The sequence below is a fragment of the Fulvivirga lutea genome (assembly GCF_017068455.1).
GTDB classification, from domain to species: domain Bacteria; phylum Bacteroidota; class Bacteroidia; order Cytophagales; family Cyclobacteriaceae; genus Fulvivirga; species Fulvivirga lutea.
In genome coordinates this window covers 828,527-886,197 of record NZ_CP070608.1, presented here as the reverse complement: position 1 = coordinate 886,197, position 57,671 = coordinate 828,527, and the positions used below count along the sequence as shown (strand labels likewise).

53 protein-coding genes and 1 tRNA gene (1 of these 54 cut by a window edge) are annotated in these 57,671 nt (G+C 38.1%); 30 read left to right on the top strand and 24 right to left on the bottom strand.

The window, feature by feature from the left end:
- A protein-coding gene (locus JR347_RS04145; protein WP_205722793.1) for a pseudouridine synthase crosses the window boundary here: on the top strand, nt 1–376 show its 3' portion. It extends 416 nt beyond the left edge of the window; the window shows 376 of its 792 coding nt (coding positions 417–792); the start codon falls outside the window, past its left edge; the stop codon is at nt 374–376.
- A gap of 156 nt (nt 377–532) precedes the next feature.
- Here JR347_RS04145 and JR347_RS04140 read toward each other — a convergent pair.
- Nucleotides 533–605: transfer RNA gene (locus JR347_RS04140), tRNA-Phe, on the bottom strand.
- An 84-nt stretch (nt 606–689) separates the two neighbouring features.
- On the opposite strand from JR347_RS04140, the gene JR347_RS04135 reads away from it, so the two are divergent.
- The 3 genes from JR347_RS04135 (at nt 690) to JR347_RS04125 (ending at nt 3,790) form a co-directional block, all read left to right on the top strand.
- Nucleotides 690–2,027: a (Fe-S)-binding protein gene (locus JR347_RS04135; protein ID WP_205722792.1), complete on the top strand. Its 1,338-nt coding sequence runs from the start codon at nt 690–692 to the stop codon at nt 2,025–2,027.
- Between the two features lie 19 nt (nt 2,028–2,046).
- Nucleotides 2,047–2,844: a (Fe-S)-binding protein gene (locus tag JR347_RS04130; protein ID WP_205722791.1), complete on the top strand. Its 798-nt coding sequence runs from the start codon at nt 2,047–2,049 to the stop codon at nt 2,842–2,844.
- Nucleotides 2,845–2,926: 82 nt separating this feature from the next.
- Nucleotides 2,927–3,790, top strand: a complete 864-nt coding sequence (locus JR347_RS04125; RefSeq protein ID WP_205722790.1) for a TlpA family protein disulfide reductase — start codon at nt 2,927–2,929, stop codon at nt 3,788–3,790.
- Nucleotides 3,791–3,857: 67 nt separating this feature from the next.
- On the opposite strand, the gene JR347_RS04120 is transcribed toward JR347_RS04125, so the two are convergent.
- From JR347_RS04120 to JR347_RS04095, 6 genes are all read right to left on the bottom strand, one after another.
- Complete coding sequence (locus JR347_RS04120; RefSeq protein ID WP_205722789.1) at nt 3,858–4,742, bottom strand: hypothetical protein; 885 nt, start codon at nt 4,740–4,742, stop codon at nt 3,858–3,860.
- Nucleotides 4,742–5,191 (bottom strand): DM13 domain-containing protein, encoded by a 450-nt coding sequence (locus JR347_RS04115; RefSeq protein ID WP_205722788.1) that lies wholly within the window; start codon nt 5,189–5,191, stop codon nt 4,742–4,744. The genes JR347_RS04120 and JR347_RS04115 overlap by 1 nt, the downstream gene beginning before the upstream one ends.
- 74 nt (nt 5,192–5,265) lie before the next feature.
- Nucleotides 5,266–6,126, bottom strand: coding sequence for a transporter family protein (locus JR347_RS04110; protein WP_205722787.1), 861 nt, complete (start codon nt 6,124–6,126; stop codon nt 5,266–5,268).
- 4 nt (nt 6,127–6,130) lie between these two features.
- Nucleotides 6,131–7,069, bottom strand: coding sequence for an Ig-like domain-containing protein (locus JR347_RS04105; protein WP_205722786.1), 939 nt, complete (start codon nt 7,067–7,069; stop codon nt 6,131–6,133).
- Between the two features lies 1 nt (nt 7,070).
- The gene (locus JR347_RS04100; RefSeq protein ID WP_205722785.1) at nt 7,071–8,540 is read right to left on the bottom strand and encodes a HAMP domain-containing sensor histidine kinase; all 1,470 of its coding nucleotides are present in this window, start codon (nt 8,538–8,540) and stop codon (nt 7,071–7,073) included.
- Complete coding sequence (locus JR347_RS04095) at nt 8,537–9,256, bottom strand: response regulator transcription factor (RefSeq protein ID WP_205722784.1); 720 nt, start codon at nt 9,254–9,256, stop codon at nt 8,537–8,539. Before JR347_RS04095 ends, JR347_RS04100 begins: the two co-directional genes overlap by 4 nt.
- A 184-nt stretch (nt 9,257–9,440) precedes the next feature.
- On the opposite strand from JR347_RS04095, the gene JR347_RS04090 reads away from it, so the two are divergent.
- From JR347_RS04090 to JR347_RS04070, 5 genes are all read left to right on the top strand, one after another.
- On the top strand, nt 9,441–9,938 hold the full coding sequence (locus JR347_RS04090) for a hypothetical protein (protein WP_205722783.1): 498 nt from the start codon (nt 9,441–9,443) through the stop codon (nt 9,936–9,938).
- A 65-nt stretch (nt 9,939–10,003) separates the two neighbouring features.
- Entirely contained in the window at nt 10,004–11,992 is a 1,989-nt protein-coding gene (locus tag JR347_RS04085; RefSeq protein ID WP_205722782.1) for an OmpA family protein, read from the top strand.
- Nucleotides 11,993–12,028: 36 nt separating this feature from the next.
- Entirely contained in the window at nt 12,029–13,417 is a 1,389-nt protein-coding gene (locus tag JR347_RS04080) for a M16 family metallopeptidase (RefSeq protein ID WP_205722781.1), read from the top strand.
- Between the two features lie 7 nt (nt 13,418–13,424).
- Complete coding sequence (locus JR347_RS04075) at nt 13,425–14,963, top strand: M16 family metallopeptidase (RefSeq protein ID WP_205722780.1); 1,539 nt, start codon at nt 13,425–13,427, stop codon at nt 14,961–14,963.
- A gap of 136 nt (nt 14,964–15,099) precedes the next feature.
- Complete coding sequence (locus JR347_RS04070) at nt 15,100–16,266, top strand: AIR synthase related protein (protein WP_205722779.1); 1,167 nt, start codon at nt 15,100–15,102, stop codon at nt 16,264–16,266.
- Here the strand turns inward: JR347_RS04070 and JR347_RS04065 are convergent.
- Nucleotides 16,263–18,266: a tetratricopeptide repeat-containing sensor histidine kinase gene (locus JR347_RS04065; RefSeq protein ID WP_205722778.1), complete on the bottom strand. Its 2,004-nt coding sequence runs from the start codon at nt 18,264–18,266 to the stop codon at nt 16,263–16,265. The two genes, JR347_RS04070 and JR347_RS04065, sit on opposite strands and share 4 nt — an antisense overlap.
- A 106-nt stretch (nt 18,267–18,372) precedes the next feature.
- On the opposite strand from JR347_RS04065, the gene JR347_RS04060 reads away from it, so the two are divergent.
- Nucleotides 18,373–20,250: a M1 family metallopeptidase gene (locus tag JR347_RS04060; protein WP_205722777.1), complete on the top strand. Its 1,878-nt coding sequence runs from the start codon at nt 18,373–18,375 to the stop codon at nt 20,248–20,250.
- Nucleotides 20,251–20,256: 6 nt separating this feature from the next.
- Nucleotides 20,257–20,754 carry a thiol peroxidase gene (gene tpx, locus JR347_RS04055; protein WP_205722776.1) on the top strand — a complete coding sequence of 166 codons (498 nt, stop codon included), beginning with the start codon at nt 20,257–20,259 and terminating at the stop codon, nt 20,752–20,754.
- 32 nt (nt 20,755–20,786) lie between these two features.
- Here tpx and JR347_RS04050 read toward each other — a convergent pair whose 3' ends face one another.
- On the bottom strand, nt 20,787–22,616 hold the full coding sequence (locus tag JR347_RS04050) for a PAS domain-containing sensor histidine kinase (protein WP_205722775.1): 1,830 nt from the start codon (nt 22,614–22,616) through the stop codon (nt 20,787–20,789).
- A 121-nt stretch (nt 22,617–22,737) separates the two neighbouring features.
- Between JR347_RS04050 and JR347_RS04045 the strand changes: the two genes are divergently transcribed.
- Entirely contained in the window at nt 22,738–23,334 is a 597-nt protein-coding gene (locus JR347_RS04045) for a YkgJ family cysteine cluster protein (RefSeq protein ID WP_205722774.1), read from the top strand.
- Here the strand turns inward: JR347_RS04045 and JR347_RS04040 are convergent.
- Entirely contained in the window at nt 23,331–25,067 is a 1,737-nt protein-coding gene (locus JR347_RS04040; protein ID WP_205722773.1) for an ABC transporter ATP-binding protein, read from the bottom strand. The two genes, JR347_RS04045 and JR347_RS04040, sit on opposite strands and share 4 nt — an antisense overlap.
- 100 nt (nt 25,068–25,167) lie before the next feature.
- Here JR347_RS04040 and JR347_RS04035 point away from each other — a divergent pair, with 100 nt between their 5' ends.
- The 3 genes from JR347_RS04035 (at nt 25,168) to JR347_RS04025 (ending at nt 27,682) form a co-directional block, all read left to right on the top strand.
- The gene (locus tag JR347_RS04035) at nt 25,168–25,347 is read left to right on the top strand and encodes a hypothetical protein (RefSeq protein WP_205722772.1); all 180 of its coding nucleotides are present in this window, start codon (nt 25,168–25,170) and stop codon (nt 25,345–25,347) included.
- A 422-nt stretch (nt 25,348–25,769) separates the two neighbouring features.
- Nucleotides 25,770–26,996, top strand: coding sequence for a 4-hydroxy-3-methylbut-2-enyl diphosphate reductase (locus tag JR347_RS04030; protein ID WP_205723838.1), 1,227 nt, complete (start codon nt 25,770–25,772; stop codon nt 26,994–26,996).
- 194 nt (nt 26,997–27,190) lie between these two features.
- Nucleotides 27,191–27,682, top strand: coding sequence for a phosphatase PAP2 family protein (locus JR347_RS04025; RefSeq protein ID WP_205722771.1), 492 nt, complete (start codon nt 27,191–27,193; stop codon nt 27,680–27,682).
- Here the strand turns inward: JR347_RS04025 and JR347_RS04020 are convergent.
- Nucleotides 27,679–29,646: a tetratricopeptide repeat protein gene (locus tag JR347_RS04020; protein WP_205722770.1), complete on the bottom strand. Its 1,968-nt coding sequence runs from the start codon at nt 29,644–29,646 to the stop codon at nt 27,679–27,681. The genes JR347_RS04025 and JR347_RS04020 overlap by 4 nt on opposite strands.
- Before the next feature lie 199 nt (nt 29,647–29,845).
- Between JR347_RS04020 and JR347_RS04015 the strand changes: the two genes are divergently transcribed.
- Nucleotides 29,846–31,237: an MATE family efflux transporter gene (locus tag JR347_RS04015; RefSeq protein ID WP_205722769.1), complete on the top strand. Its 1,392-nt coding sequence runs from the start codon at nt 29,846–29,848 to the stop codon at nt 31,235–31,237.
- Nucleotides 31,238–31,368: 131 nt separating this feature from the next.
- On the opposite strand, the gene JR347_RS04010 is transcribed toward JR347_RS04015, so the two are convergent.
- Nucleotides 31,369–33,210: a T9SS type A sorting domain-containing protein gene (locus tag JR347_RS04010; RefSeq protein ID WP_205722768.1), complete on the bottom strand. Its 1,842-nt coding sequence runs from the start codon at nt 33,208–33,210 to the stop codon at nt 31,369–31,371.
- Nucleotides 33,200–33,910 carry a hypothetical protein gene (locus JR347_RS04005; protein WP_205722767.1) on the bottom strand — a complete coding sequence of 237 codons (711 nt, stop codon included), beginning with the start codon at nt 33,908–33,910 and terminating at the stop codon, nt 33,200–33,202. Before JR347_RS04005 ends, JR347_RS04010 begins: the two co-directional genes overlap by 11 nt.
- Nucleotides 33,911–34,181: 271 nt before the next feature.
- Between JR347_RS04005 and JR347_RS04000 the strand changes: the two genes are divergently transcribed.
- Complete coding sequence (locus JR347_RS04000; RefSeq protein WP_205722766.1) at nt 34,182–34,610, top strand: SRPBCC family protein; 429 nt, start codon at nt 34,182–34,184, stop codon at nt 34,608–34,610.
- 5 nt (nt 34,611–34,615) lie between these two features.
- A complete protein-coding gene (locus tag JR347_RS03995; RefSeq protein WP_205722765.1) occupies nt 34,616–34,999 on the top strand; it encodes a YciI family protein in 384 nt (127 codons plus the stop codon).
- 1 nt (nt 35,000) lies between these two features.
- Here the strand turns inward: JR347_RS03995 and JR347_RS03990 are convergent, their stop codons facing one another.
- Nucleotides 35,001–35,957 carry a calcium/sodium antiporter gene (locus JR347_RS03990; protein ID WP_235689752.1) on the bottom strand — a complete coding sequence of 319 codons (957 nt, stop codon included), beginning with the start codon at nt 35,955–35,957 and terminating at the stop codon, nt 35,001–35,003.
- 161 nt (nt 35,958–36,118) lie between these two features.
- On the opposite strand from JR347_RS03990, the gene JR347_RS03985 reads away from it, so the two are divergent.
- Nucleotides 36,119–37,420, top strand: a complete 1,302-nt coding sequence (locus JR347_RS03985; RefSeq protein ID WP_205722764.1) for a cation:proton antiporter domain-containing protein — start codon at nt 36,119–36,121, stop codon at nt 37,418–37,420.
- Nucleotides 37,421–37,445: 25 nt separating this feature from the next.
- Here JR347_RS03985 and JR347_RS03980 read toward each other — a convergent pair whose 3' ends face one another.
- Nucleotides 37,446–37,844 carry a hypothetical protein gene (locus tag JR347_RS03980; protein WP_205722763.1) on the bottom strand — a complete coding sequence of 133 codons (399 nt, stop codon included), beginning with the start codon at nt 37,842–37,844 and terminating at the stop codon, nt 37,446–37,448.
- Nucleotides 37,845–38,023: 179 nt separating this feature from the next.
- Nucleotides 38,024–38,977: a YpdA family putative bacillithiol disulfide reductase gene (locus JR347_RS03975; RefSeq protein ID WP_205722762.1), complete on the bottom strand. Its 954-nt coding sequence runs from the start codon at nt 38,975–38,977 to the stop codon at nt 38,024–38,026.
- A gap of 117 nt (nt 38,978–39,094) precedes the next feature.
- Here JR347_RS03975 and JR347_RS03970 point away from each other — a divergent pair, with 117 nt between their 5' ends.
- From JR347_RS03970 to JR347_RS03955, 4 genes are all read left to right on the top strand, one after another.
- Nucleotides 39,095–39,547: a GNAT family N-acetyltransferase gene (locus tag JR347_RS03970; protein WP_205722761.1), complete on the top strand. Its 453-nt coding sequence runs from the start codon at nt 39,095–39,097 to the stop codon at nt 39,545–39,547.
- On the top strand, nt 39,535–40,269 hold the full coding sequence (locus JR347_RS03965) for an MBL fold metallo-hydrolase (RefSeq protein WP_205722759.1): 735 nt from the start codon (nt 39,535–39,537) through the stop codon (nt 40,267–40,269). The genes JR347_RS03970 and JR347_RS03965 overlap by 13 nt, the downstream gene beginning before the upstream one ends.
- Nucleotides 40,270–40,308: 39 nt before the next feature.
- Nucleotides 40,309–40,851, top strand: a complete 543-nt coding sequence (locus JR347_RS03960; RefSeq protein WP_205722757.1) for a hypothetical protein — start codon at nt 40,309–40,311, stop codon at nt 40,849–40,851.
- Between the two features lie 120 nt (nt 40,852–40,971).
- Nucleotides 40,972–43,701 carry a T9SS type A sorting domain-containing protein gene (locus JR347_RS03955; RefSeq protein WP_205722756.1) on the top strand — a complete coding sequence of 910 codons (2,730 nt, stop codon included), beginning with the start codon at nt 40,972–40,974 and terminating at the stop codon, nt 43,699–43,701.
- Between the two features lie 65 nt (nt 43,702–43,766).
- Here JR347_RS03955 and msrA read toward each other — a convergent pair whose 3' ends face one another.
- The 4 genes from msrA to JR347_RS03935 form a co-directional block, all read right to left on the bottom strand.
- Nucleotides 43,767–44,294, bottom strand: a complete 528-nt coding sequence (msrA, locus tag JR347_RS03950; RefSeq protein WP_205722754.1) for a peptide-methionine (S)-S-oxide reductase MsrA — start codon at nt 44,292–44,294, stop codon at nt 43,767–43,769.
- Nucleotides 44,295–44,372: 78 nt separating this feature from the next.
- Complete coding sequence (locus tag JR347_RS03945) at nt 44,373–44,855, bottom strand: hypothetical protein (protein ID WP_205722753.1); 483 nt, start codon at nt 44,853–44,855, stop codon at nt 44,373–44,375.
- The gene (locus JR347_RS03940) at nt 44,845–47,175 is read right to left on the bottom strand and encodes a 7TM diverse intracellular signaling domain-containing protein (RefSeq protein WP_205722752.1); all 2,331 of its coding nucleotides are present in this window, start codon (nt 47,173–47,175) and stop codon (nt 44,845–44,847) included. Before JR347_RS03940 ends, JR347_RS03945 begins: the two co-directional genes overlap by 11 nt.
- Nucleotides 47,176–47,177: 2 nt before the next feature.
- Entirely contained in the window at nt 47,178–48,278 is a 1,101-nt protein-coding gene (locus JR347_RS03935; RefSeq protein ID WP_205722751.1) for a 6-phosphofructokinase, read from the bottom strand.
- A 65-nt stretch (nt 48,279–48,343) separates the two neighbouring features.
- Between JR347_RS03935 and JR347_RS03930 the strand changes: the two genes are divergently transcribed.
- From JR347_RS03930 to JR347_RS03920, 3 genes are read left to right on the top strand one after another with little or no spacing between them, the layout of a single operon-like run.
- Nucleotides 48,344–49,204 (top strand): TPM domain-containing protein, encoded by an 861-nt coding sequence (locus JR347_RS03930; protein ID WP_205722749.1) that lies wholly within the window; start codon nt 48,344–48,346, stop codon nt 49,202–49,204.
- A gap of 14 nt (nt 49,205–49,218) precedes the next feature.
- Nucleotides 49,219–49,869 (top strand): TPM domain-containing protein, encoded by a 651-nt coding sequence (locus tag JR347_RS03925; protein WP_205722748.1) that lies wholly within the window; start codon nt 49,219–49,221, stop codon nt 49,867–49,869.
- Complete coding sequence (locus JR347_RS03920) at nt 49,866–50,906, top strand: saccharopine dehydrogenase family protein (protein ID WP_205722747.1); 1,041 nt, start codon at nt 49,866–49,868, stop codon at nt 50,904–50,906. The genes JR347_RS03925 and JR347_RS03920 overlap by 4 nt, the downstream gene beginning before the upstream one ends.
- Here JR347_RS03920 and JR347_RS03915 read toward each other — a convergent pair.
- Entirely contained in the window at nt 50,903–51,295 is a 393-nt protein-coding gene (locus tag JR347_RS03915) for an acyl-CoA thioesterase (RefSeq protein WP_205722743.1), read from the bottom strand. The genes JR347_RS03920 and JR347_RS03915 overlap by 4 nt on opposite strands.
- Nucleotides 51,296–51,354: 59 nt before the next feature.
- Between JR347_RS03915 and JR347_RS03910 the strand changes: the two genes are divergently transcribed.
- Both JR347_RS03910 and JR347_RS03905 read left to right on the top strand, forming a co-directional pair.
- On the top strand, nt 51,355–51,927 hold the full coding sequence (locus JR347_RS03910) for a DUF3592 domain-containing protein (protein WP_205722742.1): 573 nt from the start codon (nt 51,355–51,357) through the stop codon (nt 51,925–51,927).
- A gap of 186 nt (nt 51,928–52,113) precedes the next feature.
- Nucleotides 52,114–54,738, top strand: coding sequence for a DUF5916 domain-containing protein (locus JR347_RS03905; RefSeq protein WP_205722741.1), 2,625 nt, complete (start codon nt 52,114–52,116; stop codon nt 54,736–54,738).
- Here JR347_RS03905 and JR347_RS03900 read toward each other — a convergent pair.
- Nucleotides 54,735–55,400, bottom strand: coding sequence for a uracil-DNA glycosylase family protein (locus JR347_RS03900; protein ID WP_205722740.1), 666 nt, complete (start codon nt 55,398–55,400; stop codon nt 54,735–54,737). The two genes, JR347_RS03905 and JR347_RS03900, sit on opposite strands and share 4 nt — an antisense overlap.
- Before the next feature lie 35 nt (nt 55,401–55,435).
- Between JR347_RS03900 and JR347_RS03895 the strand changes: the two genes are divergently transcribed.
- On the top strand, nt 55,436–55,654 hold the full coding sequence (locus JR347_RS03895; RefSeq protein ID WP_205722739.1) for a hypothetical protein: 219 nt from the start codon (nt 55,436–55,438) through the stop codon (nt 55,652–55,654).
- On the opposite strand, the gene gldB is transcribed toward JR347_RS03895, so the two are convergent.
- Nucleotides 55,651–56,673, bottom strand: a complete 1,023-nt coding sequence (gene gldB / locus JR347_RS03890) for a gliding motility lipoprotein GldB (protein ID WP_205722738.1) — start codon at nt 56,671–56,673, stop codon at nt 55,651–55,653. The two genes, JR347_RS03895 and gldB, sit on opposite strands and share 4 nt — an antisense overlap.
- 71 nt (nt 56,674–56,744) lie before the next feature.
- Here gldB and JR347_RS03885 point away from each other — a divergent pair, with 71 nt between their 5' ends.
- Nucleotides 56,745–57,380 (top strand): porin family protein, encoded by a 636-nt coding sequence (locus JR347_RS03885; protein ID WP_205722737.1) that lies wholly within the window; start codon nt 56,745–56,747, stop codon nt 57,378–57,380.
- Here the strand turns inward: JR347_RS03885 and JR347_RS03880 are convergent.
- Nucleotides 57,377–57,625, bottom strand: a complete 249-nt coding sequence (locus tag JR347_RS03880) for a hypothetical protein (RefSeq protein ID WP_205722736.1) — start codon at nt 57,623–57,625, stop codon at nt 57,377–57,379. The genes JR347_RS03885 and JR347_RS03880 overlap by 4 nt on opposite strands.
- Nucleotides 57,626–57,671 lie beyond the last annotated feature (46 nt).

Sequence of the window (57,671 nt, the reverse complement as noted above, 5' to 3'; positions counted from 1 at the left end):
TGAAATGGCCGTTAAACTAGCGCACCCATCCAATAACATTAAAAAAATCTACCGCGTAGAAATTGACAAGCCTATAACTAAAGCTCATTTTGAGCAATTGAATGAGGAAATAACGTTGGAAGATGGGCCTGTTAAAATTGATGAAGTCGCCATACTTGAAGATATGCAAACGCTAGGTTTAGAAATTCATGTAGGCAAAAACAGAATCGTTCGTAGAATTTTTGAGCATTTTGGGTATCAGGTAATGAAATTAGATCGGGTAGTGTATGCCACTCTTGATAAAACCAATTTACAGCGTGGCAAATGGCGACACCTGAACGAGCGTGAAGTCATGAAGCTAAGAGGTATGGGTGCCAATCCGCATAAGAAGAAGTAAACTTCAATCCACAATCAAGAATTATTTTAAATTAGACATAAAATAGTGTGCATGCATACTATATTTATGCCGATCCGCTATTTTTGAGTATGTTGAAAATTGAAAAGTTGGTATGTGCCGAAAAAAAAACCTCTCAGAATTCTGAGAGGTTTGAGGTGGTGCTGAGTGGGCTCGAACCACCGACTCACGGATTTTCAGTCCGATGCTCTACCAACTGAGCTACAGCACCTTTTAAAAGTGGATGCAAACTTATTGAATTTTGCATTTGGCGCAAATATTTTTAGTAAAATTATAGATAGAAAAATATCTCTACATGGAATACATACAGCAAGTTCTTTTTTTAATTGTAGTGGGAGTCGCTGCATTTATCTTAACAAAAAGGATAAAACACATACGAAGTGCTATACAATTAGGTAAGGATGTAGACCTTTCTGATAATAAATCGGCACGATTGAATAACATGCTTCTGGTAGCCTTCGGGCAAAAGAAAATGTTCAAAAGGTTTATTCCGGCATTTTTACATTTATTAATCTATGTTGGCTTTCTGGTCATCAATTTAGAAGTGCTTGAATTTGTACTTGATGGCATTTTAGGAACACATCGCTTATTTGCGCCCTATTTAGGTTCTTTTTACAATGTGCTGATGAATGTGTTTGAATTTTTAGCAGTAGCTGTTTTATTCTCATGCGTTGTTTTTCTTATTCGTAGAAATGTTTTGAAAGTAAAGCGATTTCATGCAGCCGAAATGACCAAATGGCCAACCTTAGATGGTAATCTAATTCTTGTTATTGAAATTATTTTAATGATTGCCATCCTAACCATGAATGCATCCGATCAACTACTTCAAACAAGAATGCCTGATCAGTATGCGTCAACAGGTAGTTTATTCTTTAGTAGCTTCTTAATTCCTTTACTTGACGGTTTTGGTGATAATATGTTAGTAATAGTGGAGCGAGGTGCCTGGTGGTTTCATATCGTTGGAATTTTGGCTTTCTCAGTTTACATTACTTACTCCAAGCACCTGCATATAGCCTTGGCATTTCCGAACACCTATTATTCAAGCTTAAAGCCTAAAGGTGAGATGAATAACATGGATGCCGTTACCAATGAGGTGAATATGATGCTAGGCATTAATACTGAACAGGCTGCTGCACCTCCTGCTGAAGTAGGAAGATTCGGAGCCAAGGACGTGAATGACCTAACATGGAAAAATATCATGAGTGCTTACTCTTGTACGGAGTGTGGAAGATGTACGTCAGAATGCCCCGCAAACCAAACGGGTAAGAAATTATCTCCTCGTAAGATAATGATGGATACTCGAGACAGAGCAGATGAGGTACAAACAAGTATTGAAAAAGGTGGAAAAGGACTGGAAGATGGTAAGTCATTATTAGGAGATTACATCACCAAAGAAGAAATAAATGCATGTACAAGTTGCAATGCTTGTGTTGAGGCTTGCCCTGTTAATATTAATCCATTAGAAATCATACTGGAAATGAGAAGGTATGTAGCCATGGAAGAATCTGGGTCTCCAGCTTCATGGAATAGCATGTTCCAAAATATTGAAACAAGTTTTGCCCCTTGGAAATTTGCTCCAACCGATCGTTTTAATTGGGCAAATGATCTAAAATCTGAAAAGGCTGATTCATAAAAATCAATAAGAAAAAACTATGAGTGAAACTACATATAAAGTACCAACTATGGCCGAAATGGCCTCATCAGGAGAAAGCCCGGAAATACTTTTTTGGGTAGGTTGTGCCGGTTCTTTTGATGATAGATACAAAAATGTAACAAAAGCGTTTGTTAAAATTCTGAATAAAGTAGGGGTTTCATTTGCCGTTTTAGGGCCCGAAGAGACCTGCACCGGAGATCCTGCGAGAAGAGCCGGAAATGAGTTTCTTTTTCAAATGCAGGCAGTAGCTAATATTCAGGTAATGAATGGCTACAATGTGAAGAAAGTAGTTACCGCATGTCCACATTGTTTTAACACCATCAAGAATGAATATCCTGCCCTAGGTGGAAATTATGAAGTGATACATCATTCAACCTTCCTTCAGCAACTGATTAATGATGGAAAAGTTGGTTTGAAAGGCGGTGGAGAGTTCAAAGGAAAGAAAATTACTTATCATGATTCATGCTACTTGGGTAGAGCTAATAACGTCTATGAAGCGCCACGAGAAGTGCTTGAAGCATTAGATGCCGAATTGGTGGAAATGAAGCGATGTAAGACAAAAGGGTTCTGCTGTGGTGCCGGTGGCGCTCAGATGTTTAAGGATGCAGAAAAAGGTAACAAGGAAGTAAATATCGATAGAACGGAAGAGGCATTGGAAACCGGTGCTGATACCATAGCTGTAGGTTGCCCATTCTGCCTTACTATGATGAGCGATGGAGTGAAGAATAAAGAAAAAGAAGGTCAGGTACAGGTAAAAGATTTAGCAGAGCTAATAGCAGAGTCAGAAGGGCTTTAACAACCTGATAACAAAATTTAAGAATTCGTTAACAAGCAAAGTAGGGTGGTGATTGTAGGTTTGATAGACAAAACCAAAAATCATGAAACACCATTTTACTTTGCTTTTACTTTTTACTGCCCTAACTACTTACGGGCAGCAGTATATCAAGATTAACAACACAGGCCAGCTTAAGCTTCTTGGTTCATTTGATAAAGAACTTTTAAGTGAAGCTCCTTTTGCAGAATGGTTCAGCCCCAATTACGACACGTTTAACATTGAAAAATCTGAACTACAACTTCTCTCATCAAAAATTTCTAATGTTGATTCTATTCAAATTTTTCTAGGAACCTGGTGCGGGGATAGCAAACGCGAAGTTCCTCGTTTTCTTAAAATTATGGATGAGCTTAATTTTGAGAATATTACTCTCATCGGGCTCGACCACACATTTCAAAATTATAAGCAAAGTCCTTTCGGTGAAGAAGCTGGGCTGAACATCCACCGAGTGCCTACATTCATCTTCTACAAAGATTCAATTGAAATAAATCGAATTGTTGAATCTCCTAAAACATCATTAACAGCAGATATTAATGCACTACTTGACAATCAATACTCACCTAATTATGAAATTGTAACCGCCTTAAACAAGCTATTTAAAACCTCTGGATACAATCATGTAAACTCCCAAATTGACTCAATTGCGGGCGAGTGGCAAGGGAAGGTAGAGAATCAATTTGTGTTGAACACCTATGGTTACAAGTTATTCACTTCCTTCCAGTTACCTGAGGCAGAGGCAGTTTTTCAATTGAATTGCCTTCTGTTTCCTCAAGAATGTCGCCCTTTTTTAACGATGGGCAGGTATTATTTAAGAGTTGGCGATATGGAGTTGGCTAGGCTACAGTTTGAGAAAGGGCTTGAAATAGATAAGAATAATGAAGAGCTTTTAACTGCTTTGAATAGTATATAAAACTGCCCTGCGGAATGTAATTCTATGAGCAAATGCAGGGCAGTAGTGGAATAGGCTTTTAACTCTTTCATTTCTTTAATTCATATGTTAGCCCTATGCCGAATATATTCGCACTATAAAGGTTTACACGGTTAAAGATCAAATCATTATAACTAAAAAATGAAGCATTCGCACCTAAACGTTCTGTAATCATATAAGTAGCACTTACATTGATAGCCGTAAACTCAGTGCCTTCACCACGTACAAAATCAACGACCTCGGGATCTCCAAACGTATCCTGAAACTGTACTGATAGACTCAGCCACACTTTGTTTGCAATGTTCACTCCACCCTCAACCCCGGCAATCAACTGATCGCTGAAAGAGGTATTTTCATACTCTGTTCTATAGTTATAGGTACTATAAGCAGAGACATAAACCGGAGTAGGATAAAATGAATGCGATGCAGCCAATGTCAAACGATAATTCCACTCCCCATCGCCAGTAGGTAAATTGATACGAGTATTCGCAATCTCTTTATTATTAGCGAAATTATCGGCTTTAGCCAGAGGAATATCTACTACTAATCCAATAGAAAGAGGAATTGCACCTTGCAACAAACTATATTTTAAGCCAATTGGCAAATCGCCTATGGCAGAAATCGTCTCAGTAGTTTCAAATTTTTGAGTTCTAAAAATAGGCCCGTGCGCCAACAGTGTAATCTTATCCGTCAAGCCATACTCTGCATAGAGCGATGCATTGCTTTGTGTAAATTCTGCGGTTGTAAGCTCATCTCCATTAATGGTAAAGTATTTATCAGAAGAGCCGGTTGTATAGTTCAGTTTAAGAAAATATTCACCTTTCTTTTTTGTCCAGCCGCTTTGTGCCTGAATGGAGCCTACAGAAATAAGTAATGCCCCAATAAATGAGGCTAAATACTTAGTTATGATGCAATTATGCTTGTAGATGGCCATTAGTTCAATTCTGCATTACCAAACTGTACGCCCACTGAAGTACACCACAAGATCACGTGAGTGAACTTAGCTTCTGCTACAGGATCGAGTTTAAAGAAGGCTTGACCATTCTCGTTAACCGAACCTACTAACCTTAAATTTGGATTGCCGTTCATCGGGTCTGGAGTATAAACAGCTGAGGTTGACAAGTATACTGCTACTGTTCCTGTTCCAACGGCTGTTTCAAAGTTTGATCCTAAACGAAGAAACTGAGTGCCTTGAGTATCAATGCCAATGTCAACAGTTCCTGAACTATTTGTGCCCCCTTCAGCTACAAAGCTGCCAGATTGTTGTACACTTAAGTTACCTGTTGGTTGACTGCTGTCAATTGTTACTGTTTCACCATCATCATCGCTGCAGCTAAGAAATACTACACTAATTGTTAAAAATAATACTGCTAATTTTTTCATGTCTTATTTGTTTTTGTTTGATACAAACTACGACATGAGTTATCACGAAAAGATCACGAGGTTCTAACAGAAAGTTAAAGTTTATAAAAAAATCCGAACCCATAATTTGGAGCAGCCAGTAGATTTTGACCTCCGGTAGCATAAGCAGCTGAAACTACCACTCCAAAGTGTTCTTTGAATATATAGCTGATTTCCGGTCCATAAGAAATGTACTCCACATTATTGCCAAAAACAGTTCCTCCGGGTTGCCCATTCTCGTCTCCATTGTTGGTTGATTTTGTGGCGTATAGTTTTAAGGCTGCATTGAAATTTTTAAATACGGTATACCCTAATTCGGCACTATATCTGATTTCATCAGAAAAACCGTCTGTTCGGTTGTTATATCCAAGGCCAATTGAAGCATACAACGGCAAAGGATAAAATGAGTAACTGGCATCGGCAAAAAGCATTTGATTGAATTCACCATCGCCTGTTTGAAGTATTCTTGCATCGCCAGAATCAGTGGTACCTTCTGCTGTTTTACCCAATGGCAAGCCTAAAGTTAGTGTGGTGGCAAAGGCTATCTTCTTTCCCGGTGTCCAGCCATATTTAATGCCTATGTCAGTATCGCCAAATGAATTTATTTCATCACCAGGGATGACCGTGCCCGAAGGTTGAAATTCCTGCTCATTTAATGTGCTTCGAACAAAAAACGGAATATAAGCAATGGCCGTTAAACGGTCAGTAATACCATACTCACCATATAGACTGGTTGTATACAGGCTAATGGTGGTAATGTCGATAATATCGCCTTCTAAATCGTAAAATTTATCTGCAACAATGGCATTTTGGCCGAGCTTAAAGTAGCCTTTACCTTTTTCTTGCGGCCAGCCACCCCCGGCAAAAGAACTTATACCAATAGATACGAGTAATGAAAATATTATTAATTTCTTCATGATTTTATTTTTGAAAGTCTGCTAAACCAAATGTGATTGAGGCCGGAAAACACAACACAATTACATATCGATACGTGTTAAGTGTTACACTTGCATTTGCCTGTGAAACGTTAAATGTTTTGGCTCCATTGGTGGTTATTTCACCTAGTTGTAGCCCGCCACCTTTTGTTTCGGAGCCGGATGTACTGTTTGATAAATAAATAAAGGTGCCTAAAGCAAATGATGTTCGAAAATCATCACTTAGGGTAAGAATAATATCACCATCATCATTGGTGTCTAGTGTTGCCGTGCCTACCGCTGTATAACCACTTCTTCCTTCGAACTGAGCCGTAAGTGCGTTAGAGCCTACTTCAACTTCGACTGGCACACTATTTACACCATCAATAGAAGCGGTTATTTTAACATTACCATTAGAAATGCCGGTTAGTACTCCAGCTTCACTAATGGTTGCAACACTTTCATTGTCCACCTCCCAAGTTACCACACCATCTACCACTTGCATGTTACTTAAATTCCAGCCCGTAGCACTAAGTTGAAGCATTTCACCTACATCAATTTTTGATTTTTCTGGTTCAGTGATCAGCACTTTTACGATGTCATCCATATTTTCAGCAACACTTATCAGAACATCCAAACTTGATATGCCATTAAATGTTGCTCGTAAATTTGTTTGTCCTTTTGCACTGGCAGTCACTAAGCCATCATTATTTACGGTTGCAATATCGGAATTGTCGACCATCCAAATAGGATCTACTGATTCAGCTGCCCCAGTTTCATTCATATAAAGTACAGTTAATTGCTCTGTATCCCCCACTAAAAGTGTAACGAGCTTGTCATCATCTTCAATGGTAAGTGTAGGGTCTACCAACGGGTCATTCACTACATCTGTGCCTATGCAAGCGGAGAGTGTAGCCAAAAATATCATTCCTAAAATCTTTCTCATTTTAACTATATTGAGGTAATTGAAATTTAAATGTTGTGCCTTGATTCAATCTGCTCGTTAATTCTATGGTAGCATCGTGAATTTCAAGTATCTTTTTTACAATGGCCAGCCCAAGACCAGTGCTATTTTTATCGAGGCTAATGCGCTTATCTCCTATATGATATCTATCAAAAATAAATGGGATTTGATCTTTAGGGATTCCCGGCCCATTATCAGAAACTTTAATTTCTACATTTTGATCTGCCTGGTCAATCTGCAATGTAATTAAACCATGCTTCGGAGTAAATTTCAGTGCATTATCCAATAGATTCTGTAGTACCCTTTCAATCAAACTAACATCCGCGTTCACCATCATATTTGAGTGACTTGCCTCTGAACTTGCCTGAATAGTTATGTCTTTTTCTTTAGCGAGCATTTGATATTTATGCACGAGGTCATTCATCAGGTCTTGAATGTAGAATGGCTCTTTATTGGGAACCACTTGCTTGGCCTCCAACTTCGAAAGCTCAAAAAGCTCGTTTACCAATTTTTTTAACTTTTCAGTGCTTTCTAAAATAATGGTCAAATACTTTTCTCTCTCTGTGTTATTCAGACTGTCCTTTTTAATAATCAACGTTTCGATATACCCATGAATAACGGCAAGAGGTGTTCGTAAATCATGCGAAACATTGCCCACCAGTTCTCGCCTGAGGTTTTCCATTGATTTAAGATCTTCGATGTTACCTACGATGGTATCGGCCATTTCATTGAACGCAATAGATAGGTCATTTAGCCCTCCTTCTTCCTTCACTTCCATGCGTGCACTCATTTCTCCATTTCTAAATCTATTCACAGTATCAATGAGTTTATTCAGGTTTTTAGTGATCAACCAAATAATTAAAATACCCAAGAGAATGGCGGCTGCAAGTGATATTATTAATGTTCTGCCTCCCAGCTTTGCTATATAGCTATTAAAAAGATAATCAGAAACGGATTCGTATTCTTCGCTGGCTAGCACTACATATACATAGCCATCTACATTTTCTTTAACACCAATAATGGGTGCCGCTGAAAATACTTTTTGTTTTTCAGGATTACGAGGATCATCACCAACAACATATTGCTTGCCTTTTGACTTTATAAATTTCTTTACCGGTTTTAAATTGATGGAATCAAGTTTCACCTTTTTGTAGGGCGCCACATAACTTATTATTTTACCATTAGGATCTACCAAATAAACCTCCACACTTGGGTTAATGGCCATCATGTGGTGCATGATGTCGTGAGTAGCTTCTTTTGAAAGTTCGCCATTTATAAATGGCTTCACTTCGGTAATAATGTGCTCAGCAATGGAGGCATTTAAACGCTGATTCCGTTCTTGAAAATATTTCTCAGCAAATTGGGCCGTTACAGCTACGAACACTATCCCAACGATTAACAACAAACCAACCAGTGTGATGCTAATTTTCCAGAAATATGGCAACTTTCTCATGAGGCTAGGTTTTTAGTTATTTCAAGCTCATCATTAAAACGGTAACCCACGCCCCACGTGGTGAGAATGTATTGCGGATTAGATAGGTTTTTTTCTACTTTGGCTCTTAACCTGTTAATATGTGAGTTTACAGTATGCTCATACCCTTCAAATTCATATCCCCAAACAAGGGTCAATAATCTATCACGACTGTAGCTTTTGCCAGGGTTGGAAGCTAACAAATACAATAAATCGAATTCTTTGGGCGTAAGTTCTATGCGTTCTTCACCATCCACAACCTTTCTTTTCGCATGGTCTATTATCAATTCCCCAATCTTTAATAAAGCTTTGTCTTCTTTATCTCCTTTAGACATTTCCATTCTTCTGAAAATGGCTTTTACACGAGCAATAAATTCCCTAACACTAAATGGTTTCGTTAAATAGTCATCGGCCCCGGTTTCTAATCCCATTATTTTATCAATTTCTTCGCTACGAGCGGTAAGCATTAGAATAGGGGTAAGAATTTGATGGGCGCGAAGGTCTCTGCAAATCTCCAACCCGTCTTTATTTGGAAGCATGATATCTAAAATGATCAAGTCAAACTGCTCTTTTGTAGCAAGGGTATATCCGACCTTGCCATCCATGGCCATGGTAAGCTCACAGCCAAGATCTTTAAGATGTATTTCTAAAAGTTCCTTTATGTGCAAATCATCCTCTATGAGTAAAACTCTCTTCATTTTTTTAAATACTGACCCCACAAATGTATTTAGCAAGTATCACGAAACTATCACGGGTAACGGATTGGCAAAACAGAACGCTAATTTATAGGCTTAAAAGTGCCTAAAAAGTCATTTACCTGACTTGTAATGAGAATTGAAACTTTTGGCTAACGGAATAAGTTTATTTGTTAAATTTGAGACTATGTATGTATCATTTGATTCTATTTCAGACAATGCGCGCTTGTGGGTCTATCAATCCTCACGGGAGTTAACCACTGAAGAAATAGCTAAAATAGAACCGCTCCTCGAGCAATTTATAAATCAATGGACCGCGCATGGAAATAACCTTCAGGCGTCATACAAAATTTATTATAATCGTTTTATAGCATTAGCTGTAGATGAAAATTTGCATAATGCAACAGGTTGCTCTATTGATTCATCCGTAAATTTTATGCGGTCTTTAGCGCAAAACTTGAATGTTGATTTATTTGACAGAACCCAAATCGCATTTAAAGAAAACGATGAAATAAAAATCGAATCACTCAATAATTTCAAAAACAAAGTAAAATCAGGTGAGCTTGCTACTGAAGTGATGGTGTTTAACAATGCCATATCATTGAAGAAAGAGCTGGAAGAAAAATGGATTTTACCATTGGCAGAAAGTTGGGCAGGTAGGTTTCTTCCTTCCACAGCAATCTAACAAAATTGTTTTTCGTTATCATTCAGGACTTGTAATTCATTATTATTGAAGGAGAATTATAACGCATGAATCGCTTAACTCAACTAATTGTAGTCTCGCTACTACTTATTACAGCTTCTTGCAGTGTTTACAAGAAGGCAAACAAAGAATTTTCTTTAGGTAGGTATCAGAATACAATTGATACTTACAACAAAGTTTTGGCTAAAAACCCTGACGACCCAGAGGCCAATTTCTTTGTAGCCGAATCGTATCGAAAATCAAATAGATTCTTTGAATCCGCCCCATATTATGAGAAGGCTATGCTTAACGGAATGGAAAATGACTCTATTCGTTTGCATTATGCTTTTGCGTTAAAATCAAGAGGGGAGTATGAAAAAGCCCGAGCTGAACTTGATAAATATTTGAAATCTGTAGATAACGAAGAGTTTCAAGCACGTGCAAGTGAAGAATTTGATAACCTCAATTACCTTGATGAGCTTAGGCAGAAAGAGAATTTCTTTCGGGTTAAAAACCTATCGGCAGTAAATACATCTGCAGCAGAATATTCTCCTATTTATAATGATGGTAAGCTCTATTTCACGTCTAGCAGAGGAAATAATAAAATTTATTTAGCCACTGGTACACCATTTACAAACATCTACGTAGCAGAAACAAATGGCGCCCGTGTAGACAGCACAAGCATTAAATCTATTAGTGATTTAATAAATACAAATAATGTTAATGAAGGCTCTCTCACTTTTAGTCCTGATGGGAAAACTATTGTTTTCGCAAGAGGTAACTCTGGTAAAAGAAAAGGAACGGCAGATGTCAATCTATTCATGTCTATACTAAGGAACGGCCAATGGACTGAGCCAAGAATGTTGAATATTAACAATCCCGGCTATTGGGATTCCTCTCCTGCGTTTAGTAGAGATGGTCGCACCCTTTATTTTGCTTCCAACCGCCCTGGTGGTTATGGTGGGGTAGACCTTTACAGTGCCCGAAGAAATGCCAGAGGTCGATTTTATAAAGTAATTAACATGGGGCCTGAGTTAAATACTACAGGTAATGATATGTTTCCATACGTTTCTGACGATGGACATTTATATTTTTCTAGTGACGGACATCCTGGCTTTGGCGGCTTAGATTTATTTGTTGCTCGAAGAACAAATGGTGTAACAACTGTTGAAAATCTTGGAGTTCCTATCAACTCCAATGCCGATGATTTTGGGATGTTTCTCTACAAAGCAGACAGAGGGTTTTTCACATCAAACAGAGATGGTGGCGAAGGAGACGATGACATCTATACCTTCCTAAATGAAGATCCGAATCTTAAAATTGTGAATTACTACCTGGAAGGTGTGACCATGACGCACGACAGCAACGATTCTTTACAAATACTAACTGGCGTGGATGTTCGATTGCTGGATTACAGCGGCAATGAATTAGATGAAGCTACCACAGGTGATGATGGAAAATTCCTCTTCAGAGTGTATGAGCATGAGCATTACAATTTGGTTGCTAAAAAGACTGGCGGGAAACAACAATATCTAATTACAAGACAACCATTTACTACTGTAGGTAAATCTGCTGATAGAGATACACTAACTTCGCTTGTAACTGAAGTTAAGTTTGACACTTTACTTGTGCTTGAAAAGCTCGAGAAAAACAAAGTATTTGTTCTTGAGAATATTTATTACGATTTGGATAGATATGAAATCAGAGATGATGCGGCAGCCGAACTGGACAAGCTAGTTACGATTTTGAAGGATAATCCTGAAATTAAAATTGAGCTTAGTTCACATACCGATGACAGGCAAACTGAACAGTATAACTTAAGACTTTCGGAAAGAAGGGCTCAATCTGCGGTGGATTACATCGCCTCTCAAGGGGTTGATAAATCCAGGATGGTTGCGCGAGGTTATGGAGAATCTAAATTGATTATTCAAAATGCAACTACCGAAGAAGAACATCAGGTAAATAGAAGAACGGAATTTAAAATTCTGGAAGTTGGCCGTAGAAGCGATGGCGAAGATTTCGATGAAGATGACTACTTCGATGATTCTGGAAATTAATTCTCAGACATATTCAAAACAAACCCAATACTAATTATGAAAAACATACTCTTGGCTGCGTGTTCAGCCATACTATTTGTTGTTGGCTGCAATTCCAATAAAGAGGTTGCCGAAAACAATGAGCCCGAAGGCATTTTTCCATATCCTATCCATCAGGATACACTGGAAAATGGACTTAATGTAGTAACAGTTCCTTACGAAAGTCCCGGATTAGCTTCGTTTTATCTTGTGGTGAGAGCCGGAAGTAGAGATGAAGTGGAAGAAGGAAAAACTGGTTTCGCCCACTTTTTCGAGCACATGATGTTTCGTGGAACAGACAAATATTCCAAAGAAGAATACAGTGAAGCTTTAAAAGCTATTGGTGCTGCGGCTAATGCCAACACCTGGTGGGACAGAACTTTGTATCACATGACAGGTAATGCAGATATGCTCGATAAAATGTTTGAGCTTGAGGCTGATCGTTTTATGAATCTTAAGTACTCTCAAGAAGATTTTAAGGTTGAAGCTGGAGCTGTAAAAGGTGAGTATACAAAAAACTACTCTAGCCCATACAGTAAGCTTTATGAGAAAACATACAATACAGCATTTAAAGAACACACCTACTCTCACACTACAATAGGATTTTGGGAGGATGTAGTTGATATGCCAAACCAATATGATTACTCTTTAGAATTCTTTGATCGATTCTACCGGCCAGAATATACAACATTGATGGTGGTAGGTGATGTGAACAAAGAGGAAGTTATGACTTTGGCTAAAAAGTATTTTGGCGTTTGGGAAAGAGGATCTTTCAAACAAGAAATTCCTCAGGAGCCTGAGCAACAAGAAACTCGCCATGCACATATTCAGGAAGCTAACTTTCCTCCTGTATTAGGCTTGAACTATAAAGGTCCTGCATTTTCTGTGGAAAATAATGACATGGCTGTGCTAGATGTAATTGGTAACATGGCCTTTGCAGAAAAGTCTGATATCTATAAGAAATTAGTGATTGAGGAACAAAAGGTAAGAAGCCTTTCTGCTGGAGGCCTAAACATGGTTGATCCTGGATTATGGTCAGTAAATGCCGTATTGGTTGACAAAAGCGATATGAGTTATGTAAAATCAGAAATTGATGCATTACTCGAAAAGCTAAAAACTGAGCCGGTAGATTCAGTATTGTTAACTGAAACTAAAAGTAACATCAAATACAGTTATGCAATGAATTTAGATAGCCCTTCAAACATTGCCAATTCTTTGTCGAGCTACATTTGGCTAACCGGAGATCCGGCTGATGTAAACAAAGCTTATCAACAATATGAAGAAGTTACGGCAGAAGACATTATGCGTGTAGCAAAGAAATATTTTGTTGATTATCACCTAACAATCAGCACTATAACGGGCGATGAGCAGTTGCAAGTAGCTGAAATGTTGAACATAAATCTTTAAGGATATCATGAAAAATCTCATTTATATACTTTTTATATTAATTACCGCTCCGGCATGGTCTCAGGAAGTTGTTGAACTACCTATGACATCAACGAAAGTGGTGGTAAAGTTTGCCTTCAAAAATGGCTCTATTACTGATCCTGAAGGAAAAGAAGGTTTAACAAATCTTACAGCGTCTGTTCTTACTCAATCAGGAAGCGATAAGTACACAAAATCACAAATTGATGATTTGATTTATCCAATGGCAGCACAATATGGTTCATTCACTGACAAAGAAATGACAACATTTACTTTTGAAGTACATAAAGATTTTCTGGATAAGTTTTACGATATCTTCAGCAGCTTACTTTTAAACCCAACTTTTGACCAAAAAGATTTCGATCGGGTTAAATCAAACACAGAAGTGTATGTGAAAGAGGTAATCAAAGCCAATTCTGATGAGGATTTTAGTAAAATGGCCTTGGAAGAAAAGCTATTTGCAGGTACCGGATATGAGCACATGAAAGCAGGTACAGTGAATGGTTTAGCAAATATTACCAGAGAAGATGTTGTTAGCCATTACAAAAAATACTTTACTCGTAATAATGTTACTGTAGGAATTGCTGGCAGCTACCCAGCCTCTTTCGTGCAAAAAGTTAAGGCTGATATTAACAAGTTATCTGACGCTCAGCCTGAAATACCTGCTTTAGAAGAGGTGAAAATGCCTGATGGAATTCGTGTTCAATTGGTGCCAAAACCAAATAATTTAGGAACAGCAGTTTACACCGGCTATCCAATTGAAATTAATAGAGCATCGAAAGATTGGCCAGCTTTGTTAGTAGTTAATTCTTACTTAGGCGAACATCGAAAATCGTACAGTAAGCTGTATCAGTTAATTAGAGAACAACGATCTATGAATTATGGAGATTATACATATATCGAATGGTACGAGGCCGGAGGAAGTTATCAATTGCCACTAACAGGTTTTCCGAGAAGTCAGAATTATTTTGCGATTTGGTTGAGACCGGTGCAGACGGCAATTAGTTTAAAAGGTCAATATCCCGAACTAGCTGATATTAAAATCGGTCATGCCCATTTTGCATTAAGAATGGCAGTAAATGAAATTAATAGAGTAAAGACAGAAGGTTTAACACAGGAAGAGTTTGATTTAACACGTCAGTTTTTAAGAAGCTACATGAAGCTGTTCATCCAAACTCCTGAGCGTCAGTTAGGCTTCCTATTAGATTCTAAGTTTTATGGTATGGATAACTACATTGAACTGATGGATAAAAAATTAGCCTCACTCACACTAGAAGAAGTGAATGCTGCAGCGGCTAAATATCTTCAAACGGAGAATATGTATGTAACCATGATTACTGACACACAGGAAGCAGAGCCATTAAAGAAAAGCTTGTTGAACAATCAGGTTTCTCCTATGGCTTACTCTAATATTATTAAGGAAAGCTTACCTGAGGAAGTATTTGAGCTAGACAAAAAAGTAGAGGGGCTAAAGCTGAATGTTACTGATGTTCAAATTACTGATCCAAAAGAATTATTTGTAGATTAATTTACAATCTAAAGAATGATAAAAAAGGGCTGCCAAATGGCAGCCCTTTTTTATTAGATCATAGGTTTTAAGAAAACTGCCCGATTCCATTTACAGTTTTCTTATTTTTGCGCAGCAATAACAAACCCCTTAGTTCATGAGCAATCGTTACGATCAGCGAGGAGTATCCGCATCTAAAGAAGATGTACACAATGCTATTAAGAATATTGATAAAGGTCTTTTCCCTAAAGCATTCTGTAAAATAGTAGAAGATCATCTTGCAGGTGATGCTGATTACTGCACTGTGATGCATGCTGATGGAGCCGGCACAAAGTCATCTTTAGCTTATTTATACTGGAAAGAAACTGGTGATTTGTCAGTCTGGAAAGGGATAGCACAGGATGCTATTATCATGAATATTGATGATCTGATTTGTGTTGGTGCGACCAACAATATTTTGTTATCATCTACGATTGGCCGAAACAAGAACTTAATTCCGGGTGAAGTTATTGCTGCTATTATTAATGGCACGGAGGAAGTACTTGAGATGCTCCGAAATAATGGTGTAAACATTATTAGTACTGGTGGCGAAACTGCCGATTTAGGAGATTTGGTACGCACCATTGTGGTGGATAGCACTGTAACTGCCAGAATGAAACGCTCTGATGTCATTGACAATGCCAATATACAGCCAGGAGATGTAATTGTAGGATTTGAATCTTATGGCCAGGCTTCTTATGAAACGGAATATAATGGTGGAATGGGTAGTAATGGCCTTACTTCAGCGCGTCATGATGTTTTTAATAAAATATATCGAGATAAATACCCCGAGTCTTTTGATCCTTCTGTAGCAGAAGACTTAGTTTATTCAGGAAGTAAAAAATTAACTGATAGTATCAATGGCGTGCCTGTGGATGCAGGTAAAATGGTTCTGGCACCCACAAGAACCTATGCACCTATCATGTCGGCCATATTAAAAGAATTTAGATCTGAGATTCACGGTGCTGTGCATTGTAGCGGTGGCGCACAAACCAAAGTACTTCATTTTGTGGATGACTTACATATTATAAAAGACAATCTATTTGAAATTCCACCCCTCTTCAGAACCATTCAGGAAGAAAGTGGTACTGATTGGAAGGAGATGTACAAAGTCTTTAATATGGGACATCGCTTAGAGCTTTATGTACCAGAAGATATTGCCGATGAGCTTATGGATATATCAGCAGGCTTTAATGTGAGAGCAAAAGTGATAGGCCATGTGAAGCCTAGCGATAAAAAGCAGGTTACTGTAAAAAGTGAGATGGGTGAATTTGTTTACAATTAAGTTAACTCAGGAATAATTACTTCAAACTTACTGCCTTTTCCCAGTTCAGAATCTAGTGTAATGGTTCCGTTCAATTTATTTACAAGAGATTTTACCAGTGATAACCCTAAACCATTCGATGCCTCTCCTGCTGTTGGCTTCGCAGAGAGTGTTTTAAACTTTGTATAAAGCATTTTTTTATCTTCTTCGGTAAACCCAGGACCTTGATCCTCTACTGAAAAAATCAATTTAGAATCATCTACTTTTACAGAAACCTGGACTTCTTTATCGGATCGAGAGTATTTGATGGCATTTGATATTAGGTTATCAATAATTCGTTCTAAAAACACTTCATTGGTTGTGAATAACCGGTCTACCTCTACATTCATGCTAAGCTTGATTCCCTTTAACTTAGCGTCCTCACCATAATTATGAGCTTTTTGATTGATCAGCTCCTGTACATCAACTTTAGCTATATAATCTTTCGTCTCACCGCTTTCTAACTTATTTATTTCCAAAATATTTTTAATGAGTTGAATCCCACCATGGCTGATTTCATCAATCATACCAATGTATTGCTCCTCATTTCCTTTATCGGCTTTCATTAAATCTACTAGCCCTCCAATCCGATTAAATGGAGCTTTCAAGTCATGTGCCAACACATTCATTAGCGTGTCTTTCTGTAAATTAATATCGGCTAACTGATCTTTTTGCTTAGTGAGTATAGCATTTGCTTTCTTTCTTTTGAATGAATAAAACATAAATGTTATTAATAACACAAGCATGACCGTAATGAGCGCTACTAATGCAATGTTTCTGATCTTTTGCTCTGATAACAGTGCTTCATTTTTCTGCTTTTCAATTTTCAACAATTCATTCTCACGTGCTCTTGTCTCTAAGGCAATGCGAGATTCATGTTGCTGAACAAGGCGGGCTTTCTCCGTATCTAAAAACTTAATTTCTATTTCATTATACTTTTTAAAATTCTCAAAGGCCAACTTTAAATTACCCAGGCTCTCGTAATTCTTAGATAGATGATAATAAGCGTCTTTCAATTCGCTCCAGAATGCAGATTTCTCTGCGGCATTTACAACTTTTTTATGATAAGTAATTGCTTCATTATAATCCCCAAGTGCATATTTTAATTGGCCATATTCATTATACACTTTCATAAACAGGTTTTGATTGCTTATGCCTTCTGCTAGTTTTTTCGCTGTTTTCATAAGGCCTTCTGCCTCATCCAGCCTGTTTCTATGTCGGTATTGCCTCGCAATTTCAGTGTTCACTTCGGCCTTTAACACTAAATTGGCCTGTACACTATCGCTATATTGCTTGGCTCTGCTTATGGTCTCTAAGGCTTCTTCATCTTTACCAGCATCTGCATAAATTTTGGCAAGCTCTAAATAACTGAAGGCTGCGCCAGCCCATAACTCTTCATCTAATCTAATCTTTAAAGCCCGTTTAGACATTTCTTCTGCCTTGATATATGATTTCTGACTTTGGTAGAAAGTGGCAAGGCTTGAGTAGATATAAGCAAGGCCTATTCTGTCATCTAGTTTTTGAAAAATAGACAGTGCTTCATTGTAATATTCTATGGCCTTATCATAAGCTGCCGTGCCTTCATATAATCTGCCCAGGCTATTTAAAGCATGGCCATATTGTAAACTATCTTTATTTTCAAAGGCTGTGTCTTTTGCCTTTTCATGATAATCATACGAAACCAGATAATCTCCTTTATACAGATAAGCAACCCCTAAAAAATTGTAGGTTTCCGGCTGCAGTTCAAAAGAACCCACAAGTTCCATCAACTCCAGTGCACTTTCTAGAAAATAAATCGAGCTATCAGGGTACATTTTTCTGTACTGCCAACCTAACTGATTAAAAGCTCCAATTTTCTGAGTAGTTTCAGAGGTATCTAACTTATTTTTAAGGCTATCAATAACAAGCCTGTTTTGGCTGATACCCTGACAGGTAACCGCCAACAAAACACACGTTAAAAGCCAATTAATTATCCGTTGCATTGCAGATCAAAATAGTAAAAAAATAAGTCGGATTATATAAATATGTTCAATATCTGTTCGATAAGAATTAGATTTTTTAGTTTGCATTCAAATTAAATATCCAATCATGAATTATAAAATATTTATTTTCCTATTAGCCATTGCGGCTTGTAATTCAAAAAATGAAATGTCAGAAGAAACAAAAAAAGTTGATGAGGTAATTCCCGTAAAGGATCCTCACTCATTTGCTATTCCTTCAGAGTCGGTAATAAAACACCTTAGTTGGAATGCTACGGTTGATTTTGAAAAGAAATCTATAGCCGGTGTAGCAACTTTTGATCTTAAAAATTCCGATGAGGCAAGTAAAATTGTACTCGACACGAAAGATTTGAACATCAGTAAAGTAACGGATGCCGCTGGTAATGAACTAGCGTTTAATCTGGGTGAAAAAGTAGATCATTTGGGAAGTCCTTTAGAAATAAAAATCACTCCTGAGACAACTAAAGTAGCCATTCATTACAGTACTTCTCCAGGTGCTGAAGCGCTGCAATGGTTAGACCCCGTACAGACTGCTGATAAAAAAGAGCCATTTCTTTTCACACAGTCTCAAGCGATTCTGGCCAGAAGTTGGGTCCCCGTTCAAGACTCTCCAGGCATCAGGTTTACTTATGATGCTGAGGTGACAGTACCTAAAGGATTAATGGCATTAATGAGCGCAGAAAACCCAACGGAAACAAATGATACTGGGGTTTACACATTTAAAATGGATCAGGCCATACCGGCATATTTACTTGCATTAGCGGTAGGAGACTTAGAATTCAAACGCATTGGCGCTCGCTCCGGAGTATATGCAGAGCCATCAGTAGTTGAAAAGGCGGCCTATGAGTTTGGTGAACTTGAGCAGATGATTAGTGCCGCTGAAGAACTTTATGGCCCTTACCAATGGGAAGAATATGATATCATTGTGTTGCCTCCGAGCTTCCCTTTTGGAGGAATGGAAAACCCTCGTTTAACCTTTGCCACTCCAACAATTTTGGCTGGAGACAGATCATTAACTTCTCTTGTTGCACACGAATTAGCACACTCTTGGTCTGGCAACTTGGTAACCAACGCTACCTGGAATGACTTCTGGTTGAATGAAGGCTTTACCGTTTATTTCGAACAAAGAATTATGGAGAAGCTGTATGGTAGAGCTTATTCTGAAATGCTGGCTTCACTTTCAGCTCAGGATTTGAAAACCGAGGTTGAAGAAATGATAGCCGATGGCTTGGAAAGTGACACGCGTTTAAAGCTAGAGTTAGAAGGCAGAAACCCTGATGATGGGGTAACTTCCATTGCCTACGACAAAGGCTATTTGTTCCTAAGAAGCATTGAAGAAGAAGTAGGCCGAGAGCGATTTGATGCTTTCCTTAAAATGTATTTTAATGACAATGCATTTAAAGGGATGACTACGGAAGGCTTCCTTGATAGATTAGAAAAAGATCTGTATAAGAAGAATAATCTTACTTTTAATAGAGAAAAAGCTGAAGAATGGATTTATCAGCCCGGACTACCTTCAACTGCTCCAACTCCAAAATCGGATAAGTTTGCGATGGTAGACGCAGAGTGGGAAAAACTGAAAGGTGGAGCAACTCCTTTAGATTTAAATACTTCTGAATGGTCGTCTCACGAATGGTTACACTTTGTAAGAAGCATCCCTGAAGATTACACTGCAGAAGACATGAAAATGCTTGATACTGCATTTAAGTTTACCGATACTGGCAATTCAGAGGTGCTTACAGCCTGGTTGATTAAAAGTATTAGTAAAAATTATACACCTGCATACGACCGATTAGAGAATTTTTTAATTAATACCGGAAGAAGAAAATTCTTAATGCCTTTGTATGAAGAGATGATTAAAACAGAAAAAGGAACGGCTATGGCAAAAGAAATTTATGCTAAAGCCCGACCTAATTATCACTTCGTATCAACTAATTCCATAGATGCGTTGTTAGAAAACAAATAGAAAATTATGGCAAAAATTACACTAGGTGGCAAACCCACCAATACAAATGGAGAGTTACCGGCAAACGGTACAAAAGCACCCGATTTTACACTAGTTAAAAATGATCTTTCAGAGGCATCTCTGAGTGATTATAAGGGAAAAAAGGTAATCCTTAATATTTTTCCAAGTGTTGATACCGGAGTTTGCGCAACTTCAGTTAGAAAATTTAATGAGAAGGCGGCTTCTTTAGATAATACAGTTGTTCTGTGTATTTCAAAAGATCTGCCTTTTGCACAAGCTCGATTCTGCGGTGCTGAAGGTATCGAAAATGCAATCACTCTTTCTGGTTTTAGAAATGATACTTACTCTAAAGATTACGGTGTTGAGTTAGTTGATGCCGGATTTAAGGGCCTAAATGCTCGTGCCGTTGTGGTAATTGATGAAGAAGGTGTTGTAAAACATTCGGAACTTGTGCCGGAAATAGGACAAGAGCCTAATTATGACGCTGCGTTAGCCGCACTTTAATTAATAACTAAACAATAAGAAGAAAGCCTGCCTTAATCGGTGGGCTTGTTTTCTTCTGCAATGGGCAGTGTAACAGTAATTTTGGTTCCAACGCCTAATTTACTTTCAATATCGATCTGGCCTTCAAGCCTTTCAATTGACTGTTTAACAATGTACATTCCTAATCCAGAGCCATCTGACTGTTCTGTGGCTCTGTAAAACATATCAAAAACTTTATTGAGGTACTCTTTAGAGATACCAATTCCATTATCAACAAAAGTGATTTTAACGCTTTTCTTCAACACTTTTATGGTAATGTCGAGCTTGTTTTCCTTTAACTCAGGATTACGATATTTAATGGCATTAGAAAGTATGTTTCCGAGCACAATTTTCAATCGTAACTTGTCCGTTATCACTTTCTCCAGCTCACCGGTTACTTTCGTATTGATTCGCATATTCTGAAAGCCTTCAAGAAATTCCAGGCCTTCAATACTATCATCTATAAGTTCCTTAATGTTAACCTTTTCATACTGCAAGCCCATTCTACTGGCTCGTGAGTAGTTAAGCATAGACTTAATAAACTCATCCATCTTAAGAATACGGTCCTCGATTTTTAAAATGTAATCGTCAGAAACTTGCTCATGCTCCAGTTTGTATAAATTTACCAACCCTAAAATGGAACGGAGTGGTGATCTTAAGTCATGTGAAGTTCTATACACTAACTGATCTAACTCAAAGTTTCTGTCGGATAATTCCTCCAACGTTTTTACCAGGCTTAAACTATTTGATCTCAACGCCTCATTAGACTCCTCTAACTCCTTTTCCTGTGTGGCTAATTCTTCATTACGTTTGAGTAGTTCAGCATTTAGCTTATTTAGTTTTTCCTGATAAATTTTTTGATCAGTAATATCTCTCACTGCTCCATCGTAAATCTCATTTCCATCTTCATCGGTGGTAAGGCGATAGGTGTTCAATCCCCAAAAAGTAGAGCCGTCTTTTCGTTTGAATAATGTTTCTTCATTCGATCGTGAATGATCCTCTCTAAGAGTCTGAATTGGCTCTTCACGTGAAGTAGGGTCTGCATAGAGGTTAATTGACTTTACAGCCAAAATTTCTTCGGGACTATCATAGCCGAACATCTTGGCAAACGCTTTATTCACATAAATAAGCCCACCTTTTTTATGACTTCTATAAATTCCTTCAGAAAGGTTGGTGTTAATTGACTCCAGCAAACGCTGACTCTCCAATATCTTCTTTTGGATTTTCTTCTCTTCCGTTATATCTCGTATAGCACCATCGAATACGGCATCTCCATTATCATCTTTGGTAAGGTAATAGCTATTCAATCCCCAGAAGGTGGAACCATCTTTGCGCTTGTACAATACCTCAACATTGGACCTGTATTTGTCTTTTTGTATCGATGACGTTAATCCCTTTCTCGATGAAGGGTCTGCATATAATTCCCTGGAAGGCACATTAAGCATCTCTTCCACACTATCGTAACCAAACATACGAACGAATGACTCATTCACATACACTAAGCCCCCCACTGCATGACTCCTGTAAACGCCCTCAGAAAGGTTGGTGTTAATTGAAGTAATTAACTCTTTTGATTGTGTAATTTCCTTTTGACTTGCAATGAGTTCGTCATTCGACTTTTGCAAGGCTTTTTCCTTTTCGGCTAGTTCTTTATTTTGCTGTAAAAGTTGATCATTAAGCTCTTTCAGCTTCTCGTTAACATTTTGTTCATTGTCTAATGACTCAACAGTAGTTACTGCCTCATCCAATGGCATGTTAAGATCATTTTGTAGGTACCTGATAGCTTGTAATTTATTGCCAGAAGCTATCAGTTGTTCAACTTTTACTAGGTTGGGTTTAGTCATACGCACCCAGTAATATACTATATTTCACTTAAAATAATAGGTTGAATTTTTCAATTTATATATTCAGTAAGCTGATAATTTAAATATCGACAGTATATACATTTGCAAAATATTTGGCGATATGTCAATCTATCTTAAAGTCAAAGCTGTTGAACGGGTTTTCAATAGCCTTGAGAAGGATATAAAATCCTTTCAGCAAAGTACCGGTTTGGGTTGTGTAAGTGGTTGTGGTTTGTGTTGCCATAAGCCCAACATCACAGCCACAGCTTTAGAATTCTTACCTTTTGCATACGAATTATATAAGCAAAATCTCGCCTATCAATGGTTGGATGACTTGCAGACTAATAAATCCGGGTTTTGCAGAATACTAAACCCCATGCCTGTGGAAGGCTCCAAAGGCTTTTGTGGTCACTATCAGTATCGTGGCCTCATTTGCAGGGCTTTTGGGTTTGCAGCTATGAAGAACAAACTCGGCCAACCAACACTTGTAACCTGCAAAACAATTAAAACAGAATTTCCTGAAAGCTATGAAAGAGCTTCTAACCATGTTTCTTCAGGAAAGAACGTACCACTTATGTCCAATTATTATCATCAACTAAGAAGTATAGATTCGGATTTAGGCAGAGAACTTATACCCATTAATGATGCCATATTATCAGCGGTTAAAGTAGTACTGGGCCACTACGCCTACCGCAAGCCTTATCGTAGAAGGGCTTAAATCCTAGCCTGATACTCATGCAAGTTGTGATACCTTCCTTTTTTGGTAAGCAATTCATCATGCTTGCCTCGTTCTACAATTTCGCCATTTTCAATCACCAGAATTTGGTCTGCCTGCCGAATAGTACTTAGCCGGTGGGCGATAACAAATGTAGTTCTGCCCTTCATTAAAGATTTTAGACTTTCCTGTATATATGCCTCACTTTCCAGGTCGAGGTTGGAAGTTGCTTCATCTAAAATAAGAATCTTAGGATTTGCCAAAATTGCTCTGGCTATAGCCAAACGCTGCTGCTGTCCACCTGATAATTTCACCCCTCTCTCACCGATCATAGTATCCAACCCCTTTTCAAACCGATCTGTAAATTCATTCACATGAGCAGCTTTTACCGCATGTATTAACTCTTCTTCAGACGCATCGGGCCTAGGAAATAATATGTTCTCTTTAATTGTGCCTTCGAATAAAAAGTCGTTTTGAAGAACTACACCCAATTGACTGCGGTAGCTTTCTAGGGTTATTGTAGTTAAGTCGACTCCATCAACCAACACTTTGCCTGAATCAGGCACCAGGAATGATGCTGCCATCCCCGCAATGGTACTTTTCCCTGAACCGGAAGTTCCTACAAGGGCAGTTACTGTTCCTCGCTGAGCCTCAAAACTGATATTTTTGATAACTTTTTTATCTTCTTCGTAAGAAAAAGAAACATCTTGAAAAGTAATATCACCCGTTATTTCACGCATCTGTTTTGTTCGTACAGTAGGATCGTCTTCAAGAGGTGTATTTAATATCTCTTCAGTTCGGTCAAGGCCGGCAAAAGCTTCGGTTAATTGGCTTCCTATATTACTCATTTGTACAATTGGAGCAATCATAAACCCTAAGTAGAGTGTAAACGCCAGAAAGTCTCCGAAGGTCATATCCCCATTCATTATCATATAACCTCCAATACCCATAATTCCAGTAGAAGCCAGCCCCAGAAGAAATGTGGCTGAACTCGTTACAAAGCTCGTTGAGGTAAGGCTTTTTTTGATATTTAAGAAAAGTCGTGTTACTCCATCTTCAAAAGTCTTTATCTCTTGTGCTTCTGCATTAAACCCCTTTATAACCCTTACTCCACCTAAAGTTTCTGTAAGTCTGCCGGTAACTTCGGCATTAATAACACCTCTTTCTCTAAATATCGGTCTGATTTTACCAAAGGCTTTCAACGAAATAAAACCGAATATGGCTACAGGAACCAGCACATAGAGTGTCATCATTGGGCTGATACTAATAAGTAGAAAGAGGCAAATGACAGATGTTAAAATTCCACCAAAGAGCTGAGCTAGGCCTGTACCCACAATATTTCTAACACCTTCAACATCGGTCATAATTCTTGATACAAGCTCTCCCGTTTTGGCGTTATCAAAAAAACGTACCGGCAGTTTAATAATATGTGCCTGCACTTTGGACCTTAACTGCGAAATAAGCTGTTGAGCCTCCACGCTCAATATTTGTGTAAGAGCAAATGAGGTGATCGCCTGTACCGTTACTGCGATTCCCACCGCCAGCAAAAGTAGTTTGAGCATTTCCAAATTATTATTCGGAATCACATCGTCCATCAGGTATTTACTAGCCCCAGGAAGTACTAAACCCGCCAAGCGACTAATAATTATCAGAACTAAACCTATAAGAAGCTGCGTTCTGCGCGGCCAAACTATAGTTTTAAAAACGTGACCTATCGTAACCTTACTCTTGCTCATCTATATTCAGTTGATTTGATATTGTAAACTAACACCTAATTGTCCTCTAAAAGTGCCACTAATTCAAAAATGTTCATAAGCCTGTTTTTATCGCTTATAAATGGTGGATAACTATCTGCTTTTACTAAAAAATTTCGGTGGAAAACATGTGGGAAACAAAGAGCAGCAAAAGTTTGCTCGTGCGAAATTAATAACGACATTAGATTCATCAAACGAGGTTATTTCGTTCGCAGATACAAAAGTGTATCAGGTAAGTATTGAAGATTTCGAGAATATGTGATGAAAGGTTTAAGTGCGTAAGCATTTAATCTGAAATAGGTTTCCTACGCTATCGCTATTTATAGAGAAGTTTGATAACCGATTGGTTCGCCAAAAGGTTTTTTGAATTATTCTTTTGGTCTTAAAGATTTAACGGCTTGTCTGTTAAATTGAAATGAGCGATCACGACAAGTCAAAAGAATTATATCACCTAAGGGAGTGGTATTTCTTGAAGAAACTTCAGGAAAATCAGAAGTGAGTCTTTTATTAGACAAACAGAAGCACAAATAACAACGTTTGAACCATCGATCAGCTTTGCTGTGAGATGAAATGGGGGTTTTTCGTTTAGAAAAGTCCCCATTTTTGTTTTTAAGGGGATCAAAACTTATGTTCATGTATCTTTGTTCATAGAAAAGTTAAACGGTCAACTTAAAAGAAAAAGCCATTAAAAAATTCGATATACCTTCATACTATCGCTCTTCCATTACAGGTAGGGTTAAGGAGATAAGGAAAGAATCCGATCCCAGGAAAAAAGACTTTTCACCGGCAGTAATGGATTTTGGTGCTGTTCAATTCTATATTGCAAGGCACTTTGGCTTCTGCTATGGTGTAGAAAATGCCATTGAAATTAGCTATAAAGCGCTCGAAGAGAACCGTGATAAAAATGTATTTCTACTTAGCCAGATGATTCATAATCAAGAGGTTAATAACGATTTGGTTTCTCGAGGGATTAAATTTATTATGGATACTGATGGCACCCAGTTTATTCCTTGGGAACAGCTAAAACCCGATGATATAGTGATAGTACCGGCTTTTGGCACCACATTGGAAATAGAGGAAATACTTAACAACATTGGTATTGAAGTTCAGCGGTATAATACTACCTGCCCATTTGTTGAAAAGGTATGGAAGCGATCTGCAAAACTCGGGGAAGAAAGCCACACCATCATCATTCACGGAAAGCATAACCATGAAGAAACCAGAGCCACTTTTTCTCACAGTTCTAAGGGTGCTCCTTCGGTTATTGTTAAGAACATGTCCGAGACAGAGTTTCTTTGTGATGTAATTAAAGGAAATAAAACACCTGATGAGTTCTATCAATTTTTTGAAGGTAAGTATTCAGATGGGTTCGATCCTGAAAGAGATTTAAAGCGAGTGGGTGTAGTAAACCAAACCACTATGTTGGCTACAGAAACTCAGGCTATCGCAGACTATGTTAAAAAAACTATGCAAGAGGTTTATGGTGAAGCAGACTTAAAAGACCACTTTGCGGATACACGGGATACGCTCTGCTATGCCACTAATGATAACCAGGATGCCACTTATGCCTTGCTTGAGCAAAATGCTGATATAGCTATTGTAGTTGGAGGGTATAACAGCTCTAATACTTCGCACATAGTGGAGCTTTGTGAGCGAAAATATCCAACCTATTTTATTAATAGTCCGGATGAAATTATAGGTGAGCAGCTTATCAATCATTACGATTATCCTAATCATAAACATTTAACAACAGATAATTGGCTACCCAAAAAATCGCCAACCAAAATAGTTTTAACGAGTGGCGCTAGTTGCCCCGATACACTGGTGGATCAGGTATTATTGAAGATTTTATCTTATTTTAATGAAGCCAAATCTGTAGAAACGGTGATGGCAGAAATTGAGAATCAATAGTTTAATTAATCATCAAAAAGTCTTCCTCGCTTTCTTTCGCGCTCACCATTTTTATAGCAGGACTAATTTGTGTTGTAGGGTTAATTATATTTACCAGGTTTTCATCACAACTACATACCGATGAGTTAATTGAATTTGACCGGCAATTTAGTGATCTAATTTATAGTAGTAGGAGTGACATGTTTACCTTAATTATGGTAGCTGTTACCTCACTTGGAAGTGCTACCGCCTATTTTTTTATAATACCGGTTATAGGTTGGATACTTTACAGAAATGATCGTACATGGGCGCACTCGATCGAGGCTTTTATTATTCTTATATCCAGCTTTCTGATAAACCTTGCATTAAAATTCTATTATGGCCGATTGCGGCCAGATGAAAGCCTGCAACTCATACTACTTCGGGAAGGATCGTTAAGTTTTCCAAGTGGACATAGCATGACCTCGATGGCCTTTTATGGATTCCTTATTTACCTCGTTTGGCAATACACTCAGTCAAAAACTAAAAAAGTATTTTTCATTTCAGCTCTAACGCTGCTGATTCTTTTGATTGGCTTTAGTAGGATTTACCTTGGCGCCCATTTTCCTTCAGATGTTTTAGCTGGTTTTGCAGCAGGACTAATATGGCTATTGGTATGTATTTCTATTCTTCGATCTTACCAATTTAAAAAATTGAGATCCCATTAAACCCGTACACCAATTAAAAGCATATCATCGGTCTGTTCATTTTCACCTTGCCATTTCACTAACTCACTTTCAATTATTCTTTTTTGTTCATTTAGAGGCTTTTCACACACATCCTTCAGCAATTTTTTAAAGCGGAAATACATAAATTTTTTATTTTCACTGCCTCCAAATTGATCTACCAATCCATCAGTAAATAAATAGACTAAGTCGTTTGGCTGTAATGCCAATTCATGTTCTTGGTAATGTCTTTCGGCTTCAAATAATACTCCTCCTACTGGGTAATGATCGCCTTTAACTACATTTAGTTCACTGCCATGGAAGAAATACATTGGCCGTTTAGCACCTGCAAAAGTGAGTTTCTTGGTATTTCTATCCATCATACAAATGCCTATGTCCATGCCATCATCTACCTGTGTATATAGCTTGTTTGATTTGAGACTTCTCAGTACCCTTTTATTCAACTCGGTGAGTACTTCTCCCGGATTAAGAACATTGGCTTCGTATACTATCTGATTTAATAATGAATTGCCCATAACATTCAAAAAGGCCGCTGGTACGCCATGCCCCGTACAATCTACTGCAGCAATGAGCACCTTATCTCCTTTTTCTGCGAACCAATAAAAATCTCCGCTTACCACATCACGGGCTCTGGCCATTACAAAGGCTTCTTTAAAAACACTATTCAGCTTTTCATCTTCAGGTAATATTGCTTGTTGAATATTTTTCGCACATAGAATACTATCCATAATATTCCTGTTCTTTTCAACAATCTCCTCGTTTTGTACCCGAAGCAGATTATTTGCTTTGGTTTTGTAATTATTCTTCCGAATCTGAAGAATGATAATCACACTAATGAGTAGTACAATTCCTGCCAACCAATAAATAACCATTTGAGTATTGGAAAGCTTGAGATCCTTAATTTCAGACTCTTTGTTAAGCAGCTGAATTTTATTCTCTCTTTGTTTTATTTGATAGTTGTTTTCAATTTGAGCTAACTTTTGTGCTTGCTCCTCACTGAATTGTTGCTCATTAATGGCAGTATACTTTTCGTAATATTCCAACGCCATTTTAAAATCTCCAAGTTGTTTGTACACTTCCGACAAACCCAGATAATTTTTTCCTAATAGCGTTTTAGCGTTAATCTCTTCCGCCATCCCCAAAGCCATTTGATATTTTTCTAAGGCCCTTTCATATTCACCGTTAAGGAAATTTAATCTGCCTATTCTTCTGACTAATTCTGATTTATTGTATTGCTCATCAATATCATCCATCATAGACATAGCTCTTGAATAATAATATTCTGCAGAATCATACATGTTTCTGTTCAGGTAATTATCTGCCAGATTACTCAGGTCTTTAAATGTTCCAATAGTTTGACCCAGGTTCTGATCAACCCGTAGCGACTGCATAAAATAGTCATGTGCTATGTCATAATTACCGAGATCGCTCTGTACTAAGCCCAAATTGCTCAGTGTATTGGCCACTCCCAGTTTATCCCCTCTGTTTCTCTTAATCTTTAGAGATTTTTCATAGTACTCTATTGATTCCTCTACTCGTCCAAGATCAATGAGTATAAGGCCAACATTATTATAAATCTTTGCTATTTGAACACTGTCTTGTATTTGCTCATAAATGTTTAAAACATCGTAGAAGTAATTCAAGGTTTTCTCATAATCTCCTAAACCGAAATATACGATCCCCAAAAAATTGTATGCCCCGGCAGCAATTCTGCTTGCTCCGATTTCCAAACCTAACTCTGCGGATTTAGATGAGTACTCTATAGCAGCGTTGATGTCTTCTCCCTGCACTGCCTTAGCATATTGATAATAAGCCTCGGCACGTATCGAATCATCTTTTGTAGTTGTAAATACCGCCTCTATACTATCTAACGTAGTCTGTTTCGATTGGCCATGACCCAATACAGGTATCAAAAGAAAAGTTAAAAAAATAAAGCTATATTTCATATAATGGCGTTTTCCGGACAACAAGCAATTTGAAACTTGCAATTATTTCTTCATATTTACAACCAATTAATAAAATCTTCTTTGAAGATTTAAACCTTACGCACATGAACATTTTATCGGTAAAACTTTAGGTGGACCCTTCAGAAGGTTAGCCGCCTAATTCGCAGTCTAATCTTATTCTACATTTAAAACCGATAAAATGCGTTTTCAAAAATATTTTAAATATTTCATGCAAGCCTTAAAAGGCGAACAAAAAAGCTTTGTTTCAGGAGACATTAACAAGGCCATATTCATGTTATCCGTACCCATGATTTTGGAAATGGTGATGGAGTCTCTTTTTGCTGTGGTTGATATTTACTTTGTTGGTAAAGTCAGTGTAAATGCAGTAGCCACTGTAGCCTTAACAGAATCCGTGATTATGATTATTTATGCTCTGGCTATAGGTCTTAGTATGGCTGCAACGGCAGTAGTATCCAGAAGAATTGGCGAAAATAATCCTGACAAAGCAGCCGAGGCTGGCTTACAGGCTATTTTTATTACAGTAGTGGTATCCACAGTTTTTTCTCTGATCGGTATCTTCTTTGCCAAAGAAATTCTATTTCTAATGGGAGGAGAACCTGATTTGATTGCTGAAGGATTTGGCTACACAAAAATTATGTTGGGCGGAAATATTACGGTAATGCTGTTGTTTCTAATCAATGCAATATTTCGTGGTGCAGGAGATGCCTCCATTGCCATGCGAGTATTGTGGATAGCCAACGGACTTAACATTATTCTTGATCCGATATTTATTTTTGGGTTAGGCCCAATACCTGCTTTTGGTGTTGAAGGTGCAGCTATAGCCACCAACATAGGACGAGGCATTGGTGTAATCATTCAACTGTGGGTGCTTACAGGAAAATCATCGGCTATTCGAATAAGCCTGCAGCATATTAAACTGAAATGGCAAACCATTAGAAACCTTATTAATATATCTCTCGGTGGAATTGGCCAGTATATGATCGGCACATTGAGTTGGCTCTTTCTGGTGAGAATTAGTGCCGTATTTGGCAGTGAAGTATTAGCCGGTTATGCCATTGCTTTTCGGATAATAATGTTCACCATACTTCCCTCATGGGGTTTGAGCAATGCAGCGGCAACTTTAGTAGGCCAAAATTTAGGTGCTAAATTTCCTGATAGGGCTGAGGCTTCTGTATGGCGATGCGCCTTTTTTAATATGATCTTTTTGGCAATCATCTCGTTGATTTTTGGAATCTGGGCAGAATGGTTTGTACGCTTGTTTGCCTCTGAGCCTGAAGTGGTAAAGTATGGTGCACTTGCATTACGTGTAATCTGTTGTGGTTATATATTCTTTGCCTATGGAATGGTCATAGGGCAGTCGTTTAATGGAGCTGGTGATACACGCACGCCAACCATTATAAATTTCTTCTGCTTCTGGATGTTTGAAGTTCCGTTGGCTTGGGTACTTTCTAGGACATTGGAGTTAGGGCCTTTAGGAATTTTTCTGGCCATTGCTATAGCATCTTCATTATTCGCTTTTGTTAGCATACATATATTCAGAAAAGGAAACTGGAAAACCGTTCAAGTATAATGTAGCCAATCGAAAGTAATCTGTGAACTCAAAGCCAATTTAATGTACATTAAAAATAAACCCTGCGCTTTATTAGACACAGGGTTTATAACTGTATCGCAAATTAATTCATAGACTTTTATTGTTACCAGTTACTCTATGAACACCCTTTCTGTAAATTCTTTCTCTCTAGTAATTATGGACAGTATATATATACCTTTTTTCAAATCTGAGGTTTCTATCCTTAACAAATCATTCTTATTGTTTTCAGAATAATATACCATTTCTCTTCTATTTGAATATAATATCACATTATATCCTTCAGCTAGTTCTTCTTGCGTTAATTGAGGAGTGATTTCAAAATAACTTGTCGCTGGATTTGGAGCTATAACTATAGCAGGTGCAGGTCCTGGATCGGGTAAACATGGAGCATGCGGAGGGCAATCATCTCCACCTCCACCACCTATGCCACCACCACCGCTTCCGGGTATAATAACGGTTAAGCCGGTATATCCTGTGCCTGAATTACCACATATCCCTTGAGGATAACATCTGATTTGATAAGTGCCAGGGGTAGCAGAAGTCCAAACCTTTAAGACAGGGCCATTTCTATCAAAGCCGCTCAAAAACGAAAAGCCTGCAGGAAGCACCCAATTATAACTTGTAGCACCCGGCACATTTTCTACTTGAATAAAATTAAGGCTTTCTGGCTGTAAGTTAATAGGATCTGTATCTCTATATCCCCAAACATAAACATCTGAATAATGCGCTTGTTTTGGAGGGCCTACCCAAATATTATATCTTTTGGTAATGTTACCACAGGCTGTATTTATTGAAGCCTGAACCCAGCCATTTCCACGTATGGTAGTAGAACTGGCCCTCACCCTGTAATTTGTAGTTCCTTGACCTGATACATAAAGAAGGTTGCTACTATGTGTCCAGCTGACAGAAGCACCAGAAGGCAAATTATTTAAACCATAAGTAGTACCCGTAGAACAGGCTGTTGATGAGCCAGATATAGAAGGCGGATTTGTTGGACTCGAAAGGTTTAAAGCAATGGATTTGGTAGAGGCAGATGTTTGCAACCCGCATATATTTGCCTTAACTGTTACTGTTCCACCACTTACTCCATTAGGTACAAGAGTAATAGTGTTAGAATTGTTAAGGCCCTGAACTTGCCAGTTGCTAGGATAAGTCCATGTATAGCTTGTTGCACCGGCAATGGAGGTTATAGAATATTGAATTGGACTTGTGTCAGAGCAAACAACATTATCAGGGCCAGAAATATCGCTTATTTGAGGCAAGGTTCTGGTTATGGTTTTAACTGTACTCCAATTGGTGTAAAATGGACCCGCATTATTAATACCACGAACTCTAATATTTCCTTCAGAACAACTGTTAGGTTTTACTGTAATTTTCTTTGTAGAACCTCCGCTAACTATTGTCCAGCCTGAAGGTATTTGCCATTCATATGAATCAACATATTTGGGATTAACATCATTTGACCCAATATTAGGATATCGAATGGGTTGAATCTCATATACCTGATTGGCTGTTGAGTTAACAGGAATTTGACTATTCCCAGAAATGGCTGGTGGATTGACACCCTTTAAGGAAAGAATTGGTATATCGAAAATTTGATTATCATTTCCGCTTGCATTATCACAGTTCTCTGCAGCAATTTGAATGCTTCCTGTTTGATTTTTGTCAACCTCAAACCATCTGATTCTTACGAGCAACATATTGTAACCAGATATAGTTGAAGTGCTGCCGGTTTGCGACCCAAATTCTATTTCCCCATTTGTAACAGTCCATTCATAATAGCATGTAGGAATTGGGTTAGCTTGATTATTAATAGAATATTGAATCCATTCTCCGGGGTTAACAGCAAAGGTAATATCGGGTCCAACAATTTCAATTTGCCCATAATTCTTTGAATATGTAAGTAGCAATAAGGTAGTTAGTAATGTGAGTAGTAAAAGTTTATTTTTCATTTGGCTTTCGGTTTATAATTATACTTAAGTTTAAGACTGTAATTGGGTCTATGTTTATTTTAAAATCATCTACATTAATCTCACCCCTACCTTGACCTGGGGACGTAACTGTACCTGTTTGGTCTGTATAACGCCTTATTCTATACACAGCATTAAGAGAAGATTCTAATGATACTGCCAGCCATACTACCGGTTGATATTTCACACCGATAAAAGGGATTAAGCCCAGCTCCGTGGTCTTATCTGTTCCTTCATATAGACTAGGATCTGGAGCAATGGATGTAACGAAGCGAAAATCTTGACTGTACAACAGAAAATGGGCATCCATCCCGTAGAAAAATATTGATTGTGGTGACAGTATTCTCTTAAATTCAAGGCCTGGTCTTAACAGTAAGGAGAAACTATCTTCAGTTCTGGGAAGGGAATTGAGTACCTGAGATGAATCATACATATTATTCTCAATTCCTATTCTCAACCTAATGGCTTTAGAAGAACCCTTTTTGCTTAAATAATTGTATCTGGCAAATAAGCTCGTAGCTGGCAGTGTGTTTTTATCAATGAGCCAGAGCAGGTCTGTTCCTACTTCCCAAGACTTCGTGGAGTCTATGTCTGCCACATTCTTCTCAGACTGACCGTGGGCTGCGATTGTAGGCAGAATTAACAGTAAGAGAATTAGTTTGTTTAACGACTTTTCTATCATATTACTTTCTTGAAATAATTAAAGATTTAGTTTGACACATAAGATATTCTTAAATAGTTGAAAAGAGAATGTTACTTATTTAATTATATTTTTTTCATAAATATATATATTTTCATTTTTATATCAATATTATATATAGTTTTAATTTTAATTAATTATATCTATTTATTGATTAACTTGTTTAAAATCAATTGATTACATTGCTCTTACTTGAAATTTCAATACCTAATATGAATTGAAAGTGGTAAATTGTAAGGCAAACCCACTTGCAATGAAATCTATTGTTAAAAAAATCACGCTTGAAGTTCCCGTGAAAGTAATTTGGGATAAATGGACTACTGAAGGCGGCATTAAATCGTTTTTTGCTAAAAAATGTAAAGTACAACTTGAAATAGGAGGTGCCTTTGAGATGTATTTTCTGCTCGGTAACCAACAGGGATTACAGGGTTCCGAGGGGTGTAAAATACTCAGTTATTTGCCTGAAAAAATGCTTTCATTTTCATGGAATGCACCACCTGAATACCCTACAGTTAGAGGTATTCATACCTGGGTAGTTCTTTTATTTAAAGAATCAGGTGCACATACTGAATTGACTTTAACTCACTTAGGATGGGGCACAGGAGAAGAGTGGGACAAGGTATACGCCTATTTTGAAAATGCCTGGGATTTCGTGTTTAATAAACTTAAAGAAAGCATATAGTAATTATGAAAACACTTTTTACAATCACAATCGTCTTAGCTGCCCATTTGATAATGGCCCAAGACAAAGAAGGCAATCCCCCAATGGAAATAGTAAAGTACTATTTTGTTGAGCTTATTACGAACCCCGATAAACCTGAGCTACCAAAGGCACAAGTAGATAGTATACAAAGAGCACACATGGCCAATATTTCTAAAATGATAACCGACAAAAAATTAGTTCTGGCTGGACCGTTTGAAAATGGAGGAGGTATCTTCATTCTTAAAGTTGAGAGCATGGAAGAAGCCGAAAAGCTTGTGGCTCAAGATCCTGCCATTAGTGCAGGGCGGTTAACCACAGAAATAAGGCCATGGTATACGGCCAAAGGATCATTTGTATTGGAAGAGTAAACTAACCTCTTTCTATAAGGAATATGATATACCAGATATAGGCTATCAGGAAAAAGAAGCCTTCCCATCGGCTGATTACTGGTCGCTTACCAATTACTACGGCAAGAATGAGAGCAGTACTAGAGGCGATAATCATGAAAATATCTGAATTAGAAATGGAATCGTAAGGAATACTCTTTATTGAAGCACTTAATCCTAAAATCCATAATAGGTTAAATATATTTGAACCTACCACATTACCTACCGCTATATCAGTATCTCTCTTAAAAGCAGCCACCGCTGAAGTGACAAGTTCAGGCAGGGAAGTACCTACGGCAATGATTGTAAGCCCTATAAACGTTTCGCTCATACCAAATTCCCGAGCCATTGCCACTGCTCCATCTACTACCCATTGTCCACCAAAATAAAGACCAACCATTCCGATTACAATCAGAATTACTGATTTTGTAGTGGTCATTTCTTTGAACTCTTCATCGCTAAACTCCGATTTCTTCTGCTTTGAGACAATGTATACATAGCCCATAAAAAGGAAGAAAAAGAAAAGCAGAATAAAGCCATCTGCCTGACTAATGGCTAAATCTTCTGATTTGTTAAACAGGGCAGCATTTGCTAAAAAGCCCACTAACAGCGTTGCCGTTAACGAAAAAGGAACTTCAATGAAATAGGTGTTTTTAGTTATTGGCAAGGGGTTAATTAATGCCGAAATGCCAAGAATAAGAAGAATGTTAGCTACATTACTACCCAGAACGTTTCCGACTCCAATATCCGGGGTATCGTTATAACTGGCAATAAGGTTTACCAAAAGCTCCGGCAGCGATGTGCCAAAAGAAACAATTGTTAACCCTATGATGATACTTGAAATGTTAAGCTTTTTGCCTATCGAAGTGGCGCCATCAACAAGTAGATCGGCCCCTTTTATTAGAAAAACAAAACCTATTACAAACAGAATGTAAATCAAAACGTTACTAGTTATAGCTGACTAAAATAGTGTATTTTTAATGCACTTTAATATTTTTTCAATTTTTTTTATAACCCTAAGCAAGTACAAAGTTCTTCATTATTTTATGCGGAACTACATGTACCCGAGTGTATTCTTTATATGTAAAAAAGTAACCATTAATGGAATTAATTAACCCGTATACCATAGTAATCATATTATCACTGATAATTATAATATCCTATCTTTTTAACCTTCTTTCAACTAAATCAGGCATACCCAGTGTGCTATTGCTTATTGGATTGGGCATTATATTGAATGCCCTTGGAAAGTATGTTGGCATACCAAAAACCACATATTTATTCGATATTTTAGAAATCCTTGGAATAGTAGGATTAATCATGATTGTGCTGGAAGCTGCTTTAGACCTGGAGTTGAACCGCAGCAAATGGCCCGTCATTTGGAAATCACTTCTAGTGGCATTTTTAAGCTTAGTTGGTTCTTCATTGGTAGTCGCGGGGGTTCTCAATTACTTCCTGGTTGATGATTACATTTTGGCATTAGTTTATGCAATTCCTGTTTCGGTGATAAGCAGCGCCATAGTTATCCCATCAGTAGGTGAAATGACGCCTGAAAAAAGAGAGTTTATGATCTACGAAAGTACTTTCTCCGATATTCTGGGAATTATGTATTTCTACTTTTTAGTTGGAAATATTGACAATAGTAGTGCTCAGGCTGTTGTTTGGGACATATCGCTTAACATCTTTATCACAGTTTTAATTTCCGTGGTTTCCAGCTATGCCTTGGTACTGGTATTTCAACGATTAAAAACACAGGTGAAGTTATTTCTTTTGATTGCTGTATTACTATTACTTTATTCTGTGGGTAAGTTATTCCACCTTTCTTCTTTATTAATAATCTTGATTTTTGGATTAGTACTGAACAACTACAAGCTCTTCTTTAGAGGCAAGCTGGCCTCCTTTTTGGACGTTAAATCCGTGCACAGCATACTTAGTAACTTCCATCTGGTTACTATTGAAACAGCGTTTGTGGTTCGCACGCTGTTCTTCGTACTTTTTGGAATATCAATTGACTTAAACGCACTGAAAGATTTAAATGCATTGGGTATTAGCCTGGTTATAGTTATTCTAATGCTGGGAATAAGGGCGATATTCTTAAAGCTTATTATTCGAAAAGATTTAAAGCCTCAATTATTAATGGCGCCAAGAGGGTTAATCACCATTCTCTTATACTTTTCCATTCCTGCTGCATTTCAGGTTGAAGGATTTAATTCATCCATTTACTTATATACCATTTTAATTACGAGTGGATTAATGGCAATAGCGTTGATTGCTGAAGGAAAGCATTTGGCACCGGTAGATGCTATGCAAATGGCCTATTGGAGAGAAATGGATAAGGAAATTGAAAATATTCCCGAGCAAGATAAGCATCGGGAGCCTGAAGAAAATGAGGAAAGTAAGTAAGTAACTCACTTTCCTCCCTATTCTATTATGATTTTTGAGCCTTTTTTACTTTCTGAATTTTAGACTCTAGCAATTCAGTATCTGCGTTCACATCATTTTCTTTCGCCTTCAGCATACTTTTCACATAGTATTCGATGGCTTTATCATGTAAATCGTTGTTTGCATAGTAATCTCCGGCAACTTCATACGCCTTGCTGTTTTCTTTAATTGAAATGGATTTTTCAAACCAGGCTTTTGCTTCTGTGAGATTTACATCTTTTTTAACACATAGCTCAGCAGCTTTTGCTAACGCTTTGTAATCGTCAGGAGCAGCATTACTAACAATGTCTCTTGCCTTTTCTACCGTTTTTTCGGTTCCACCTGCAAATACAGATACAGAGGCAATCATTGCCAATGCTACTAATGTTGTTTTTAACTTTTTCATGCTTGTTTATTTTGAGTTGTATTAATTAACCGAAACAAGCATGACCAATCTCGTGCCAAGTATATAACTACTTGATTATTAGATAGATAAAATTAATTTGCTTTGAATCAAGTGAGCGGAATTGATCAGGGACTGTTCATTTTTTGGACAGATAACTAATCCCATTTATTTACGTAGTCTCAGGATGTTATGTGGTTCATTATATTCTTTGCATGAATGCGGGAATTTTCAATAAACCACTTATTAGTTTTTAAACCGCCACATACAACTCCGGCTAAATAAACGCCTTCAATATTCGATTCATTGGTTTCCTGATTATAGACTGGTGTGTGAAATTCATCATCCTGAAAATTAATGCCAATGGATTCCATCAATGAGAAATTGGGTTCGTAACCTGTCATGGCTAAAACAAAATCATTATCAAGTGTTATTGACCCTTCAGGCGTTTGAATATGTACTTTATCCTCTTCAATTTTTGTGATTGTGCTTTCGAAATAGGCCTTAATAGACCCTTCTTTAATTCTATTTTCAATATCCGGCTTCACCCAATATTTTACAGAATCTAGAATTCCCTTTTCTCTAACTACCATTGTAACATTAGCCCCTTTTCTATACGTTTCGAGTGCCACATCTACAGCTGAATTAGCGGCACCAACAACTATTAAATTTTGTTTATAGTAAGGATGTGGCTCATCATAATAATGCTTCACTTTGGCCAAACCTTCTCCCTCCACATTCATCATATAAGGGAAATCGTAAAACCCGGTTGACAATACAATTGACTTTCCGTTGTAAACATCCTTGTCTGTTTCCACACTAATGCCCTTTGCATTCTTCTCGATTTTATTAACCTTTTCGTATAGCTTCACATTCAACTCATAGTGAGATGCCACTCTACGATAATACTCGAGCGCCTCAAACCTGTTTGGTTTGGCGCCATGAGATATGAAAGGAACATCACCAATTTCCAACTTATCTGAAGTGGAGAAAAAGGTCATATTAAGCGGATAGTTGTAAATAGAATTAACCAAACAACCCTTATCGATAATTATGTAGGAAAGTGATTTCTTTTGAGCCTCAATTCCACAGGCTAAACCAATGGGGCCTGCACCTATAATTATTACATCAACCATAGTACTTTACATTACCAGATTATATTACAAGTATAGCCCAAAAAGGTTCCGTAAAGGACAAAAGATAAGCCTATTGAATAAATCGGGAATTAATTTTTAATATGTTATATTTAAAATGTGAGCAGAGTTAGACCCGCAAAATTCAAAGAGCTGGAAATTATTGCTGATTTTCAAGCTGCAATGGCCCTTGAAACTGAAGGGCTCCATCTTGATAAAGAAAAAATTATTTTAGGCATTGAGGCTGTTTTCGAAGACCCTGGAAAAGGCAAATACTATGTTGTTACGGAAAATGAAGATGAAGTAATCGCCTGCTTGCTAATTACTCCTGAATGGAGTGAGTGGCGAAACGGAACAGTTTATTGGATTCAATCCGTATTTGTTAAGAAAGAACACAGAGGCAAAGGAATATTCAAAGAGTTATATCAATACATTCAAAACCTTGTGAAAGAAGACCCTGAACTAGTGGGCATCCGTTTGTATGTGGAGCGGGAAAATAAATCAGCGCAGGCTGTATATGAAAAACTTGGCATGAATGGTGAACACTACAAACTTTACGAATGGTTAAAATAATTGCTTCCATATTTTCGATTGTACTGTGCTCTGCTGCGGCATACTCACAAGAGTATGAAGTAGATAAATTTGACACTGGTGATGGAAAAGAATTAGAAATCACTTTTGTAGGCCATGGCTCTTTAGTGTTTAAATATGATGGTAATGTCATCCATATAGACCCATCATCAAGAGAAGCGGATTACGAGACTATGAATGATGCAGATTTGATTTTGATCACTCACCACCATGGTGACCATTGCAATCCAGATGCGGTGGATAAAATTAAAACAGATGATACTAAAATTATCTCTACTCAACTCAGTGTAGACAAATTAGGACTTGGTACTGTCCTGCCAAATGGTGAATCAACAGATTTTAAAAATATAAACATAGAAGCTATTCCTGCTTATAATTTAGTTCACACAAGAGATAACGGAGAATTCTATCATCCAAAAGGAACATGTAACAGTTATGTGTTAACCATTGGCAATAAGCGCATATTCATTGGTGGCGACACGGAGAACACACCTGAAATGAAGGCACTTGAAAATATAGATATTGCTTTCTTGCCTATGAACTTGCCCTATACCATGACTCCTGAAATGGTGGCAGATGCCGCTAAGGCATTTAAACCAAAGATTCTTTATCCATATCATTATGGAAAAACGGATACTTCGATCATTGTTTCTTTAATGAAAGATGAAGAAGAAGTTGAAACTCGCATGAGGAACATGCCATAATAAATTTGATTTTAAATCGTATTTAAATAAAACCAACTTATGAAATTCTTATTATCCCTTTGTCTGTCTGTATTTGCTTTTAACCTTTTTGCACAAATCGAAGGAACACCCTTTCCTGATATGGAAACAGAAACGGTTGAAGATAAAGTAATAAATATTCCTGTGGATGTTCAGGACAAATACACGCTACTGGCACTGGCTTATTCTAAGAAAGCTGAAAAGGATTTGACTAGCTGGTTTAGTCCTGTTTACAATAAGTTTATTAAAGAAGCCACCGGTGTTTTTGCTTCCTTTTCGTACGATATTAACGTGTTCTTTGTGCCCATGTTTACCGGAGTTAAAGCTGCAGCAACCGGCACTGCTAAACGGAAAACAGCTGAAGAATTAGACCCGCTTCTTGTGCCTAACATTTTGTTTTACAAAGGCAGTTTAAAGCCTTATAAGGATGCACTGGAGTTCGATAAGAAAGATGTTCCCTACTTATTTCTTGTGGACAAAGATGGTAAAATAGCCTATGCTACATCCGGTGAATATACGGATGAAAAAATGGAAGCTATGGAGGAATTTCTCGATAGTTTATAATAAAATAACTTCCACTAAACGTCAAATAATACTACTTAACGATAGACAATACACTTTGGCTTAATGCCTGTTCACCTTTGCTATTGAACGCCTATTCATTGGTACTAAATAGTTTGAAGGATGAAGAAAGTGTTAAGTGTCTATGTTGTTCTGTGTTGGTTATTATCAGTTAGCAATACTGCTTACTCCAAAGATTGTGGAGTTAGTTGTTTTCATTCCGAAGTGCTAAGTGCAGAATCTTCAGGTGAAGGTTGCACTACGTATACTTTGCAAATTACAGCCGATGGCAGTTGTAAACATGCGCTATCTCACTATTCTGTAGGGTTACCTACTTGTGCTGAAATTACCAATGTATCTAATTCGGAAAATTGGAAAATTGAGTATGGCACCGACCCTACTAGCGGCATCAGTGGCTTTAAGGTTGATGACATTCAGGGCTTTGGTGAAGAGCCAGGTACATTTACTGTTACTTACACATTATGCGAAGGTTCCTGTGATTCCGGAGCAGATTGCTATGCGCCACAAGTAGCATATAAGGCAGCAACATGTGTGTACTATGAAGATGTAGAACACAGCTGTACCAACCTTGAAGCGGATTTAACAGTGGTTCAAAACAACTGTACTGATGATTTTTCAGGTTCCATTTCAGTAAACATTATTGATGGTGTTGAGCCTTTTTCATATGCATGGTCTAACGGTGCATCCGGCTCCGACATTAACAATTTACCCAATGGAGAATACACTGTAACAATTACAGATGCAACTGGCGAAACACTGGAATTAAGTGCAGAGATAACTTCTCCGGAAGCTATTACAATAGATTTTATAATCACTGAAGCATCATGCGCTGGTCAAACAGATGGCTCGGTTGATGCAACTATCTCGGGCGGTGTAGCGCCTTATACATTTTCATGGTCTAACGGTGTTACGAGCGAAGACTTGCCGGCCGTGGGTGGTGGTTATTACTTATTAAATGTAACTGATGCCAATGGCTGTACTACCACGGCTCCTGCTTTGGTAGAAAACTCAGTATTTATCAATGTAAATGGAAATGTAACCAACACTGGTTGCTCTACTGTTAATGGTTCTATTGATATAACTATCGATGGTGGTACTGGTCCCTATACTTTCCAATGGTCGAATGGTGACGCTACGGAAGATTTATCCGGACTTTCACAAGGCAATTATAATGTAGTTGTTACCGATGCCAATGGATGCTTTTCTTCCCGAAACTTTTTTGTAAATGAAAATAATCCGATCAGACTGTCAGCGGTAAGTAGCCCAACAGCATGTATAGAAGATAATAGTGGTTCCATTGACTTAACTGTTGTGGGAGGCGAAGAGCCTTACACATTTAACTGGTCGAATGGCGAGGCAACAGAAGATATTTCGAATTTGGCAGCTGGTCAGTATTCTGTAACAGTAACAGATGCTACGGGTTGCGATATAAGTTCCACTTTTAGAGTTCAGACTAACACGTTTCCGGCCAACAGTATTGTTTCACAACCAACATGTGCCGGTGCGAATGATGGAAGTATTGAACTTATAGTTTCCGGAGGCACACCACCATATACCTACAATTGGTCTAATGGCAGCACCGCTCAAGTTGTAACAGACCTTGAGCCGGGATTATATAATCTAGAAATAGAAGATGCATCTGGATGTACCAAAAGTCTTGCTTACTTCCTGGTAGATCCGAGTCCGGTAACTATATCTGCCGCAGTATCTAATCCAAGTTGTGAGCAAGGTGATTTTGTGATAAGCGTTTCGGGATCTGGAGGAACAGCTCCGTATACCTTCGATTGGGACAATGGCTTAACTGGCAATGTAATTACAGCACTCGATTCAGGTATGTATGTAGTTACTATGTCTGATGCCAAAGGCTGTACAATAACCCTTGAAGTGTATGCAGGAAATGAAGCGGCTTCATGTAAAAATGATGATGGTGGTGATGACGATTCTGGAGATGGTTCAGGTGACGATGGTAGCGGTGATGATTCTGATGGAGGTGATGATGGTTCAGGAGATGGAAGTGGGGATGATTCCGGGGATGGTGATGGAAGTGGAGACGGCTCAGGAGATGGGGGTGACAATGGCGATGGTAGTGGTGACGACTCTGGAGATGATGGCTCAGACGATGATCCAGATGATGGAAATGATGATGGTTCAGATGACAACACTGATTGTAACAATCCTTTTGACACTGAAATAAGTTTAATTGAAGAATCTAACGGCTGTTATACTTATAATGCGGTTATTACTTATAGTGGAAACAAAGTACATGGATTATCGCATTGGACAATCAATACAACTTGCGGTAGTTTGTCAGACGTTTCAAACTCCGAAAACTGGCATATTGAATATGGCCTTGACCCAACCACTGGTCTAGACGGATTTAAAGTTGATGATATCAATGGTTTTGGGGAAGGTAGTTTCTCAGAACAGTTTGAAGTGACATTTACTATTTGTAGCTCCGACCCTGATTGTATCAATGAGTTAGAAAATGGCGGATTTGAAGTAGCATATAAATTCGGGCAGTGTGTTAGTTATGAAAATGTATCAACGGAAGTTGACTGGTCTGAAAGAATGGAAATAAATGCGTATCCAAACCCATTCAGTGGTAGTTCAACGGTATCGATTTATACCCCAAAATCTACTTCTGTTAAAGTAGAAGTATTCAACAGACAAGGTTTGAAGGTCAAAGAGTTGTACAATGGTCATTCAAGTGAAAACGAAACACTAGATATACGATTCGATGCCTATGATTTGCCAAGTGATGTGTACACCTACAAAATCTCAACAGATTATGGAGTGAAACATGGTAAGATAATACTTGCAAACCACAACTAAGAGACCATTATTCTCTTACTATCAGCTAAACATACAGCAGCTGGAATAGCCGGGCTAACCCCCGGCTATTTTAGTTTCTCAGCAAATACAGATTTCACTTTATCAACTTTAGGCTTTACTACAAAAGTGCAGTAAGGCTGGTCTTTATTGTCGTTGTAATAATTTTGATGATAATCTTCAGCTGGATAAAACTCTTTGGCAGCACTTATTTCAGTTACAACAGGATTACCAAATGCATTGGCCTCGTTTAACTTTTGTTTGTAAGCCTGTGCCAGTTCTTTTTGCTCCTCATCCAAATAAAAAACAACCGATCTATACTGAGTTCCAACATCTGCCCCTTGTCTGTTCAAAGTGGTAGGATCATGCGTTTTCCAGAATATTTCCAACAACTCTTTGTAGCTAACTACTGCCGGATCAAAATCAAATTGAATAATCTCTGCATGGCCCGTCAGACCACCACATACCTCCCTATAGGATGGGTTTTTTACTTTCCCGCCCATGTATCCTGACTGGATATTAGAAACCCCTTTGATTTGCTGGAAAACTGCTTCGATACACCAAAAACAGCCCGCTCCGAAAATTGCTTTGCTCATAGAATAACTTGTTACTTCTCTACAACCAATTGGTGACTATGATAGTTTCGAGAATGGATGAACCCTTAAGGTTGGGATCTAATTAATTGGGTCTGGATAATACTTATCAATTGACAAGGCATAATCATTAAATTGCTCTTTAGAGATATCTAAAATGTCATATAATATAAATTCTCTAGCTATTATTGGCGTAAATTTTTCGTAGTCCTGAGCAATCTTGTAATCTGAAACTATTAATCTATTAAATACTGTCTGCCACTCTTCAAAAATTCTTTCAAATTTTTCATGATTGCTATATTGGTTTAGATCCTTTTTAACTAAGTAAATAAGCTTAATTATCTTTTCTACTTTATCATCAATTTCTTCCAATGATTTGCTGTTAGACTCGTTCTTGATTCTTTTCATCTCTGACTGCATTCCGGCTTTATATCGTAGAATATCTTCCAACTTTTGCTCATTTATCAAAGCTATTCTATTTGCTACATGTACATCGGCCTCCATATCAGAGCAGCCAAAAGCTAAGAATAAACAAATTATTACAAATAGTGATCTAAGATTCATTGTTAATTTCATTTGGTAAAAACAAACTAAAAGTAGTTCCTTTCTTTGGCTCCGAAGAAACACTTACCCTTCCTCCAAGTTTAGTAACCGTTTCTTTAACAATATAAAGCCCTAAACCAGTGCCCGAAGTGCTTTCACTCGCTCGGTAGAACATGTCAAATAATTGATCATGGTGCACCTTGTCTATACCAGGGCCATAATCTTTAATACTAATGTTTACCTTTTTCTTACTTATACTGGCGTCTATTTCAATGATATTCTTTTTGGGTTTAATGCAGCCGTATTTCAATGCGTTGCTCAATATATTCCTTACTATCACTTTCAACCGCATTGGGTCTGAATACAATTCAGCCTTTTGATCAATGTTCAATTGAACGTCTACTTTTTCTTTCTCATAGATGTACCTCAGGTCTTCAAATACATTAGCCATAACACTTTTCAGGTCTACCTTTTCGCGCACATTCTCCGTTCTGGCATTACGTGAGTAGTCAATAATATCCTTAATAAACTGATCGAGCCTTTTGATGGAAGTCTCCATCATAGTGTAATATTTTTCCTTCTCTTTAGGGTTTTGCTCTAATCTGGAAATATTAATCAGACCTAAGACAGAAGCCAAGGGAGCCTTTAAATCATGCGAGGCGCTATAGACAAAACTGTCAAGCTCCTGATTCACCTTCTTAAGCATTAAGTTTTGATTTTCAAGCTTGTTTTGCCACTCAATTCGCTCAGTTATATCTGCTGAAAACAATGAAACTCCCCGCACTTCATCGTCCTGAAAAATTGGAAAGGTTTTAATTTCGTAGTGCCGGGTTTTATTGCCTATTATGTATTGATCATAATAAGTTCCGGGTTTGCCTTCCATAGTGGTATCGTAACGTACTTTCCACTGAACTTTAAGGTTTTGCACTGGCATTTGGTCAATGATGCTTTTGCCTAGTTCAAGCTTCTGATCATACGCTGCCTCCCAACCTTTTGCAAAAATGTTATTGTAGTCTATTAACTCATACTTATTGTTAACTAGCCAAATAGCATTGGTGTTATTGTCAATGATAGACCGGAGATTACCTTCCTTTTCAGCTAAAAACTCCGTTCTGATGGCCACCTGCTGCTCTAATTCTTCGTTCTTTCTTTTGATAAGCTCTTGCTCTTCCTGTTCCTTTTTAAGTAGTTTTTTATAGTACGAATTTATTCTTACCCCTACTCCATAAGACAAAACTATTACGCTGATACCATACCCCAGATGTATGGCATATTGTGAAATAAAACCGTAAGGCAGAATTCTGAAAAGACTGAGAATAAACCATACGATAAAAAACCCAAACAATATATAAGCTACCAGAAAATAGCCAGCCTGTGGTACATTTTTTCTTTTTGCCTGAATTGATGTGGACACCATCAACAAAACCTGAATAATACCATAAAGTCCTAACAGGTCAAAAATAATATCGTGTTCTAGTTGAAGAAGGATAATCCCACTTATGCCCACCAGAAACATGAAGCCTACATTCAACTTATAGAAAACGGACGACCATTTCTTAACATCTAAAAACATAATCATAAACATAACGCCCAGCACATTTGATGCTACTGCCGAGGCTGCATCCTGATAACCCTCTTTCCACCTTACCCAGGCATGCAAGAATTCTCCTGTAATTCCATCGCCAGCACCTGTGAGTAGAGCCACAAAAAAGATATACCCTGCATAGTAGGCAAACATTCTCTGACCTGTAGTTATAAGAAGCAGCACACTATAAATGAAAAGTATGATCATTCCTCCATAAAAAAGGCCAAGAAAAAACCGCTCTTTACTTATGCGCTCCGTGTAAACATCATGCTTAATCAGTTTGGCATCCAGGGTAATTTTAATGGCAGCAGTAGCCTTTATCAAATACTCTTTTTCAACTTCGGGTGCCTGTTTTAAGAAGAAACTGTGTTTGTGGCTATTAATAAACCGCTCTGTGGGATGAAAACCTATGCCGGACCGAAATACCTGATCTTCATCATGCAGCAAGAGTTTATAAATTGTAGGGTCTACAAACTGTAGGTAATAACTCTGATTCTCGTGGTGCGTGTTCAATACCTTTAGTTTGAGCCATATTGCCTGTTCAGAGGCATTTGTTCGAAGCCCGGTAGAGGGTACAGGTTCAAATTCTCGAAGCTCCACTTCCTCTTTTGTCAATGAACCGGTTTCATCGATAAAGTAATAAAAATGAAAGTTCAAATTGATTTCTTCCTGCCCTTGTAATTTTACAGGCTGTTGTGCTACGGTATGTTCCGATAGTAAAAAGAAAAAGCCAATTATGAACAGAACTGAACGCATACCTAATCACCAAATGACATACCAATACCTCTTGCTGCTTCTACCATGAAAGAATTTTTATCCACCAGGTTATAAGTGCTTATCGCCTCTTTTATGTTCACCGAAGTGATTTTATTGTTTCGATACGAAGTCATTTTACCGTATTCTTTATTCAATACCATCTCAAATGCTTTGACTCCAAACATGGTAGCCAAAATTCTATCAAAAGCGATGGGTGTTCCTCCTCTTTGAGTATGACCCAACACCATTTCTCGAATATCAGCTTTGCAGCCCGCTTTCTTTAATTGTTCCGATAACACAAAGGCCACTCCTCTCAACCTTAAATTGCCATAACCCACTTCATCACTTTCTTCCGCGGTAACTGTTCCATCTTTTGGCTTTGCACCTTCTGCTATTACAATGTTTACAAATCCTCTACCATCTTCATACCTTTCATTAATTCGCTGAACTACTTTGTCAATATCATAGGGAATTTCAGGAATTAAACAGACTTCGGCACCACCGGCCATAGCTGTATGTAGGGCAATCCACCCCGCATTGCGGCCCATCACTTCCATGATCATTACGCGATGGTGACTCTCAGCAGTAGTTACCAGTTTATCAAAACTATCAGTAGCAATTTGCACAGCGGTACGAAAACCGAAGGTAAAATCTGTAGCCGATAGGTCATTGTCGATTGTTTTAGGAACACCTACAATGTTTAACCCCATTTCAAAGAGCTGCTGAGAAATTCGCTGCGACCCATCCCCACCGATATTTATAACCGCCTCAACACCTAGTTCTTTAATTTTTTTTACAAGCTCATCCGAGCGATCTGTAACCACTACTTCGCCACTCTCATTTTCCACTGCATATTCAAAAGGATTCCCTTTATTCGTTGTTTTTAGAATGGTTCCACCCTTCACATGAATTCCAGCCGTAGTTTCTCCATTTAACTTCATGAGCCTCTGAGGTGTATTCAGTACTCCATTAAAAGCCTCGATGCTACCAATTACCTCCCAGTTACCTTCGCGACTAGCTCTTTTTACAATTCCACGGATTACCGCATTTAAACCAGGACAATCACCTCCACCGGTTAGAACCAACAATTTCTTTGTAGCCATAAGAGCAAATTTTTAGATTCATGAATTTAATGATTATTTGTTAAGTTTATATTGAACTCTACAAGATGATCAGACCGAACCATTTATTTATTCTCTGTTTACTTATTCTATGTCCTTTTATTACCAAAGGACAGGATGTTCAACCCATTCCACAGCTTTGGGCAAGAGTAACAGATCAAACCAATACCTTAAGTAGCGGTGAAGTTCAGCAACTTGAAAACCGACTAGAATCACTGGAAAAAAGTAAAGGCAGTCAAATAGCTGTTCTGATCGTTCCAACTACAGGCCCCGAGCCCATTGAAGATTACTCTATTCGGGTTGCCGATAAATGGAAAATTGGAAGAGAGGGCATAGATGATGGGGTCATTCTCCTCATAGCCAAAAACGATAGAAAGCTTCGGATTGAAGTGGGCTATGGTCTTGAAGGAGCCATCACTGATTTACAGTCGAAAAGAATTATAGAAGAATATATTACACCCAACTTTAAACAAGGTGATTTTTATGGTGGCATTAGTGAAGGTGTAGAGGCGTTGGCAGGACTTATTGCTGGTGAAGAACTTCCTGAGCCAACCAATTCAGATTACACTTCGAGTGAAGATGGTTCTGGTTGGTGGTTTGCAATATTTATGTTTTCCATGGTAGTTGGTGGAATAAGCTCAAGTAAATACGGGAAATGGAAGGGTGCTGGAATTGGAGCGGTGGTAGCCTTTCTTACAGGCACTCTTCTTATTGGTCTTTTTGCAGGAATTGGCATTAGTTTTTTCCTATTTATAATCACAGCTCTTTCTGGTGGTGGTGGTGGGGGGGGAGGCCGATATTATGGTGGTGGATATAGCGGAGGTGGCAGCAGCAGCTTCGGTGGTGGTGGTGGATTCAGCGGTGGCGGTGGTAGTTTTGGTGGTGGAGGAGCCTCAGGTAGTTGGTAACTTGAAATAATATTATGGCCAGACAATTTGAATTTACACAGGAACAGAAAGAAGCTATTAAAAAAGCCGTTCAAAATGCCGAAAGTAAAACTTCAGGTGAGATTGTCCCTTTTTTCGTGTCGGCAGCAGATAATTATGAGGAAAGCAACTTAAGAGCAGCTATTGCATTCGGAATTTTTGCTTTAGGCAGTGCAGCCATGTTATCTTTTAACTGGCACTTACCTTTTACTGTTACCCCCTGGGAGGTAAGTTTGTTTACCTTGGTAATGAGTGGAATAGGCTATCTGCTTTCAAGAAACATTGACTTCATTAAGAAATTATTCACCACTCCCGAATTAATGCAAGCCAAAGTTGAGGAACGAGCAGCTCGGGAGTTTCTGAACCATGAAGTTTTTAATACTGAAAATCGAACAGGTATATTAATTATGGTTAGCCATTTTGAACACATGGTTGACGTTTTGGGTGATTCAGGCATCAATAAAAAAGTAGAGAGCAGCCAGTGGCAAGAGGTTGTTAAGTTGATTGTGGAAGGAATAAAAAATAATGACCCCACTGCGGGCATTATTAACGGAATAAATAAATGTGGTGATTTGCTGGAAGCTTCAGGAGTACATAAACCTGAAGGAAATAGTAATGAACTATCGGATGATATAAGACTAGGATGAAAGATATACTGATTTACGGCTCTTACGGCTACACAGGGAAATTAATTGTTGAAGAGGCATTAGCGAAGGGGTTAAAGCCTACACTAGCCGGAAGAAATGAAAAAGCGGTTAAAGCTCAGGCCGATGAAACCAAATTGGACTACCTGGTTTTTGATTTAAGCGAAGAGGACAAACTGAACAAGGCTCTCGCTGACCATAAAATTATCATTCATTGTGCAGGCCCATTTATTCACACTGCTGAACAAGTGGCAAAAGCTTGCATTAAAAACAAAACTCACTACCTCGATATAACTGGTGAATTTCAGGTATTCGAGGCGTTGAAAAATATGTCATCCAAAGCTGAAGAAGCTGGCATTATGCTTTTACCAGGCGCTGGGTTTGATGTAGTGCCATCAGATTGCCTGGCCAATCACCTAAAAGCCAAATTACCTACAGCTACTAATCTAACATTGGCCTTTACAGGTCTTGGTGGTGGACTGTCCAGAGGCACTGCCAAGACGATGGTAGAAAATTCTCATGAGGGGCAAACTGTTAGAAAGAATGGGGAATTAGTAAGTTCTTCCATATCCACTGCTAACATTAATTATGGCGAGTTTGAACAGATATCTTTAGGCATTTCATGGGGAGATATTTCATCGGCCTATTTTAGCACAGGCATTCCCAATATTGAGGTATTTATGGGTTCACATGAAAAGCAGATAAAACAAGTAAAAACAATGGCCTGGTTCAGGCCACTTTTAAAACTGCGCTTTGTTAAAAGCTATCTGCAAAAGCAGATTGATAAAAAGCCTGCCGGCCCAAGTGATGAAAAACGTGAAAAGGGAAAAATGTTTTTGTGGGGTAAAGTTTCCATTGGTAACGAGAGTGTTGAAGCAAGGCTTAATACACCTAATGGTTATACACTCACAGCCAGCACATCGGTATTGATTGCTAAGAAAATATTGGATGAAAATTTTAAAACTGGATTTCAAACACCAGCTTCTGCTTATGGCTCTGGTTTGATTTTAGAAGTGCCTGATACAAAACTTACTGACTAACCCTTACCCAAACGATCTTTCACATAGGTAACCTCCGTTTTACCATGAGGTTTCGGGTTGCCCTGTTCATCCAGGCTCACAAAAACAATTCTATCAATAGCCAATATGGTTTTATGAGTGAGCTTATTTCTTACTTCACATTTTATGGTGAGTGACGTTTTGCCAAAATTTGTGGCCTCCATGCCCAATTCAATAATATCTCCTTGTTTGGCCGAGCTCACAAAATTTATCTCGGATATAAACTTTGTTACACACCTGTGATTCTCCAACTGTATAATGGCGTAAATAGCGGCTTCTTCATCGATCCATTTAAGTAAGCTCCCTCCAAAGAGGCTGGCATTAGGGTTTAGGTCTTCTGGCTTTACCCACTTTCTTGTATGAAAATTCATAGAAATAAAATTAGCCCATTCAAATTCCGAATAGAAAGGAATTACCTTAATTTTAAGTTATGGCCGTTACCGAAGACCAGAAACAGAAAGTAAAGGAGCTTTTATCCGAAGGCAGAAAAATTGAGGCCATTAAATGGCTGAGAGAAACTTTTAGCATTGGACTAAAAGAAGCCAAAATTCTTGCAGAGCATATTGAAGAGGAAATGCACCCTTCCGAGTTTAAAAGCCCAAGCTTTACACCGAACGCCCGCAGAGATAAAATGGGCAAGCGTATTACGGCAGTTTTTGCCATAATCGGTTTAATTATGATGGGCTTTGCTATTGTTGATGCTTCAATAGATTCTAAGTTGGCCAGCACAGGTATTGAAACAAAGGGCAAAGTCATTGACAATCCGGCCCAGCCAGTAATTGAATATTCTGTGAACGACAGTATCTATTATTACTATTCAACTACATCGAGCAGTCCACCAAGCTATTATATTGGAGAGGAAGTTGATCTGTTTATCAATCCAGATAACCCTAGTCATGTGCTAGTTAATACATTTACTGACCGATGGTTACTCGAAGCAATTCTTGGCGGGATGGGTTTGATCTTCACGCTCGTTGGTCTGTCGGTGAACAAATTATCATAATCAATTTTGCCATTTTGAAGGCCACACCTTCAAACTTCTTCGTAATTACAACTTTCCGAGTAGTGTGGTGACCCACTGATTGTGTGCACAGATGATCCATTTATAAAAGTATTAATGCCGTTTGTCGAATAACGATAACAAGCGCACCAATATTTCAGTATCAAACAGTGTAACTCAATCAACCCAATGAAAAAAACGCTTGTCGGCTGTTTATTGTTATGTGCCACTATTAACCTATTCGGCCAAGCCGATGCGCCTGTTAATACTTACAATACCGTTCGACTAGTAGGTGATGCTCCAAGAATAGACGGCTTGATTACAGATGCATCCTGGGATCAAGCCGAGTGGGGTGGTGGTAATTTCGTTCAAAGATCTCCGATCGATGGTGCCGAACCATCTGCGCAAACCAAATTTAAAATACTATACGATTCCAAAAATCTCTATATCGCCATTAGAAACTATGACCCTGACCCCTCAAAGATTGTAAGCCGATTATCGCGAAGAGACGGATTTGACGGTGACCGAGTGACGATCATGTTTGATAGCTATTTCGATAAAAGAACGGCCTTTTCATTTACTGCCTCCTCGTCAGGTGTGAAAGGCGAAGAATATGTTTCCAATAATGGTGAAAACTGGGATGAAAAGTGGGACCCTATTTGGTATCTGGAAACCAGTATTGATGATCAGGGTTGGGTGGCTGAGATGAGAATACCTTTAAGCCAGTTGCGTTTCGCAAATAAGCAAGAGCATGTGTGGGGCATGCAAATTTCCAGGTATTTCTTTAGAAAAGACGAATGGTCGCTTTGGGAGCCAGTGGCACTGGATGCTGTTGGGTGGGTGCATCATTTTGGCGAATTGAGGAATATAAAAGGTGTGAAGCCTCAAAAACAATTAGAAATTCAACCTTACATAGTAGCTAAAACTGAACGCCATTTGAGGGAAGAGGGAAATCCTTATGCTACGGGAAAAAGCTCTGATGTTGAAGTGGGGATAGATGCTAAAATTGGAATAACCAGCGATATCACTTTAGACCTTACCGTAAACCCTGACTTTGGGCAGGTGGAAGCGGATCCATCGCAGGTTAATTTAACGGCCTTTCAACTTTTCTTTCCCGAACAAAGGCCCTTTTTTCTTGAGGGCAATAATATTCTCACTTTTCCGACCAGCACTAATTTTGATAACCTCTTTTATTCCAGAAGAATTGGCCGTAAACCACAAATAAGAGTAGATACAGATGAAAGTGGAAATGATGATGTCGATGAGTATGTAAATGCCTCTGATAATTCAAGGATTCTAACCTCCATGAAACTAACCGGCAAAAACAAAAACGGCTTTTCATGGGGCATATTGGAGTCCATCACTCATAAAGAATCTGCTGAAATAGATAGTCTTGGAATAAAAAGAGAGGAAACCATTGAACCGGGCACAAATTATTTAATTGGTAGAGTGCAGCAAGATTTGAATGAGGGCCAAACTGTTTTTGGTGGAATGGTGACGAGTGTAAACAGAAAAAACGAAGAAAATACTTATGATTTGGTGGATAACGCATTTAGTGGAGGACTGGATATAACGCACTTTTTTAATAATAGAAAATATTCCGTTGCAGGTAAAATTGCTGCCAGCAAAGTTGATGGGTCATTTAGGTCTATCACCCGCCTGCAAGAATCATCTGAAAGATATTATCAGCGTACTGATAATGATTATCGACATGTAGACACAACTAGAAACTCATTAAGTGGTACATCAGGCACGGTGGAGTTTGGGAAAAGAAGCGGAAAGCTACTTTTTAGTTCCGCATTATCCTGGAACTCCCCTGGCTTTGAAATTAACGATGTTGGGTTTTTATCACAGACCGATCAAATCTCGAACAGATCATGGATAAGATACCGCATCGTGAAGCCTACAAATCTATTTAGAACCATGAGAATAGATGCCCGGCCTATTCAAACCTGGGATTATGGTCATAATTTATTAGACCGAAGAATTGAGTTTGATTCTTATTTTCAGTTGAAAAATTATTGGGAAGTAGGATCCGGTGGCCATACTGAATTTTTTAATGCATCGAATGCCGATTTACGTGGTGGACCAAGCCTTGTTTACCCTAATTCATCGTCCTATTGGATTTGGGCCGCCACTGATAATCGTAAAAAAGTACGTTTTGAGCTGAACCCCTGGTGGCGTTGGTCGGATGAAAATTTCCGATCTACCAATGGTTGGTGGTCGAGACTAACTTTGCGCCCAACCAATGCATTGAATGTGAATTTCACAGGTAGCGTCAGTTGGTCGTCTAATCAATTGCAATACGTTGCCACTAAAGAATTTAATGGTGAGAATCGCTATTTAGTAGCTAACATAGACCAGACCATTTATAATGTGTCTTTGAGAGTAACCTATGTGATCACTCCTAACCTATCCATTCAATATTGGGGACAGCCTTTTGCGGCATCGGGTAAGTATTCGAACTTCAAGAGGGTTACGAATGGTAGCGCTTCCGAATATCGCGATAGATTTCAGTTACTTAATACCAGCATGGCAGAAGATGCAGATGAAATTAACATAGATGAAAATAATGATGGTATCACTGACTATTCTATTAGCAACCCCAATTTCAACTTTGCACAATTTCAATCGAACATGGTTTTGCGATGGGAGTATATTCCGGGCTCTACATTATTCCTTGTTTGGACACAAAGCAGAAATGAGTCGCCTTCCACTGACAGATATTCCTTTGATCATTTGTATAACTCGCTATTCGAAAAGTATCCGAATAATGTGTTCCTGATTAAATATACCTACCGTTTCGTGCTTTAACCCAGTAACTCCTTTTTGTATAATTCCAGAAATTCTCCTAACCGTTTCAATCTGTATTGCATAACCCAACGAGGATGTGGTAGTGGTCTTATTTCCTTAAAGAATTTGTGCTTTTTGTTGAGCTGTTTTAGGTAAGCGACATTTTTACCCTGACCGATACTGTAAGCAATATCATTCGCCCCAAAGTCTTTCTGTTTTTGCAATTGATCTACATTATAGTCATCCAAGGCTTCCTGAAGTTCTTTTATATCGTAGTAATTCAAATTTTTACCGTCTTTGGTAAAACCCACAGGGCAAGCTGAAGTAAAGTAAAATTTAGAATAGAAAAACTCCGCACCTCCCAATCTGTCGATCATTTGATAAACAAAATTAGATGAGAGTTCCTGCTTTCTATCGAAAGAGTTTTCTATCCCCAACTCTTCTTCTAACCTGATAGGATCTGTAAATGGTATACCTGTTGTTCCGCCTCCTAACCGTCCGGGATTTATCCCAATAAGAAAAGTTCTTGGGTTAGTATCATTAAAGAACTTGTTATTAAAATGTTCAACAATAGTTTTAACCGTATCATCAGCAAAAGGATCCAGTATTTCTACACCTTCCGGTAAGCCGGTTGGCAGCTGCAAGTTTTTATAAAAATGTATAACCTTTTCCCCGAATGTCATCGTAAATACCTTTAACCTCTAATTTATAAATTATTATGTATCTGCTTATTGGTATAGTTTCAGCGGTATTGGTGCTTCAAATAGTATTGTTTTTTATGATCAGGGCAAAAAAGAAGGAAGAAAGAGAAAACAACGTGCTACTGAAATATGACATTAACTCACCAGCTGATGCCTTCAAGAAAATGAACGACATGTCTATACCGGAAGAAGACCGGCTAAAAATTGAAGAGCTTTATCAGGGTAAAGAGTCCTAGAAAATGCCTCCTTTATCAGGCTTAAATTTCGATTCTTTGAATAATTGTTGAGGGCTTTCCATTTGCATCATTTCAGGAAGCGAAACGTCTGGGTGTTCAGCCATATATTTTCTCACAATTTGCCAACCTAACCAAGTGCCTATTCTACCCGGAGCTTCATCACCAATTTCATAAGTTTTGGGCCTATCATCAATATACTTCTTCTTCACCATGTGATTGGTCTCAAAAAGTAGCTCATTCTCAACAAAATGAGTCCAGATAATATCAACATTCTTTCTTGACCCTACGATTTCCTTAGTTGTATACCAGATGATTACACTATCTGGCGTGCAGGGCATCATGTGCTTGGCAAAGTAAAATGACTTGCCATAAGATATCATATCTGCTAAAATGGTTTTATCCTTTACAGAAGTGCCATTGTATTCCGGTGCAATACCATTCAAAAGCATGATAGAAGGTACTATGTATTCTGGTGCGTAACGCTTTAATATATATTGATACATGTTGATTGGCCTATACTTTGCTCCTTGCCCAAGGTAATAATCGAGGCCAATGACAATTAGCGAATCAGAAACGTAAAGATCGAAATCCAAACCGGTAGCTACCGTTTTCACTTTTGGTATTTGGGCTTCAGGATAGTAATATTTCAAATGACTAAAAGCAGTATTCAAATCATCTTTCAGCTGGCTTAAATCACCAAACACTCTATCTATTTCCATTTGAAGCGTGTCAATGTGTGGGTTTGCATATTTCCTTAACAGCGTTTCCATCATCACCGAATCGTTGGGGTAGCTGCTTCGTCTCAAAAAATAGTTGGTAATTATCGGGTGATTGTTCAAGAAGCTCACCAAAGAGTCTTTTGATTGAATATCGAGCAAAACATCCTCTAGTTGCTCTATTTCAATGGTTGCATCATTCTTTAAAGCAGGTTGAAATACGCATTCTGTTTCATCGTTATTACTACAGGAATTTAAAAGCACGATGGCCAGCATACTAAACAACCATATCTTTCTCTTCATCAAACTATTCCTTTACTTTTGTTAAACATTGAAATAAATAACTGCGCTAAATAACCAAAAATTATCCTCTTATGAGAAAAATTGCATTGCTATTGTTCGTACTTCTGTTTTCTGTAAAAAGTTATAGCCAATTTAAGTTAGGGTTTCAGTTTTCGCCTGTATTGTCAGCAAACCGTGTGGACTATGAATCTGACACAGAAAGTATTGGTAGTGATGGTACTGCATTAAAAGTATCTTTTGGTCCTATCGCAGATTTTGCCATTACAGAGCATTACTATGTAAGTACGGGTGTATTATTCTGCTCTAAGAGAGCCGGTTTTGAAGGTCAGGCTGGTAATAGTCCAGCATCAACAGAGGAATATAACTTGCAGTATGTGCAAATACCTGCAACAATGAAATTATTCACAAATGAAGTGTCATTGGACAAAAGGGTTTACTTTCAATTTGGCGGCACGTTTGATTTTAATATTAAAGAAGAGGCCGATAAAGATGAGTATGTATTAGTTGAAGATTTTCGATTTTTTGATTTCACACTTTTAGCGGGCTTAGGGCTAGAATATCAGGTAGGTACCAGCACTATCTTATATAGCGGACTTTCTTATCATCGGGGACTAATAAATGCTGTTAGTGAACAGTTTGATGGATTGGGTGGAGACCTTACCTTAAAAAATGATTATTTCGCCCTGAATTTGGGAATTAAGTTTTAGGCGGACTTTCGGTTCACCATGTCAACTATTTGTCTTCTAGCAAAAGAAGGGTCATAGTTATTATAAAAGCCACTAAGTATTCTATGGGCAATGTGTGAATAGATTAATTCCTCGTCACTCTTGCCTTCTTTGCCTTGCCAAAACACCCTTTTAGGATGCTTTTTCATATCCTCAATGTATTCAACAGCTTTTTCGTATTGCTCGGGCGTATAGGTTAATTTAAAAGTTGTTTCTACTGTTTTCATCTTTCTACAGCTTTATTGTAGTACAAAATTTACTAACTTTTCTTAA

What these genes read in the sequence shown, in the direction of transcription:
- JR347_RS04135 (WP_205722792.1), top strand. Translation starts at nt 690, where the DNA reads ATGGAATACATACAGCAAGTTCTTTTTTTAATTGTAGTGGGAGTCGCT.
- JR347_RS04130 (WP_205722791.1), top strand. Translation starts at nt 2,047, where the DNA reads ATGAGTGAAACTACATATAAAGTACCAACTATGGCCGAAATGGCCTCA.
- JR347_RS04125 (WP_205722790.1), top strand. Translation starts at nt 2,927, where the DNA reads ATGAAACACCATTTTACTTTGCTTTTACTTTTTACTGCCCTAACTACT.
- JR347_RS04120 (WP_205722789.1), bottom strand. Translation starts at nt 4,742, where the DNA reads ATGGCCATCTACAAGCATAATTGCATCATAACTAAGTATTTAGCCTCA.
- JR347_RS04115 (WP_205722788.1), bottom strand. Translation starts at nt 5,191, where the DNA reads ATGAAAAAATTAGCAGTATTATTTTTAACAATTAGTGTAGTATTTCTT.
- JR347_RS04110 (WP_205722787.1), bottom strand. Translation starts at nt 6,126, where the DNA reads ATGAAGAAATTAATAATATTTTCATTACTCGTATCTATTGGTATAAGT.
- JR347_RS04105 (WP_205722786.1), bottom strand. Translation starts at nt 7,069, where the DNA reads ATGAGAAAGATTTTAGGAATGATATTTTTGGCTACACTCTCCGCTTGC.
- JR347_RS04100 (WP_205722785.1), bottom strand. Translation starts at nt 8,540, where the DNA reads ATGAGAAAGTTGCCATATTTCTGGAAAATTAGCATCACACTGGTTGGT.
- JR347_RS04095 (WP_205722784.1), bottom strand. Translation starts at nt 9,256, where the DNA reads ATGAAGAGAGTTTTACTCATAGAGGATGATTTGCACATAAAGGAACTT.
- JR347_RS04090 (WP_205722783.1), top strand. Translation starts at nt 9,441, where the DNA reads ATGTATGTATCATTTGATTCTATTTCAGACAATGCGCGCTTGTGGGTC.
- JR347_RS04085 (WP_205722782.1), top strand. Translation starts at nt 10,004, where the DNA reads ATGAATCGCTTAACTCAACTAATTGTAGTCTCGCTACTACTTATTACA.
- JR347_RS04080 (WP_205722781.1), top strand. Translation starts at nt 12,029, where the DNA reads ATGAAAAACATACTCTTGGCTGCGTGTTCAGCCATACTATTTGTTGTT.
- JR347_RS04075 (WP_205722780.1), top strand. Translation starts at nt 13,425, where the DNA reads ATGAAAAATCTCATTTATATACTTTTTATATTAATTACCGCTCCGGCA.
- JR347_RS04070 (WP_205722779.1), top strand. Translation starts at nt 15,100, where the DNA reads ATGAGCAATCGTTACGATCAGCGAGGAGTATCCGCATCTAAAGAAGAT.
- JR347_RS04065 (WP_205722778.1), bottom strand. Translation starts at nt 18,266, where the DNA reads ATGCAACGGATAATTAATTGGCTTTTAACGTGTGTTTTGTTGGCGGTT.
- JR347_RS04060 (WP_205722777.1), top strand. Translation starts at nt 18,373, where the DNA reads ATGAATTATAAAATATTTATTTTCCTATTAGCCATTGCGGCTTGTAAT.
- tpx (WP_205722776.1), top strand. Translation starts at nt 20,257, where the DNA reads ATGGCAAAAATTACACTAGGTGGCAAACCCACCAATACAAATGGAGAG.
- JR347_RS04050 (WP_205722775.1), bottom strand. Translation starts at nt 22,616, where the DNA reads ATGACTAAACCCAACCTAGTAAAAGTTGAACAACTGATAGCTTCTGGC.
- JR347_RS04045 (WP_205722774.1), top strand. Translation starts at nt 22,738, where the DNA reads ATGTCAATCTATCTTAAAGTCAAAGCTGTTGAACGGGTTTTCAATAGC.
- JR347_RS04040 (WP_205722773.1), bottom strand. Translation starts at nt 25,067, where the DNA reads ATGAGCAAGAGTAAGGTTACGATAGGTCACGTTTTTAAAACTATAGTT.
- JR347_RS04035 (WP_205722772.1), top strand. Translation starts at nt 25,168, where the DNA reads ATGGTGGATAACTATCTGCTTTTACTAAAAAATTTCGGTGGAAAACAT.
- JR347_RS04025 (WP_205722771.1), top strand. Translation starts at nt 27,191, where the DNA reads ATGGTAGCTGTTACCTCACTTGGAAGTGCTACCGCCTATTTTTTTATA.
- JR347_RS04020 (WP_205722770.1), bottom strand. Translation starts at nt 29,646, where the DNA reads ATGAAATATAGCTTTATTTTTTTAACTTTTCTTTTGATACCTGTATTG.
- JR347_RS04015 (WP_205722769.1), top strand. Translation starts at nt 29,846, where the DNA reads ATGCGTTTTCAAAAATATTTTAAATATTTCATGCAAGCCTTAAAAGGC.
- JR347_RS04010 (WP_205722768.1), bottom strand. Translation starts at nt 33,210, where the DNA reads ATGAAAAATAAACTTTTACTACTCACATTACTAACTACCTTATTGCTA.
- JR347_RS04005 (WP_205722767.1), bottom strand. Translation starts at nt 33,910, where the DNA reads ATGATAGAAAAGTCGTTAAACAAACTAATTCTCTTACTGTTAATTCTG.
- JR347_RS04000 (WP_205722766.1), top strand. Translation starts at nt 34,182, where the DNA reads ATGAAATCTATTGTTAAAAAAATCACGCTTGAAGTTCCCGTGAAAGTA.
- JR347_RS03995 (WP_205722765.1), top strand. Translation starts at nt 34,616, where the DNA reads ATGAAAACACTTTTTACAATCACAATCGTCTTAGCTGCCCATTTGATA.
- JR347_RS03985 (WP_205722764.1), top strand. Translation starts at nt 36,119, where the DNA reads ATGGAATTAATTAACCCGTATACCATAGTAATCATATTATCACTGATA.
- JR347_RS03980 (WP_205722763.1), bottom strand. Translation starts at nt 37,844, where the DNA reads ATGAAAAAGTTAAAAACAACATTAGTAGCATTGGCAATGATTGCCTCT.
- JR347_RS03975 (WP_205722762.1), bottom strand. Translation starts at nt 38,977, where the DNA reads ATGGTTGATGTAATAATTATAGGTGCAGGCCCCATTGGTTTAGCCTGT.
- JR347_RS03965 (WP_205722759.1), top strand. Translation starts at nt 39,535, where the DNA reads ATGGTTAAAATAATTGCTTCCATATTTTCGATTGTACTGTGCTCTGCT.
- JR347_RS03960 (WP_205722757.1), top strand. Translation starts at nt 40,309, where the DNA reads ATGAAATTCTTATTATCCCTTTGTCTGTCTGTATTTGCTTTTAACCTT.
- JR347_RS03955 (WP_205722756.1), top strand. Translation starts at nt 40,972, where the DNA reads ATGAAGAAAGTGTTAAGTGTCTATGTTGTTCTGTGTTGGTTATTATCA.
- msrA (WP_205722754.1), bottom strand. Translation starts at nt 44,294, where the DNA reads ATGAGCAAAGCAATTTTCGGAGCGGGCTGTTTTTGGTGTATCGAAGCA.
- JR347_RS03945 (WP_205722753.1), bottom strand. Translation starts at nt 44,855, where the DNA reads ATGAATCTTAGATCACTATTTGTAATAATTTGTTTATTCTTAGCTTTT.
- JR347_RS03940 (WP_205722752.1), bottom strand. Translation starts at nt 47,175, where the DNA reads ATGCGTTCAGTTCTGTTCATAATTGGCTTTTTCTTTTTACTATCGGAA.
- JR347_RS03935 (WP_205722751.1), bottom strand. Translation starts at nt 48,278, where the DNA reads ATGGCTACAAAGAAATTGTTGGTTCTAACCGGTGGAGGTGATTGTCCT.
- JR347_RS03930 (WP_205722749.1), top strand. Translation starts at nt 48,344, where the DNA reads ATGATCAGACCGAACCATTTATTTATTCTCTGTTTACTTATTCTATGT.
- JR347_RS03925 (WP_205722748.1), top strand. Translation starts at nt 49,219, where the DNA reads ATGGCCAGACAATTTGAATTTACACAGGAACAGAAAGAAGCTATTAAA.
- JR347_RS03920 (WP_205722747.1), top strand. Translation starts at nt 49,866, where the DNA reads ATGAAAGATATACTGATTTACGGCTCTTACGGCTACACAGGGAAATTA.
- JR347_RS03915 (WP_205722743.1), bottom strand. Translation starts at nt 51,295, where the DNA reads ATGAATTTTCATACAAGAAAGTGGGTAAAGCCAGAAGACCTAAACCCT.
- JR347_RS03910 (WP_205722742.1), top strand. Translation starts at nt 51,355, where the DNA reads ATGGCCGTTACCGAAGACCAGAAACAGAAAGTAAAGGAGCTTTTATCC.
- JR347_RS03905 (WP_205722741.1), top strand. Translation starts at nt 52,114, where the DNA reads ATGAAAAAAACGCTTGTCGGCTGTTTATTGTTATGTGCCACTATTAAC.
- JR347_RS03900 (WP_205722740.1), bottom strand. Translation starts at nt 55,400, where the DNA reads ATGACATTCGGGGAAAAGGTTATACATTTTTATAAAAACTTGCAGCTG.
- JR347_RS03895 (WP_205722739.1), top strand. Translation starts at nt 55,436, where the DNA reads ATGTATCTGCTTATTGGTATAGTTTCAGCGGTATTGGTGCTTCAAATA.
- gldB (WP_205722738.1), bottom strand. Translation starts at nt 56,673, where the DNA reads ATGAAGAGAAAGATATGGTTGTTTAGTATGCTGGCCATCGTGCTTTTA.
- JR347_RS03885 (WP_205722737.1), top strand. Translation starts at nt 56,745, where the DNA reads ATGAGAAAAATTGCATTGCTATTGTTCGTACTTCTGTTTTCTGTAAAA.
- JR347_RS03880 (WP_205722736.1), bottom strand. Translation starts at nt 57,625, where the DNA reads ATGAAAACAGTAGAAACAACTTTTAAATTAACCTATACGCCCGAGCAA.